Genomic DNA, 43,614 nt, shown 5'->3' on the forward strand with positions numbered 1-43,614 from the left:
TGAAACCATTTAATGGAGTGGCAACTAAATATCTACAGAATTATATGAACTGGTTTATGGTCTTGGAACGCATAAAAGAGAATAACCAACGTCTCAAATCCTTTGCCTACTATGCCCTTGCTGGACAAAATGCATGGCAAATTTGGAAAACAACAACTGAATCAGTCATATAGTAGAATATAGCCTTTCTTTTTAAATGTAATTATTTCTTATTAGAAATACCTCAATACAAAGTAAAGGCTAAGCTGTGCTTAGTGGCGTTCTGAGTAAGTGAGCTATGATATGAGTATTATAAAAAATCAAACAAAAGCTCCCAGCAACAGGTAAAACAAGAACTTGGATGGAAACTTTAGATGCGGATTATATAATAAGGATAGTAAGACCTGAGACATGTGGAAATAAAGTACATTACATGTTTGATAAAATTGGTAATTTTATAAGTAAATGGTAGAAAAGAGAAATATAAATATTAAAGAAATAAAATCAATTTTAGAATTTATTCTTAGTGATCAAATATCTAGAGAAGAAGGTTCAAAATTGGCATTTGAATTAAGAGAATTATCTGATAATAATTTACTTGATTATTCTCCCAAAAAGGATGAAGATTTAATTTGGGAAGCTATACTGTTTATTGAAGGATTAGATTTAAAGGATTCACCAAATACTTATTTGCACAATGAATATGATATTAAATCGTATTTTAAAAAATTAAAAGAACCCAGCTTCCGCTAAGTTGTGCTTAGTGGCGTTCTGAGTAAGTAAGCTATGAATATTTCAGATAAATGAGCAGGAATTATAAATTTCAGAATAAGTCTGGTTTATATTTTGTGAGTTTTGACCCCGCTCGGGGGTTCTTGTAATAATATTTTTATCTAGATATGTAGGTTTAAGCCTGTGACTGATAATAATAAAGATTGGTAGATCAATAGCGATAAATACGAGTAAGAAAACTAAAAAAAGCGAGGTAAAAATTTCACACTCGCTTTTTTATATTTTGTTGTGCTCTTTTGGTATAAAGAGCAATAATCTCCTATATATCATCATAGCCTACCTGTGAATTGCATAGCTAGAAGATGCAGGAAGTTGCTTTATGAATTTGATAAACGGTTTAAGGTTCAAGGTTACTGTAATAGTGTATAAAGTTTTCATAACTGTAATTATTTTAATTAATATTCATTTTGTTTGATCATAGTATAACCAATTGTTGTGCCAAAAAATAAAGTCAAATGTATGTATTTCTTTTTCAGTGTGTTGTGTGCTTTTGTTTCTTGTGTTAAAATGTAGATACATGTGTTGATGAAGTATTTTTTAATAAGTTTTTGAACTTAAAATTTAAAAAAATGATTAAAAAATAGGTCAGTTTCAAAAAACGGTACTTCTATGTAGTATTATTGTACCAGAAAAGGATGTATTGATCCAGATTTTTGTGTTGAATAAAAAAAATTAGACATAAAAAATAAGAATAGCTTTAAAGAGAAATGTGCTAATACAAGCCATGCCATTTCCTTTGATATTGATAAAAAATTATAGTGTTTCTACATATATTTGAAGCACAATAGAATAAACATATGAGAAAAGTCCTACCCACAAAAATAAAAGCCTTCAATTTACAGGAGATGCTTCTTGTATTGGCTATTATTGGTATTTTGTTGTTGATAGCGTTGCCAAATTTCTTGCCTTTGATAGCACAAACCAAGGCGCAAGAAGCCAAAATACAGCTCAAAACGATTAGTAATATGCAAACGCAATATCGATACCTTAATTCTAAGTATTCGATGGATTTTACAGAGCTTAATTATGAAGCCCCTAAAACGGTAAAGAATGGAGGGACTGCCAATTATAGCTATGAAGTACTAGAGGCGAGTGTGTCTAATTTTAAAGCAAGAGCCACAGCCGTAGTTGATTTTGATGGAGATGGAGTGTTTAATGTGTGGGAAATAGACGAAAACGGTAATCCTAAACAAATAATAAAAGACTGATGCTTTTGGTCAAAATACTTAGCCTGGTGGTATTAGCAGCAATAGCTTATCAAGATCTTAGCGATAGAAAAGTGTACACTTTTGTATTCCCTGTGCTTATTGGCTTATTAGGATATTTACACTATCAAAGCGTAGAAATAATTACTTTTATAAGTGCGATATGTATCAATATTGCAATGCTTGCTATTATTATAGGTTTATTATACCTATATACAATAGTAAAAATAAAACGACCTTTTTTTGAAGAAGTATTCGGGATGGGTGATGTGCTCTTTTTTGTAGCACTTGCTATAGGATTTCCTACCATGACATTTATAATTTTATTTGTCTTTTCATTAATTTTTTCTTTGCTGGTATGGTTGGTTCTTAAAAAAAGAGCAAAACATGATTCAGTACCGTTGGCGGGATATATGTCTATATTTTTTGGAGTATTGTTTATAATGCAATGGGTGACTAATTCATTAACACTGTATCTGATATGAGTACTACAAAAAACTATGAAATACCAGTGCATTTGAAACAGATGATTACTTCAAATCAAGCATTTCATTATAGAATAATACCAGTAGTAAAAGAAGAGGGGATACTTCATCTCAAATCTGATACTCAGCAAGCCAATGCACTACAAAAAGAGCTGACCATTATTTTGGGATGTAAGGTTGCAATAGTAGAAGAAACTACCGAGAATATACAGGCATATCTTACTTTTAATTATCGTAAGACAACCACTTCTTCTAGTGAAAAATTACAGTATGAAGATCAATTTTTGCAAAAATTGATTGCTACAGCCAAAGATTTTGGGAGTAGTGATATTCATATGGAGCCTTATGAGAAGTTTTGTAGAGTACGTTTTAGGCTAGACGGTAAGCTAAAAGAGCAGTACACAATTTTGAGTACAGAATATCCACAATTGGTCAATCAAATCAAAATACAGTCAGGGCTAGATATATCTCAAAAAAGACTCGCGCAGGATGGTAGAATAACTTTTAAGGAAGGAACAGATGAATTTGATATCAGGGTTTCTACTATGCCAACATTATATGGAGAAAAGATAGTATTGAGGTTATTAAATAGGAATACACAAGAGGTTTCTTTGAATGAATTAGGGTTTACTCAAGAAGAAATATATGAATATCGTGAAGCCATCAAAAACCCTCAAGGAATTATCCTGATTTCTGGGCCTACAGGATCGGGTAAAACCACGACACTGTATGCTACCTTAAAAGAACTCAATAAGGAGACTACAAATATCCTTACTATAGAAGACCCTATAGAATATACATTGCAGGGGATTAATCAGGTACAACTCAGAGAAGATATCGAATTTGATTTTCCTGCTGCACTACGTGCCTTTTTGCGTCAGGATCCAGATATTATTATGGTAGGAGAGATCAGAGATGATCGTACTGCAGGTATGGCTATCAAGGCGGCATTGACAGGACACTTGGTTTTGTCTACAATACATACCAATTCGGCTTGGGCAACCATTTCTAGATTAATAGATATGAAGGTGCCTGCATTTTTACTGGCCAATACAATCACTATGAGTATTGCACAGCGATTGGTAAGAAAACTATGTCCTCATTGTAAAACAAAGAAAAAAACAGAAAGTAAAGATTTTCCTGCAGGGTTTGAAATTCCCGAAGCTATAGAACAGCATTATATAGCTGTAGGATGCAATCAATGTTATCATACAGGATATATGGGGCGTAAGGCAATTTATGAGATACTGCCTATTACAAAAGAATTGGAGACAGCTATACGGCACAATGAATTGCAGATCGATAGCTATTTAGAAAAAAGAAATATAAACACATTACAACATAACGCCATACGCATGGTTCTTAATGGAGAAACTTCTGTAGAAGAAGTATATGTACTATTGGCGGATAATTAATTATTATGAAAATACATCGACTGATACTTGGTTTTACACTGGCAATAGGAATACAGCTTTTTGCGCAGGAAAATTACCAAGCTCTGGGACAAGATAATACGCGAGTTGCTACGATAGAAAATAAGTTACAATTACTGAATGTAGATATTCCTGGATTATCAGAAAAAGTAAATGTAAATATCTCTAACACCTCATTACTTAATTTTTTACGCGCAGTATCTCAAGTACATAAAATCAATATTAATCTATCACAGGAATTAAACAATATTACAATTGTCAATGGATTTAATGATGTAAGTGTTCAGGATTTATTAGTGTTTTTGGTCAAAGAATATCAATTAGATATTGTGTTTACAGGTAATATTTTATCGATAAAACCATTTACCCCTCCATTAGTTGTTCCTGCAGAAAAAGAAATTATAGCACAATATGATGTTCTTGCGACTACGTTATCTCTGGATTTGAAAAATGACCCTTTGCCAAAGGTATTTAGAAAAATAACAGAAGCTTCAGGTAAAAATCTATTATTTACACCAGAGCTGAATAGTAAAAACCTAAACCTCTTTATAAGTAATGTTTCTTTTGATATTGCTATGAAAAAACTTGCGGAGGCCAATGATCTTGATTTTAATAAAACTAGAGACGGGTTTTATGAGTTTGCTGCTTTTCCTCAACAAGGAACCGATGGAAGTAATCAGGTTGGTTACCGCCCCAGACGAGCTAATTTTTCATATAAGGTGTTAGATACTGTAGCACGGGTTATATCTGTTGATCTTAGAGATACACCCATATCCAATGTAATCTATACACTGTCAGAAGATCTGAAACTTGATATTTTTACTGCTTCTCCATTAGAAAACGCAGGAACTGTAACCGTAAAAGCAGAATCGATTTCTTTTGATGCTTTGCTGGTCAAAATTTTTGAGAGTAATATACATACAGCGCAGAAAACTACATCAGGTAATGAGTCTAGGCAGAACAATACCAATAACTATAATACACAGTCACCCTCACAAAATAGAGCACCCGTATCAAATGCATTTACATTCAAAAGAGAAGGAAATGTATATTATTTTGGTACCGAAGATCAGTTGGCACTCAAAAAAATAGAACTGGTACAAATGATGCATCGCTCTATTGCTATGCTTGGAGATGCAAACCCTTCTAATTCTTATGGCAATAGTTTTAATAATTCTAATTTTACAACAGGAGGAGTTAATTATATATCAGGAGGTTCCAGTTCAGGGTTCAATCAAAATGGAGGTAATGCCATAAACCAGCGGGGATCATCTTTTAGAAATACAAGTTCTTCCTCTGCAGGAACACAGCGGGTAGGATCTATTTCAGATATTTTTCCCTCAACAGTAACAGCAGGATTAGATGTCAAGATAGATACAGAGCTTAATAGTTTTGTGGTGAGCGGTGCAGGAACACGTGTAGAGAAATTTAAAAATTTTATTAAGTACATAGATAAACCAGTACCTTTGATTTTGATCGAGGTAATGATTCTAGAGGTAAATCGCTCTGCGAAGGTAGAGACGGGGGTAGAGTTTGGAATTGGTAAAGAACCCGTTACTACAGAAGGAAGGACTTTTCCTGATGCAAAAATTACTTTGGGTGCCTCAACAATAAATAGGGTAATTGGTGGATTTGATGGTTTTGGATCTTTAAACTTAGGCAATGTAGTGCCTAATTTTTATATGGATATCAAAGCCATGGAAAGTAATGGTAATATAAAAATATTGTCTACTCCCAAGCTAAGTACTCTAAATGGACATAAAGCTTATTTATCGAGTGGGCAAACTACCTATTATGCGGTTACCAATCAAAACTTCTTTGGATCGCAGATCCCTCAAACATCAGAAGTGGTCAATTACCTTCCAATAGATGCAGAGTTGGCTTTAGAATTCAAACCTTTTGTATCAGGAGATGGGCAAATAACGTTAGATATACAGGTGATCCAATCCAGTTTTAGTGGAGATCGTATTGCAGAAAATGCTCCACCAGATATTAATAGTCGTAGATTTTCATCAATTATGAGAATGCGAGCAAATGATGTTGCTATTCTTGGCGGTATAGAACAAAAAGTTAAGAATGACTCAGGATCAGGAGTGCCTTTATTATCGCGTATCCCAGTTTTGAAATGGCTATTTAGTAAAAGAACTCGAGAGGACAGTAAGAAAAAATTAAATGTAATTATTAAACCAACTGTTTTTTATTAATGAGGAGTCTGTTATCGTCATATAACCCTATAGGAAAAACCCTAGTTGCTCTAGAATATTCTATTCAGCAAGAAGAATTGGTTGTTTTTGGTTTGGAACTGGTGCAAAAAAAAGGCGAATTAAATATTGCCCAAACGTTTACTTTAAAAGAATTAGAGAAGTTACAACCTGTTTTAAAAACAAAAGCAGGAGTACATCTGGTCATAACAGATGATCAGGTATTATATAAAGAAGTTTTTAATACAGGTACAGATGCAGAGGTAGTAGGTGAGGCTTTTCCTAATTTGAATCTGAATGACTTTTATTACCAAATTCTTCGATCAACAGAAAAATCATTTATAGCAGTAAGTAGAAAAGAATATGTAGAAAACTGTATTCAGGAATTTAAAGGTATAAAAGGTAAGATTGTTACAATTTCTTTGGGAGCTCTAGCAACAATAGCTTTGGCAGCATATGCAGAAGGAGAAATATTACATAGTCATACTGTAGCGATAGGTTTCAAAAATGAAGAAATCATATCAATTAATACCAAAAAAGAAGAAGTAATAGAGCATTATACTATAGAAGGTTTAGCCTTTTCCTCTACACATACATTATCACTGGCAACAGCTCTGGATGCCGTGATAAAAAACAATAAAATTTCTGGGAATCTTGATGCCAGAAATAAAGAATTACAAAAGGCATATAAAGAGTCTAGGTTTTTTAAAAACACATTACAAATAGGTGTTGGGTTTCTCTTGGTAGCATTGTTAATTAATTTTTTTGTTTTTAATGCAAACTATAAAAAATGGCAAGGATTGCAAGAAGAACTTCAGGTGTATACAGTACAAAAGGAGCAAATAACAAATAAACAGGCTGAGGTTACTACCAAAGAAGCTTTGGTGGAAAGTATATTGGCTACTGGGTTTTCTAAAAGTTCATGGTTTATCAATTCTATAGTACAAGCCCAACCCAGTACGATTATATTAACATCATTTGCATATCAGCCTTTAAAAAAACCAATTAGAAAGGATAAGAGTATTATTCTCGAGAAAGAAATGATTGCTATTTCGGGGACCTCAATAGATAAATCGGATTTTACCATCTGGTTAAGAACAATAGAAGGATTAGAGTTTGTAGATTCGGTAACAATTACACAATATGGGGTAAACAAAAAGAATACTTCAGATTTTGAATTAACGATTAATATCAAAACGAGTGATGAAACAGCAGACTAAAAATATTATACTGGGGATAGTGCTATTTTGCGTGCTTTTGATTGCGTATCGTTTTGGTTTTTCTAAAACTTTTGCGATACGGTCTGAAGTTGCAAAGTTAGAATACGAGAAAGAGAAATACTTGGCTGCACCAAAGCAATTGGTAGCATTGACAAAAAAAGAACAACAGCTTGATGTTATTTTAGCAAAAAATAATGTAGAAGGAAATTCTCTGCAACATAATCTGTTGAAAACATTGCATTCGTTGTCTGCAACATCAGGGATTAAAATAATTTCTTTTGAGGAGCCTCATATTTATTTTAATGAAGATACAAAAGAAGGAACAACCACCTATGACTTTGTTTTACAAGGTGATTATAAAGGATTGATAGGAGTGATATATGCTTTAGAGCAAGAGTATAGTTTTGGGAATATTACCCAAGTTTATTTTGAGAAAAAGAAAAATTTTAGATCAGGGGCAAAATACTTGCAATGCAAGGTGTTATTGCAACGTCTTAATTAATTAGGATAAAAATAGAAGAACAATAGTATGAATTATAGAATAGTTGGTTATATATTTTTTTTGATATGTTGTTGTGTGGGGTGCCAGAGTATCAAGGTTGACAAAAGCACCATGCATACTGCGGTAAAGAATCCTATTGCTCCTGGATTAATAGGAGTGCAAAAAAATGGAATGTACGCCTCTGAATTTCAAGCCTCTGCCATACCCGAGTATAAAAAGCGTATTAGAGTGAATGCTACAAGAGTTGATTTTAGTCAAACCACATTTAAAGCATACCTGAACGTTTCAAAAGGTAATAAGCAACAAATAAAGTATGTAGATTCTCTTGAGAGCAAACCTCGTTTTATGACATTTGAGTTATTGGATAGAGTTACGATACTGAGTGAGCTTCAAAAAGAATATAATGTAGAAGCTCTAACGTATATAAAAAATCAAAAAGAAGCGAGTATAGTAACCTCGATATCATTGGCAATACCAGAATCACTTATGCAGGAAATAGAGCAAGCAGAAGCAGTTTTTATAGGTAGTGGAGCTTATAAACAGTATGAGTTATCGTTGATAAAAGATGGAAGAAAGTATAAGGAAATTGATTTTTCTAGTACCACAATCTTTGCTTATGGATTGTCATTTTTTTGCTGGGGTGAAAATGATAGGAGACAAATAATGTTGGCAGATATTATTGGAGAAAAATCATCATGCCCCAAAAATGCGTATAGAGATGCAGAAAAGGCAACAGCAAAAATGAATTATTTTAAACTTTGATTATGAAAAAATTAGTTTTTTATATACCTGTATGTTTCTTGACTATTTTTGGTTGTGAAGAGGTGCTTTTTGAAGAAGATTTATCTGATAAAGAAATCGTGCTGATTGCTCCTTCTGATAAAACAACAGTAGAGAATACCTCAGTAACTTTTAGTTGGGAGGCAGTAGATCAGGCAACAGAATATCACCTTCAGTTGGCGCAACCTAATTTTGAGAATGCAACTCAAATAGTTATGGATACAACCGTTGCATCAACTAGTTTTAATACAACTTTGGTTAAAAATGAGTATGAATGGAGGGTAAGAGCAGAGAATTCAGGTTCGGCTACATCATATGTCAATGCTGGATTTAAAATAGTTGAAAGTGAGGACTTCTCGGCAAGAGAAGTATTATTGATTGCACCTCAAAATAATGGAATTGTCAATGCCACTACCTCAAGTTTGCAATGGCAAGCAGTGGCAGATGCTACTTTATACAGAGTGCAATTACTCAACTCAAGTACCGAAGTGATTAGTGAACAAACAACTACAGAAACAGCAATAACCATTACTTTTCCTGAAGGAGTCACTACATGGCAAGTACGAGCAGAAAACAATACTCAAAGTACACTATTTACTACTAGAACATTGACAGTAGATAGCCAGAATCCCAAAAAACCTGTACCTACGGCGCCTGTAAATGATGCTTCTCAAACAGCAACAACGGTTGCATTTACTTGGACAAGAGAAGAAGTGCAAGGTACGGCAGAGTTTGATAGTATTTATATCTATAAAGATGAGCAATTGACACAATTAGCGTACAAAAACAAAGTAACATCACCTGCAGATATTGAATTGGAAGCGAGTACAGTATATTATTGGTTTCTAAAAGGATTTGATGAGGCTGGTAATCAAAGTGAATCCAGTACTACTTCAAAATTTACAATAAATTAAATAACAGATGCTAAAAGGTAAAAAAGGATTATATGTTTTATTGCCATTAGTGGCTTTTATTTGGGGAGCAATTGTTTTTCAAGTAGTAGGTGCTTTTTCTGATGAGGACCCTGTTGTTATGGGAACAGAAGAAGTGTCAGTAGCTCCAATTAAAACAAAGGAACGAGAACGTTTTAAATTGGGTGTGGTAGAACGAGATCCTTTTTTAGGGACATTGTATAAACCTAAGAAGAAGAAAATAAGTACAGTAAAAGTAAGAGTGAAAAAAACCGTACTGGTCTGGCCATCTATTCAATATAAAGGAGTGGTTTCTGGGCAAGGTAATACAAATGCGATTTATCTTATTGAAATCAATAATGCAGATCAACTTATTAAATTACGGCAAACAATTTCTGAAGTAACGTTGGTAAAAGCTTTTTCGAGTTCTGTGCGATTACGGTATAAAGGAAAAACAAAGGATTTTAAAATAGTGAATTGATTTTTTTTTCAAAAATAAAAGCACAGGCTATGCAATTTGCTATACTCATTTCAGTATTAATAGCAGTATTGCTGAGTGCTTTTTTGTTGCTTACCCATGTGCATTCTTTTTTTAGAATCAAATCTCAAGAAGCAATAGTAGCCTTTGATCAAGCAAATAGGCAGTTATTTGAATCATTAGAGCAGGATAAAATATCAAAAGACACTGTTGTATCTATTGTTGATATAAAAACTAGTAAGCAATTCATAAATTATCATGGAGTTTGGCAAAAACGATATACAGAAGTAGACATACATAATCAAAAGGCTGTAAAAATTGCATATACGGGAACAGAACGATCAGATAATACACCAAATCTGTATATTGAAGATAGAAACTCACCTATTGTAGTGGTGGGAGCAACAAGACTAGAAGGTAAAAGTTATATTCCTAAGCAAGGGATCAAAGCAGGGAATATTTCTGGAAAATATTACCAAGGTAATGCCCTGTATTATGGTCGTGTTTTGGAGAGTAAAACATCGCTTCCTGAGATGAATCCCGAATGGATTAGATATTTAGAGAATATTATACAGGGCGATCTTATTGGTCAAGGAGAGATGATCGCACTAGAGAAAGAGCTTAAGAATACATTTTATAACCCTCTTCAAGTAATTTATGATAGAGGTCCTGTTTTTTTGGATGATGAAAAAATAACAGGAAATATTGTTATTCAGTCAGGGACTAAAATTATTGTTGGGTCTGGAGCAAAATTGACAGATGTTGTTTTGATAGCTCCAGAAATAATAATAAAAACAGGAGTTAGAGGTAGTTTTCAAAGTATTGCCACCAAAAACATAAAAATTGGAAGAAAATGCTATTTGTCGTATCCTTCTTCGGCTATTCTTATCGATAAAAAGATAATAAAAGAAGATGGGCAAAACAATCAACTTCTATATGCGAAACCTGATTTTGTAATTGATAAGGGGGCAGTAGTTGAAGGTGTTATTGTATATTTAAATAAAAATAAGAGTACAAACAATCGTATTAAAACACATGTAGAGATCGCTTCTAATGCTACCGTTATAGGAGAAGTGTATTGCCAAGGTAATGTTGATTTTCAGGGAACTGTATTGGGATCATTATATGCACAGCAATGTATAGCTAGGCAATCAGGATCAGTGTATTTAAATCATATCTATAATGGCAAAATATTGTTGAATCCTGTTATAGATTATGCGGGGTTACCGTTTGTAAATTCAAAATACAGTATTGCCAAATGGTTGTATTAAAAAAGATAAAAGGCGCTACATTGATAGAGGTTCTTACGGCTTCGGTTTTGATCGTTATCGTATTTATGATAGCCAGTTTAAGTTTTAATACAGTATTCAGTAATCAAATAAAAAGAGATCGTACTGCAATTGATAATAGAGTGAAAGAGTTGGAGTATCTTTTTATTCATCATAAAATTAAATTGCCTTATACAGAAGATTTTGACGGTTGGGAGGTAATTATAACTTCAATGTCAAATCATACAGTTATATCATATAGTAAAGGAGATGTTGAATTAAAAAAGCGACTGATTGTAAAATGATTAAAATAAATCAAAAAATCAAGGCTTTTACCCTTACAGAAGTTATGGTAGTGATTGTAATTTCTACTATAGTTGTTGGATTGGCATTTTCAGTATTGAAGATAGTACAGGAAAGCATGAGTAATATTGATGAGAACTATGAGTATAAAGAAGAAATGCAATCTTTTGAAGTTGCTTTGACAATAGATTTTAATAGATTGACTTCTGTAAAATGGAATCCATATGAGAGTACGTTGTCTATGTATTCTCCTATAGAAGAGAAGGAGTATAAGTTCTTTAGCGATAGTATAGTGACAGCTATTCATACATACCCTTTACAATTAAAAGAAAAAAAATTTTACTTTGAGGGTGAACCTGTGAATTCTGGGGATGTTGATGCAATGAAATTAACTTTCTATAATACCAGAGAATTACATCGTGTTTTTGTGTTTAAATATAATGACCCTACGATACATTTTTAAAATATGGGAATAAAAATAGAAAAGACCAAAAAACAATATCAAGAAGAATCTTCTTTTGTTATTTCTGAGATACTCACCAAAGAAATTACACTGTTTGGAAATGCGTTTACATCAAAAAAGAAAGAACAATGGTATGCCGAACTTAGTGTGTTATTAAAATCTGGAATTGATCTAAGAAGTGGGCTAGAACTATTGTCTGAGACTCAAAAAAAAGAAAAAGATCAAAAATTGATGGCATCTATGGTTGCTAAGTTGGTTGCGGGAACTCCTTTTTCTGAAATCTTGAAACAGAATAAAAATTTTACAGACTATGAGTATTATGCTGTCAAGATTGGGGAGCAAACAGGTGAATTGGCAAAAATCACACTAGAACTCAGTGAATTTTATAAAAGAAAAAATGAACTGCGTAGAGAAATTGTTTCTGCACTTACCTATCCTATAATTGTAATGTGTACTGCTATGATCGTTATTGTTTTTATGCTTCGATATGTAGTGCCAATGTTTGTCGATATTTTTAAGCAAAATAATGTAGAGCTTCCTGGTGTAACCAAAGGGATTATTAATTTTTCTGATTTTATAAGTAATTATGGTTGGTTGGTGTTTGGGTGTTTATTAGTTACTAGTGTAGTTCTAATTTTTGTTTCCAAAAAAAAATGGTTTCGAAAAATATTGGGCAATGTACAGTTGAGGTTGCCAATTCTAGGGAATTATTTTAGAAAAATCTATATGGCACAGTTTACACAAGCTATTTCTTTGCTTACATCATCAAAAGTTCCTATGGTAGAGAGTATCGATCTGGTAAAAAATATGATTGATTTTTATCCGCTTCAACAGGGCTTGTATAATACAAAAAAAAGGGTGTTGGCAGGAGATGCTTTAAGTGTTTCCTTTGCAAAGAATCCTATCTTTGATAAAAAAATGATAGCTATGATTCGGGTAGCAGAAGAAACGAATCAGACAGAATTTATTTTTCAAAAACTAAATGAGCAATATAATCAACAAGTAAAATATCAATCTCAAGTAATTTCTAATGTACTTAATCCTTTGCTTACAATATTTGTAGGAATTATAGTTGGTGTTATTCTTATTGCTATGTATTTGCCAATGTTTAGGTTAAGTAGTGTGATTGGATGAGAATAGAAGGTTGTTTCATGAGGGTTATATGCATTTAATTTTCTAGATTTAACCTGTATTAAAACACATTAATTTTGAAAGAAAAACAACTTTGGTTAGACAATGCTAGGGCGATGACTACGATCGCAGTGATATTTTTGCATGTTGCAGCTCCTTTGTTATACAAATATGGGGAAGTGTCTGATGAATTATGGTGGGTAGGTAATGTGTATGATAGCTCAGTTAGGTTCTGTGTTCCGATTTTTTTTATGATCACTGGGGCGCTATTGTTAAGCAAGGATAGTACTTTGTCTGATTTTTTGAGAAAAAGATTTCTAAGAATTATACCCCCATTGGTTTTTTGGAGCCTTGTGTATATAGTCTACAATACTTTTATAGTTGATGAGAAAAGTGTTACCCTGTTAGAATTTGGAGGTAAAATAATAAAAGGTCTTTTTCAAAGAAGTGAATATCATCTTTGGTTTGTCTATGTATTGCTAGGGCTTTATTTGTGTATTCCAATACTGAGAAAATGGATTAGAGATGCATCTAATAAAGAAATACATTACTTTATATTGATTTGGGGAATTACTTTGCTTTATGGTATTCCTGGGGTAAGTGATTATTTACCTGAGATTACATTGGTAAATTTTTCTGGTTTTATAGGATATCTGGTATTAGGGTACTATCTAGCGAATAGAACTGTAAAGAATGGCTACATCCCTGTGATATTTGTAACTATAGGGACCTTGGTAACGATCTTTGGAACATATTATTTATCATATCAAGAACAAGAGTTTTGTGAATACCTTTATGGCTATTTAACTCCAAATGTATTGATGAGTTCAATAGGTGTTTTCTTATTATTTAAAAGATGGTCTATAAAAAATAAAATAGCAATAAAAGCAATTACATTTCTTAGTGATCATAGTTTTGGGATTTACTTAAGCCATATTTTGGTTTTATCGATTCTTGAAAGACAAGGTTTGGATTGGAGTTGGATTCATCCTGCGTTTAGTATTCCATTATTGACAATCGTGAGTTTATTAGTTTCTGGGGGGATTGTTTATCTGCTCAAAAAAAACAAATATGGGCGGTATGTTTCTGGGTAAAAAAAAGTGTGTTTGATATGTAAAAAGGGTAAGCCCACTTTATGCAACAGAGCTTCGTTATGAAGTTTGGAAGTATTATAAATACAAGTGTTTTAGTCATTTTTGTATAGTACTGCTATGGAGAAATAGAAAAACAGAGCAAAGCGATTGTATTTGCAGTAGATCCAAGACGTAATAGATTTTTCATTGTATCAAGGGATTAAAATACGGTAAGAACTATTTTGAATTAAAAAAGGCGTGTTTTAAATTTTAAAAGGTGCATAGTTTAGTTATATTTGCGGCAAATTAAACAAAAATATAAGATGTCAATATCTGATTTATTTGATAGCGGATTTCAGAAAAGAAACCAAGATCATTTTGCTGCAATTGTAAAAGTTGCAATGAGCGATAGTGTGATTACTGATGAGGAAAAGGCTTTTCTGGATAGATTAGCCAGAAAACTTGATATTTCTGAGAATGATTATAAAGAGATTTTAAAAGATTACAATTCTCATTCTATCAATCCTCCGATAAGTTATGAGAGAAGATTAGAACGTTTGTATGATCTGTCTAGAATGGTATATGCAGATCATATAAAAGGAGATGATCAAGTAGTTTTATTAGAAAAACTTAGTATAGGTTTAGGTTTCAGTCCTGAAAATGCTAAATATGTAGTAGATAAAGCCTTAAACCTTATTGATAAAGGAGTTGGTGGTAATGCTTTTGAAGAAGAGATCAAGAATATGAACAGATAATTTATAACTGTTTTTATTTGAAAAAATATAATTTTAAAAAAGGCTGCCTCTATGAAGCAGCCTTTTTTGCTATTTGTTTTGTGATCTTATAGATTAACTCTTCTTGTTCAAAGGGTTTAGCTATAAAATCATCCATTCCAGATCGTATGCACTTGTCTCGAGCAATATGGCTGGCTTTTCCAGAAAATCCAATAATAGGAACATCAGAAATAAACTTATCGCCATAATTGTTTCGGATGATATGGGCGGCTTGATATCCATCAATTTTAGAAAGAGTAAGATCCATTAATACGAGGTCATATCGACGACGTTCAATGTAATTGATTGCCTCTTCTCCGTTGATAGCAATATCAACAAAGAAATTACCTTGAGAGATTAATACCTTCATGATTAGGTATTGTGTGATCTCTTCGTCTTCAACAACAAGAATTCTAAACTTGTTTTTTGTTTTAGGTAATTTATATTTTTTCTTTTTTCGCTCTGGAACAGCTTTTGTAACTTCAAATTTAAATGGAAGCTTGATATTAAAAATAGTTCCTTTCTCTAATTCACTAGTAACTTTTATTTCGCCGTTTAAGAGATCTACTAGGTTTTTTACAATAGCAAGACCTAGTCCAGTTCCAGGAACACGTTTGTTGGCTTCAAAACGAGAAAAACGGTCAAAAAGAAATGGGATGTTTTCTTCCATAATCCCAATTCCTGTATCTTCAATTTTAAAATTAAGACTTACTTTATTAGTTCGCTGGTAATTTTTTGTTATCGAAAAGATGATTTTCCCTTCTTCGGTAAACTTAAAAGCATTGGTTAGAATATTATTGAGGATTTGATATATTCTTGTTCTATCACCAATAAGGTATTCTTGTACGCTAGAATCTATATTGGTTTTAAAAACAATCTGTTTTTCCTCTGCTATTTTAGAGAAGGATTCCCTAAACCCATCAATCAAATTTTGAAAAGCAAAACGTTCTTCTACTATTTTTAGTTTTCCAGATTCTATTTTTGAGAGATCGATCATGTCATCTATTAATGCATTAAGATGAAGACTTTCTCTTTTTATGATTCTGGTAAGCTCTTCTTGCTCAAAAGTAAGCTTGGTTTTTTCTAAAACTTCTACAAACCCTAATATACTGGTTAGAGGAGTTCTTATTTCATGGTTAATATTAGAAATAAAACTATTTTTGAACTCTTCTTTTTCTATAAGATATTTATTCTTGAGTTCTAGTTCTTTAGCTAATAAAATTGATTCGTTTTTTTGTTGTGCTATTTGGTTGAGATCTTTGTATTTACCTGTGTAATCAAAAAGAATAATTATGATTTCTTGTTCTTTGAATGTGACGGTAATATCACATATTTTTTCAGACTGATTATCTTCTAGATGGATGCATGGAAAATTTAGTGCCTTTTTATCGAGATCATTATCTTCTGCAAAAGAGCGTAGGACCTCAAAAAAAGGATGCGCATCATAGATTGAAGTATCCTTTTGCCAGTTAAAAAGATTTTTATCTGTTTCTGTAATGATACCATCATAAGAAGCATTAATAATCTGTACTTGAGGATTAAACTGCAAAGGGTTATTCTGATTAGCCATACTCTTTTATTTGCTTATTTCGTTTGCCAAATCAGAAAAGAAATGTTCAATATTTTTATTTGTTTTGGCGCTAGTTAGACAATCAAAGGGTATGTTTTTTTCCGTCAAAAGGGCGTTAATTTCTTTTTCATTAACTAGGTCTAATTTATTACCTATTACTTTGGCGGGTATTTTATTGTAATTTTCTTTTAGATACTTTAGGTCTTTAGTAAGGGTTATATATGTTTCTTCTCTTGTAAGGTCAAATACATAAATAAAGGCATGTGAGCCTAAGAGATAGGATTTTCTGGTGTCTTCAACACTATCAGAATGTCCTTCTGCGTCCCAAATAATCATTGATAGTTCTCTGCCATCGGGTAGCGTTATAACTTTCTTTTTTATTTGGACTCCTAGAGTCACTTTGTATTCTTCAGAAAATTCGTTGTCCATAAAACGCCTGAAAAGGGACGTTTTTCCAACACCGAAGTGTCCTAAAAGCACTACTTTTTTAGACAATTTCATCTGCAAAATGTTTTTTTAATTTTTTAGTAAAAAGGCTACTGTCTTCTAAGTCTTTGCTCGAAATATGGTTTTTAGCAAAGTCGATAATTTGATCTTCCAAAACTTCTTTAAACATCATATTATAAGCTCCTGAAATTACAGCAGCAACATAATATGAATAAAAGTTTTGTATGTGTATGGTATATAATTCGTATTCTATGAGTTCTAGATTTTGATTTCCACCTTGAAAAGCATCTTCAACAAAGCTTTTTATAGCAGTAAGCATTCCAGCAATCATCTCTTTGTCTATGGTGTTCTCTGATAATGGGCTATAGTCAGCAAGTAATATTCCAGAATTTTTTTCTATTACAAATAACTGAATTAATCTAGGTTTGGCATAATCGTTTATTGCGAGATCCCCTTCGCTAATTCCTTGTGCTCTTGCTTTGGTTCTGCGAAACCAGTTTCTGAAAGAAAATGCCTTTTTGGTTTTTTTACTGATATTTTCACTCAATAATTTCATTTCATGAGCGATATATTTTTTTATCATTTTACCAATGATAGGAAACAACGCTTCTACTACGGCATCTTGTGAGTTTTTTATTTCCTCTTTTAGGGCTTGAGTAATAGTTGGTCCTAATGTTTTAGGGATTTCTTCTACAAATTGCTCTAGTCTATCATCAATAATTGGATCAACCTTATGAGAGAGTTCTTTTTTCTGATTTACAATTTTGGTTAGTTGCTCAACCTTTTGAGCAATGGAGTCAGCATATTCATGTTCTTCTGTAAAAAGAAGTTCTTTAAGAATTTTGAGTTTATCCTGCTCTTCCATACCCTTGGATAGATTGGATTATTTTTGATTGATTTTTTCTCCCAGATTGATAAGAAGGTCTCCTAATATTTTTTTGTCAACTTTCTTGTTGTCCAGCATATCTGTTTTATCTTCCAAATTATCTTCTAATTCTGTGATCCTAATATTAAGGTCAGTGCTCAAATTATCAATTGCTTGAAATAACTCTTTACGAGTATCATCAATCAAGTCTTCAAGGTCCTTCTTTTTTGAAGTAATTTCTTTTTTTACTTTTTCAAATTCTGAATTGTAAGCAGCAATATTTTCTCCAAATATTAGGTTCTTTATTGCTTCTATTTTTGAAGAAGGATCATCAGAAATTTTTTCTTCAATAGCTTTACTTTCTTTAGCCATTTTGATCAGTTTATTAGATTCATAATTTTGAACTCCTGTAAAATTAACATAAAAACGTTAAATAAGTGGTTATTATGGTAATAATGTTAACTTGTAGAATTAAAATCGGGTAGAAATAGAAAGATTATGTTGTGTATTTGACTATTTAGATTTATTCCATAAAAGATTCAACCTTTTCAACCATGTTTTTACTACCACAAATAAAAGGGGTGCGTTCATGTAATTGAGTAGGTTTGAGATCCATTATTCTTGTATATCCATCACTAGCTTTACCTCCTGCTTGTTCTGTAATAAAAGCCATTGGATTACACTCATATAATAAACGAAGTTTACCTTTAGGAGATTTTGATGTGCTAGGATACATATAAACGCCTCCTTTGATCATATTGCGATGAATATCACTTACCAGAGAACCAATATATCTTGAAGTATATGGGCGATCTTCTTTTTCTTCTTGACAATATTTTATGTAATCTTTAATCCCTTGTGGAAAATGTATGTAGTTTCCCTCGTTTACAGAATAGATAGTACCATCTTTTGGGAATTTCATATTAGGGTGTGATAAATAATAGGTTCCCAATGCAGGGTTTAGTGTAAAACCATTAACACCATGGCCAGTAGTGTATACCAACATAGTAGAAGTACCATAAATAATATAACCAGCAGCCACCTGTAAGTTACCTGGTTGTAAAAAATCTTCTAGTGTAACAGGGGTTCCCATAGGAGTTATTCTTCTATAGATAGAGAAAATTGTTCCTACAGATACATTTACATCTATATTAGAGCTACCGTCTAGAGGGTCCATAAGGACAACATAATTATTGCGATGGTCATTTTTTTGTCCTTTTATAGTAATGAATTCATCATTTTCTTCAGAAGCAATACCACATACAATTTCTCTATTGGTAAGAGTATTTATAAAAGTTTCATTGGCAAGAATATCTAGTTTTTGCTGATCCTCTCCTTGAATATTAGTTTCACCTGCCGCTCCAGTAATGTCAACAAGTCCCGCTTTATTCACCTCATGATTTACCATTTTTGCTGCTAATCGAATCGAATTGATTAAACGAGAAAGTTCTCCGCTTGCGTACGGAAAATCCTTTTGGTTTTCAATGATAAACTCTCCTAAGGTCTGATTTCTTCTTGTCATTTACGGTGAAATTTGTTTGTTGCAAAAGTATTATTTTTTAAGTAACTATAACGTTTTCGGAAATTTAATTTATAGAGAAATTTCTGTAATAATTATAAAAATGAGTAGGGGGTAATTGTATAACAACATAAAATTACTCAGATTCTAATACATATTTTATAGTTTTGATAAATTTTTTTTTATGAATTATGTGATTAGAGAGGCCCAAAAACAAGATATGCCACAGGTGTTGGGACTTATTAAGGAATTGGCAGATTTTGAAAACGAACCTGATGCGGTTGAGGTAACTGTAGAAGATTTAATTGATGAAGGCTTTGGAGAGAAGGCATTATTTCATTGTATTGTGGCAGAGGTGTCAGAAGAAATCGTAGGTATTGCATTGGTATATTATCGATTTTCTACATGGAAAGGGAGAACAATTCACCTTGAAGATCTTATCGTAAAAAAGGATATGAGAGGATCGGGGATAGGAATGGCTCTTTATAAAGAAGTGATGTGCTATGCACAAGAAAAAGGAGTAAAGAGAGTAGAGTGGGTTGTCTTGGATTGGAATACACATGCTGTTGATTTTTATAAAAAAAGCGGTGCAGAAATTTTAGAAGATTGGAGAGTGGTGCAAATGGGACAAACACAGTTACATACTTTTATCAAAAAACACACATAACAAATGAGAGTTTTTAAATTTGGGGGAGCATCCGTAAAAGATGCTAATGGAGTAAAAAATGTACTCAAAGTATTGAGGAAAAAGGGATTCTCTAATCTCGTTATTGTTGTTTCTGCAATGGGTAAAACAACAAATGCTTTAGAGCAGTTGGTAGAACTGTATTGTAGCAATAATACCCTTGAACTTGAAAAAGAAATTTCTGTAATAGAGAAATATCACCAAAATATTCTGGCAACTCTTTTTGAAGATAAACAACATGCCGTTTTTAAAAAGACAGAAGGGTTATTTGCTGATATGAGAATGACTTTAAAAAGAAATAAATCTACTCAGTATGATTATATTTATGATCAAATAGTTTGTTATGGAGAATTAATTTCTACTACTATAATTAGTGAGTATTTGAATCATACAGGATATAAAAATAAGTGGTTAGATGCACGTAATTTTATAAAAACAAATACAGTTTATAGGGATGCAGAAGTAAATTGGGAGGGAACTCAAAACCTTATTTCTGATAAAGTTAATAAAAATGGGCTTAGTGTTACTCAGGGGTTTATAGGTTCTGATGATAATAATTTTACGACTACTTTGGGTAGAGAAGGAAGTGATTATACTGCAGGAATTTTTGCATATTGTTTAAATGCTGATAGTGTAAGTATCTGGAAAGATGTCCCTGGGGTTCTCAATGCAGACCCTAGAGTTTTTGATACAACAGAGTTATTATCTCATATTTCTTATGAAGAAGCTATTGAACTTGCTTTTTATGGGGCGTCTGTAATTCACCCTAAAACTATACAGCCATTACAACGTAAGGAGATTCCATTGTATGTTAAATCGTTTATTGATCCATCGAACTCAGGAACTACTGTAAAAAAGGGGCAGCCTTTAGAACCTCATCTTCCTTGTTATATTGTAAAGAAAAATCAGATTTTATTGTCACTTTCTTCCTTAGATTTCTCATTTATAGTCGAAAAAAATATTAGCGAGATTTTTAATCTTTTTCATCAGTACCACATAAAAGTGAATTTAATTCAAAATTCGGCAATCAGTTTTTCTGTATGTTTGAGTGATAAGTTTAATCATTTTGAAATACTTTTGAATACGCTTAAAGCTAAGTTTAAAGTTACGTATAATACAAATGTTTCATTGTTTACGATCAGGCATTTTACAAATGAAGCAATTGCAAGTATAGAAAAAAATAAAAATATTTTGTTAAAGCAAATAACCAGAGAGACCTATCAAATGGTTACTAGTGATTATCGAGTGTGAATTCAAGGATTTTGCTATATTTGCAGTTAGCGCAAATTGTATTTAATGCCCATAGTCACAGCAAGAGAAGTAGCCACAGGGCTCAAATTAGATAAACTTGGTTTTATAGGCACCTTTATTGGTTGGGTGATTCTAAAGATTACCCGAATATCAAAAATAAATAGACAATATGATAAACTCAGCCATTTAGAAGGATTAGAGTATATGAATAAAACCCTTGATTTATATGGGGTTAAATTTGAAATCCCTGAAGAAGATTTAAAACGATTACCAAAAGAAGGACCGTTTATTACATTGTCAAATCACCCATTAGGAGGTCTTGATGGGGGGATGTTGCTTAAATTAATGGTAGAACACCGTTCTGATTTTAAGGTTGTCGCTAATTTTTTATTAAATAGCTTTGCTCCATTAAAACCTTATATTATGCCTGTAAATCCCTTTGAGGATAGGAAACAGGTAAAATCAAGCCATAAAGGAATTAAAGAGGCTATTTTACATCTCCGAGAAGGACGACCATTAGGTATTTTTCCAGCAGGAGAAGTGTCTACTTTTAAAGAAGGAAAAAACTATGTAGACAGACCATGGGAGCCAAGTGCAATGAGGTTGGTTCAGAAAGCAAAAGTTCCTGTGATACCTATATATTTTCATGCACGTAATAGTGGGTTGTTTTATCGTTTGGCATCAATAAGTGATTTACTTAGGACTGCCAAATTACCTAGTGAACTTTTTTCGCAAGAAAATAAAATTATCAAAATACGAATTGGTAATCCTGTTTCAGTAAAAGATCAGGAAGGATATACCAATCTTGAGGATTTTACAAATTTCTTACGAAAAAAGACGTATATGTTGGCTAATCCTTTTGAGAAGAAAACACTACGAGAGTCAATACCTCAAAACCTTAAATTACCAAAATCACCTAAAGAAATAGCAGTAGAAGGAAATATTGATACGGTTGAGTCAGAACTACAATATTGTAGAGAAAATGATAAACGATTATTGGTAAGTAAGAATTACGAAGTTTTTCTGGCAAAGAAAAAGCACATTCCGAATATAGTTCATGAGATTGGTAGATTACGAGAGATTACATTTAGAGAAATCGGAGAAGGAACTAATAATTCATTGGATCTTGATCCATTTGATGAGTATTACGATCATATGTTTTTGTGGGATAATGGAGTAAAAAAAATGGTAGGAGCCTATCGTATGGGGATGGGGTCAGAGATTTATGCTAATCGTGGTATTGATGGATTTTATCTTCAAGACTTGTTTAGATTTGAGCCAGAGTTGTATAAAATGATGAGCGAATCTATTGAAATGGGTAGAGCCTTTATTATAAAAGAATATCAGCAACGACCTATGCCATTGTTTTTACTGTGGAAAGGAATTGTGCATTGTACACTTCGTTTTCCTGAGCATAAATATTTGATAGGAGGGGTAAGTATAAGTAATAAATTTAGTAATTTCTCTAAATCTCTGATGATTGAATTCATGAAATCTCATTATTATGACCCTTATGTAGCACAGTATGTGAGACCCAAAAAAGAGTTTAAGGTAAAACTGAAAGATGCAGACAAAGATTTTGTTTTTGATGAGAGTAAGAGTGATCTTAATAAGTTTGATAAAATTATTGATGAGGTAGAACCAGGAAGTCTTCGTATTCCTGTATTGATTAAAAAATACATTAAGCAAAACGCTAAAGTAGTTGCGTTTAATGTCGATCCATTGTTTAATAATGCTGTAGATGGGTTAATGTATATTCGTATTGCTGATTTACCTGATAGTACTGTAAAACCAGTTATGGAAGAGTTTCAGGCTGAATTAGAGCAGAAGTATTTTAAAAATGGTGATAAGTAAAGAGGATACTATCTCAAAAAATAAACCCTACAAGTTGTCTTTTTGCAGGGTTTGGTATTAGTGAAATCCAGATATTATATTGATGTCACTTTGGATATGTGTTTCTCTACAAAGTCTTGGCAATAATCTTTAATTTGATTTCTTGTTTTAGTAAATGCGGCATGAATTTCTTCTTCTGTTCCTTTAACTTTTGAGGGATCAAAGAAATTAAAATGTAATCGTTCTGCTTTACCTGGGAAGATAGGGCATCTTTCTTTGGCGTTATCACATACGGTAAGGATATAATCAAAAGAAATATCCAAATATTCATCGAGGTGATTTGATGTGTGGTCAGAAATATCAATAGCATCATCTGCCATTATAGTGATTGCTTTAGGGTTTACACCATGAGTTTCAACGCCAGCACTATAAATAGTTGCTTTTTCTTTTGCAAAATGTTTTAGATACCCTTCTGCTATTTGACTTCTACAGGAATTACCTGTGCATAAGACTAAAATATTCATAAGTTATTTTTTTAGTGGTTTTGTGTTAAAAAACATGATCGTTGTGGTTGTATTATATAATGTTACTTCTTCGTTCTAAAATAGTATTATCATGCCAGATACCATTTAGTTGTGCAATTTTTTTCCGATACCCTACTATTCGAAATCCTAAAGAGGTGTGTAGTGAGATGCTAGCTTTATTTTGACTGAATATTCCAGCTTGTAAAGTCCAGATCCCTGCATTTTCACTTTTTTCTATTACTTTAGACAAAAGTAATTTACCTATGCCTAAACCTCTATATTTTGATGTTATGTAAATGCTAATTTCTGTTACACCTTGATACACTTTTCTTTTTGAAGCAGGAGATAGTGCAACCCACCCAGCAATACAATTATCAATAGTTGCCTTGATTCTACATGATTTTATATGAGAAATATCCCAATTTTTCCATGTAGGAACTTTAGTTTCAAAAGTGGCAATACCTGTATCGATTCCTTCCTGATAAATGGCAGAGATTGGTGGCCAATCCTCCTTTGTGATTTTTTTTATTTTGATAGAGGTATTCATTAGCAACAACCACTACTAGGTGCACAAGTTTCGGCTTGCACAGTATTTGTTTCAGGAACTCCACAAGCTTCTTTTGCTTTACAATCTGTTAGATTTACAGCTAGTTTAAGTACCAATTGATTTTCTTTGATTTCAAAATCAGTGATGTGTAAATGTGCAGTATGAAACATTGCATTACCATATTCTATTTTTACAACAGCCCCCATTTCATATGTTTTCATGGTTCCAACTTTTCTTAGTATTCCCAGTGCTTTATTTGTATTCATGTAATCGGGTTTGCCTAGTTCTTCTGGACTTTCCCAAAGTTGGATTATAGTTTCTTTCCATGAATCAGTACGAGCACCGCAGTCTACAGCCTCTACGGTAATATGTTTTACTTCTGTAATGTGATAGTTAGTTCCTACCAGCATTCCTGTGGTGTATTCAAACAGTAGTTGCTTGTCTTGATGCTCAGCTAATAATGATATAAAATCTGATGTATTCATAGTTATAATAATTAAATAGGTTTAACAACAATTCTTTTTGGTGGTATTAAAAAATGAGTTTAGATCTTTTTGTATAGCATTCCATCGATCAATATCAATACAATAGCATATACTTTTACCTTCGATCTCACCTTTGAGTAATCCAATACTCTTAAGTTCTTTGAGGTGTTGTGATATGGTTGCTTGAGCCAGTCCAATCTCCTCTACTAGATCATTACAAATACAAGTATTTTGTTTGCTTATGTATTGTAGTATGGCAATTCGTGCTGGATGACCTAGTATTTTGCAAAATTGTGCAAGCTCGTTTTGATGTTCATCAAATATTTGTGTTTTGGTAATACCCATTTTTTCGTATTTTAATATTGCAATATTACGATAATAAAATAATATAAAAAAGCCAAAAGCATTTTTTTGCATTCTGGCTTTATGATATTATTAGAACCAAGGCTTTCTACCTACTTGATATGTTTGGTAAAACTCTTCGTCTGATTTGGTTAGATAAATAATTCCTTCTATTAATCCAATAAAAGAACCGATACCACAAGTAACAAAGGTTATAACGATTTGAATTATTCCTTCTTTGGTGTATCCGAGCATAAATTTATGAACTCCAAAGCAACCTACTACAATAGCAAGTATACCAGCTAGCATCTTTTTGTTTTCGGTAGAATTGACAATCTCTTTTGCCTCATCAACCATATCATTAGCAGTTTCTTTTGCTTCATTAGCAAAATCTTTGGCAGCTTCTGCTGCCTCTTCTGCTCCTTTTTTGATATCATCTCCTAAGTTGTTGTTTTCTTCACTCATGGTACACTATAGTTTATTATATTTTTGAGAAAATTACAAAATTATTAATTAAAAATCCGAGAGGGGGGAATAATATTTATTGAGATATATCTTTTATGGCTGATTGATAGTACGATGTCTTATTTTTTTATAAATCATATTTATTGTTATATTTGGTTATAACTAATTAAATAAATCTATATGAATTGGTATTTAAAAGCTTTAAAAAACTATGCTGGATTTTCTGGAAGAGCCAGGCGTAAAGAATATTGGATGTTTTTTCTCTTCAATATTATCATTATGTATGGATTAATGATTCTTGCAGCGGTTCTAGAAATAGGCCTTTTAGCTACGCTTGGTAGTATCTATGCTTTAGCAACACTTGTACCTAGTATTGCTGTTGCAGTACGTAGAATGCATGATGTAGATAAGGAGTGGTGGTATGCTCTTATTCCTATCTATAATATTGTTCTTGCGGTTACAGAAGGAACAAAGGGAGACAATCAATATGGTTCTGATCCAAAGGCAGGTGGCTCTGAAGAGTAATTTGTTCTAAATTATAATACAGAAAAGGTTGGTTGTTCCAACCTTTTTTTATGGTAAAAAAACTTTGTCGACAGGCTCCCAGAGTTCAATTTTATTTCCTTCGGGATCCAAGATCCATCCAAATTTACCATACTCATATTCTTCTACCTTATCAATTACAGTCACTCCTTCTTTTTTTAACGTCTCAAGAAGTTTAATTAAATTTTCTACTCTAAAATTCATCATAAACTCTTTCTTGCTAGGAGTAAAATAATCAGTATCCTCTTTAAAAGGGCTCCATTGGGTTGAGCAATCGTTACCTTCTTGATCTTTCCACCAAAATGTACACCCGTAATCATCTGTATTAAACCCTAGGTGATTTTTGTACCATTGTTTTGTTTTTTTTGGATCTGTGGTTTTAAAAAATATTCCACCAATTCCAGTTACTCGCTTCATAGTTTGTTTTTTTATAGTGTTAATGGTCTTTTTTATAAATGATTATTTCTTTTTAATTTGAGACTCATAAAGATCTATCCATGCTTTGGGTGTCATTTTGGAGGCTAATTCTCCAATTAGTTTCATAGGGATTGTATCTATTTTTTTAAATCGAATACAGCTTTTACCCATATCTAATTTTGTCGTTACATACTTGGGGTATTCTGTAACAAACCATTTCATTAAACTTGGGTCTGCATAGATACCACTATGATATATCGCAATAAAATTCTTTTGAGAAGCTATATTCATAAAAGGTAGTGGTAATTTTGGATCACAATGATATCCATCTGGATACATACTATGTGGCACTACATATCCTATCATACCATAACTGATCTCTTCAGAAAATCCTTTTGGTAGATTGTCTTTGATTACTTTTCTAAGAGTGTTCATGGGGCCTTTTCTCTCTTCAGGAATAGCATCTATGTACTCATCTGGTGTTTTTGCCTTGTATTGCATATTTACAGGGTATTTTTTAATTATTTCTCATTGGTTTACGTTGTAGTATTAATGCTGAAATTAATGAAATTATAAATCCAATAAGAAAGACAGTGGTAAACATTAATAAAAAACTCATAAATCTATTTGAAAACAATTTTTTTTGAGTCTCTAATTCTGCTAGTTTGATTTGTAGTTCCGCTTCTGGAAGAGTATTTTGCATCTGTTCTTCATAATGTGTATAGTATTCTGTTATAAAATCTGGATTAATATACTTGATATAAATCATATCTAATAGGCCAAATACCAAGGCAGCAATTAAAGCAATTAATACTCCAATAAGAAATCCTTTCTTAAAAGAAACGATACCATTGTTTTCTTTATCACGAAAATGTTTTATTCCAAAAAAAATAAACAGTAAGGCAACAATTAGACCTGCATACCCAATTACCTCTTGGATAGAGTAGTTTAGGTTTTTTCCTAAATACCATCCTACAATTGAGAGTGTGCATATTGTTAATGCGCTTTGCGATCCATAGCGTATTATTGTGTTTTTCATTTTAGGTGTATTTTATAAAGTTAAACCCAAAAATAAATTTAGAAAGCTGGATTGTACTCATACTAAAGTATGAATTTCATACTAATTCTAGTAAGGAGAGGCTTATAATGGTATAATTTTGAGTTTTTTAGCAATTTGTACTGCTTGTGTACGACGCTTAGCATTTAATTTTACCAATAGATTAGAAACGTGTGTTTTTATAGTACTCTCTGAAACATAAAGTTGATGAGCTATTTCTTTATTAGATAACCCTTCGGCAACTTTACACAGTACTTCATGCTCTCGATTACTGATGCCTAATTCATCTATTTTAGCTTGATTTATTTCTTGTGAACTTACTGTTATAGAGTGTGAGGTTTTTTTACTGATTACACTTCCTATGATAAAGAACACAACAGCAATCGTAGCAATTACAAATTGCATAGATACGTCTTGACTGATAAGATGATACTTATTTATTTGAAAAATAGCTAGTAATGCAATAATAAGAGAGGTGAAAATAAAAATAGTTTTCTTCACTCTATAAAGTTAGCAAAATTGTGATTTGTTTTGAAAACAAACTGCCTTGAGATAAATCTACGAAGTATTCGTTTGGAGCGAACCTTTAATTTCGAAGCTAGTTTCAGAGGGTTAAAATCTCACTTAGTGAGTAAATTGATTTCGTTGGTAATGTTTTCTTTGGCTTGGGATTCAAATCTGGTGTAGAAATAATCTGTTTTAAATATTTTGGGCATACTAATAAAATGATGTAGAATTTTGATGCGTCCTTTGTTATACATGAAATCTGGATAATATTTATATTCTTTTCTAATGTTTTCAAAGTATGTTTGATAGCTTCTCCAATCGCTGCCTAATATTGATAAATCTGCATCGGTAAAATAATTAATATCTTTTTTTGCAGAGATATTATGCCCCTTTGTAGCCAATATAATATCTGAACATAGAGTTGCTCTTTGTTTGTTTGTTGATAATTCTTGTAGTGTTTTTAAAGCTTTTTTGGCACTTTTCTCTTCATTATTGTGTTTGTGTACATTATAAATGAAATCATGATAAAATAAAGCAAACAGTATAATATCCCAATCTTCGATATCATTTTTTACTTGATTTAGATTGCTGTAAAGATGGTAAAGGTGAGAGAGATTGTGGTAATGTCTGTTGGATTTGGAGTGCTTCTTTTCAATTTCATTCCATAGAGAGGTTATGTATTCAGTATTATTTGAATACTTAGTGGCTAAGGAAATGAAAATATCTTTTAACAAAATTCTGTTTTAATTTTATCTACAATAGTTTGTGCTAACTTTTCTTTGGATTCGACTGTCCAGCCAGCTACATGTGGGCTTAGAATTACATTACTCATTTTTAGAAGCTCATTGAATTCTGTGGGAATCTCTTTATCAGAGGAGAATAGGTTTTCAAAAGATGATTTTTCATACTCCAGAACATCGAGACCAGCACCTAGAATTTTGCCCGTATTTATCGCCTTAACAAGATCAGAGGTAATCACACTTTTTCCACGAGCAGTATTAATGAGCCAAAATGGTTTTTTAAACTTGTTTATAAAACTTGTGTTAATCATACCAATTGTTTTAGGAGTTTCAGGAGTGTGTAAGCTTAGAATATCTGTTTTTTCATAGAGTTCTTGAATGCTTACTTGGGTGGCATCACTGTTTTCTACATCTTCTCGAATATCGTAGCAGATAATTTCTACATTAAAACCACGTAATTTTCTAGCAAAAGCTCTGCCCATATTTCCATATCCTATGATACCAAGGGTTTTGCCATCTAGTTCAACACCGCGATGTTCCTCTCTAAGCCATTGTCCTTTTCGTACACTTTGATCTCCATTGTTTAATTTGTTGAATAAAGATAAGATCATTCCTAGGGCGTGTTCTCCAACAGCATTGCGGTTGCCTTCTGGAGCATTGTATAACTTAATACCTAGTTTTGTGGCATAATCAATATCAATATTTTCCAATCCAGCACCTACTCGGCCAATAAATTTTAGTTTTTTGGCTTTGTCAAGAAAAACTTTGTCAATTGCAAATCTACTTCTAATAATGATACCATCATAAGTATGAATAATCGTTTCAATATCTTTTTTGGAAGCTGTGTAATTTTCATCGTTTTGAAATCCTGCTTCCTTAAGTTGATTGATAAGTAGAGAGTGATTTGTGTCCAGATGGAGTATTTTCATAGGTTTTATATTGATATTCAAAATTAAGGATTAATAATTGTATTTGCTATGGCTATTACTAGAAAGGTGGTATAAGAATGTGTTTATTCTATTATAAAGAGGAACATCAAACAGATTGAATTTCTAATAGGCGTTTGTGTTTTTTAGTGTGGTAAATGCCTTTTTTCAAAAAGTCATATTATATGGGCTTTATTATTTTTTGATATGTAAAAGGTGTTCTTAAAACGATCTATTCTGATTCTCTTTTTATGGGTAATATCGAAGGAGTTAATGTTTTATCCAGAAAATGCAAAGCCAGATAAAGGGGGCAGGCAGGGGTAGATCTATCTTTATGCGGGTGTGACTGTAAAGGAACTGTTGTAGGCCCTGCGTACTGTCATAAATACATAGTTTGTCCACAGGATCATACTTGCTAAGAAGGTTCCTGATAACTCAAGAACTAATTCTATGGGTTGGACTGGTTAGAAGACTGTAAAACTCTGCTGTTTTATTATTTTTTTGATCATGTTCGATCCAGTCGAAGTATATTTTTCTTTATTAAAATCCTAAAATAAGTTTTGCTATATAGAAGAATAAGAAGATTCCAAAAATATCATTACTTGTAGTAATAAAAGGTCCTGTGGCAATTGCAGGATCAATTCCTTTTTTGTCTAAGATAATCGGAACAAATGTGCCAATTAGAGCTGCTACTATAATGACACTCATAAGTGCTATGGCAATGGTTATGCTAAAAGAAATTTCATATTGCATAATAAAACCAAAAATAATAATCAGTAAAGCAAGTGCAATACCATTGATAAGACTAAGGCTTACTTCTTTTAGTAATCGACTTAATAGGCTTCCCTTTACCGCATTATTTGCAAGCCCTTGAACAATAATAGCAGAAGATTGAACACCAACATTGCCTGCCATTGCAGCAATTAATGGCGTATAAAAAAAGAGATCTCTGATTTTTGGATTAGCCATTACATTTTCAAAACCTTGCATAATAAATACACTTCCTAATCCACCAAATAATCCCAAAATTAACCAAGGCAATCTTGCTCTGGTTAATTCCCAAACATTATCATCCGCTTCTACATCTTGTGATATACCAGCGGCTAATTGATAATCTTTTTCTGCCTCATCTTTAATAAAATCGACAATATCATCAATTGTTACGCGTCCTACAAGAACACCTTCTCTATCTATTACAGGGATCGCTTCGAGATCATATTTTTGCATAATGCGAGCTACTTCTTCACCTTCTGTGTCAACATCTACATAATCTACTTTAGGAATGTATACTTCGCTGATATGTGTTTTTGCGGGCGCTGTAAGTAGATCTTTTAGGGATAACCTACCTTTTAATTTTCCTTCTTTATCTATAACATAAATAGAATGTACTCGGGTAACACTTTCTGCTTGACGTCGCATTTCACGAACACAGCCCGCAACAGTCCATGTTTCTTTTACTTTTACTAGTTCTTTGGCCATTAAACCACCTGCTGTATCCTCATCATAAGCAAGTAACTCTTTGATGTCCTCTGCGCGTTTTTCGTCACCTATTTCTGCGATTACTTTTTCTGCACGATCATCAGGTAGTTCTGCAACAACATCAGCAGCATCATCAGAGTCCATCCCTTCTAACTCTTCTGCAATTTCTTTTACAGAAAGATTTTCAAGAATACGTTCACGAAAATCTTCTTCCAGCTCCATAAGAGCTTCAGAAGTTTTCTCACTATCTAGTAATTTAATAAGATAAGTGGCTTGTGTAAGGTTGAGTTCACTAATGATTTCTGCAACATCCGCAAAGTGTAATTCACTGAGCATGTTACGCAGTTGGGTGTCACCAGTATTTTGGATAAGATGTTTTACCTTTTCTATAAATTCAGTAGAAATCTGAAACTGCATATACTGATTGATTTAGTGATCCCTTGTTCAAATGCTCACAAAGATAGCCAAAGAATTTAATTGAGCTTTATGGTTGTACTAAAACCCTTAAGATGGTAATTTCTCAATAAGTTGAGTTAATTCTATAAATTGATCTACGGTTAATTGTTCTGGGCGTAAAGCAAATAGTTCTAACGTTCTGATTTCTTCTGGTAGCTGAAAAGATTTAAGGCTATTTCTTAAAGTTTTACGACGTTGTCCGAAAGCAGTTTTTATAACTCGTAAAAACAATTTTTCATCGCAAGAAAGCGTGTATTCCTTTTTTCTTATTAAACGCAATACACCACTATCTACTTTTGGAGGAGGATTAAAAACATCTGGAGGAACAGTAAAAAGGTATTCAGCATCATAGAATGCTTGTGTAAATACAGAAAGAATACCGTATGTCTTGCTCCCTTCTTTTGCACATATACGTTGCGCAACTTCTTTCTGAAACATTCCTGTGAATTCAGGGATTCTAGATCTGTTTTCAAGTGTTTTAAAAACGATTTGAGAAGAAATGTTGTATGGAAAATTACCAGTTATTGCATATTGCTCGTCAGAAAATATTTTATTGAGATCAAATCTCAGAAAATCTGCTTCTATTACCTCGAATGTGTTATTTCTTTTTAAGGTATTGTTGTGTTCAAGTTGGAAATTGGTGTTGAGGTATTCAATAGATTCACTATCTAAATCCATAGCAAGTACATGCAACTCTTTTTGGAGTAAGTATTTGGTGAGTACTCCCATTCCTGGGCCAATCTCAATCACATTTTTATATCCTTGAAGCGTAAGAGTATCTCCAATTTTTTTTGCAACCTCTTCATCTTTTAAGAAATGTTGCCCTAAATACTTTTTTGCTTTTACCGCAGTTTTTTCAGAAGAACGCGAGTAAGCAGTGCCTTGTTTTCTATTTTTCTTGGACTTTGCCATTTATTAATATTCGCTTACAATTTCTAGTTCTGTTCTAAATGCTACAAACTTGCCTGCAAAACGTTCAGAGGTAGCTCTGAGACGATTGGCATCTTCATCATAATATTTTTGTAAGATTTCTTTGCTTTTTGTTGTATATTGTATAGAGTAGGTAAGGCCTCCCATTTCTTCATCTACCAAAACTTTACTCATTAATGCTTTAGTGAATTTTCCTGTAGATAACATATCAGGAATATGTTCTTTCTTCATCCAATGCAACCATTCATCATGAATAGTTTCGTCTATATTTATAGTAACATTATATATGTGCATTATATACGTATTGTGTTTGAGTTATGAATGTGCAAATTTACAAAGAAGCATAAACCTGAGTATAATCATTTTAAAAAAATGAAATTCTAATTTATTGTATCCCCTCTAAGCGCTCTATACTTTTTTCTGGCTTCTACAAAGAAAATGCTATCTGCATGATTAAAAATGATTTTTTCATATAACTCCTTAGCTTTTTCAGGTTCACCTAATTGATTTACATATAGTTCAGCGAGCCAATAGTAAGCATCGTCAACCAAAATATCATCACGATAAAATTCTATTATTTTCAGGTAGTTAATTTTTGCTTTTTCATATTGCTTTTCTTCTTCAAATAGCTTTGCCTGCTGTAAAAAAGCTTCATCTTCAATTTTTTCGCCTTTATGTTGTGTTAAGATGATTTCGTACTTTGAGATTGCCTCTTTATTTTTGTTTTGAAAGGCTAATAGATCCGCTTTTGCAAAAATCTTTAAGGCTGTTTGAGTAGAATCCTCTTGAGAGTTATCACTAATGATAAGGCTTAGTTCCATAGCATCATTGGCTATCAATTGAGAAGTAGAAGATTTTAATACATCTAATTGTGTTTGCGCCCAAGCAAAGTCACCTTTGTAATAACTTGTTTTGGCAACTTTAAATCTAGCATCTTGAGCAAGAAAGTTGTTTTTTAAAGCGTTTTGTACTTGAGTATAATAAATTAAAGCTTGATTGAATTTTTGATCTAGTACAAGAATATCAGCAATTTTCATTTTTATACGAGAAGATTGAAATCTTGAAAGGCGTTCTCTTTCTAGTATTTCTTTTAAAAATTGAATAGCTTCTTGTTTTTTGTCTTGATCAAACGCCATAAAATGTGCATAATCGACTTGTAAGCCTATTGTTTCTCTGGATTTTCCGTATTCTTCAAATACAGTATTGTATTGTTCAACAATGGTCTTGTGTTCTTTTTTGGTAGCATTGTCTACTTTTGCTTTTAAAATTATTTTATGAGCAGTAAGTTTCATGTCTTTTGAGGCAGGAGTTTGCAGAATATAGTTTAATATTTCTGTAGCAGATTTGATATCTTTTTCTGATATAGCAATTCTGGCAAGACCAATAATGCCTTCTGGACCTTCCTCTTTTCTTCGATAAATAGCCTTTTCTTGTATGAATGCTTTTTTAAATTCCTTTTGTTGTACAAAAAGCCAGCTTAGCATCTCATTATAGAGAATGTCTGGGTTTTGCTGTAATTTTTTGATGAGTAGTTTTCTGAAAATTAAATTGGCTTCATTGCTGGAATCTTCTGTTATATAATCACCAAAATTTCTCCGTACGATGTTTTTATAATTGGGTTGTTGTTTTAAGAGATCCAAATAGCTATCAAACATTTTTTCAAGCTTACCTTGTTCTCCATATATTTTAGCTAATTGCACATTAAAATTGGCAAGAGGATTGTGTATCATCCCTTTTTCATAGATCAAAGCGGCTTCATCTAATAAACTATATTTTTCAAAATTCTGTGCTAGAGAGTATGCGTGGTTTTTCTTGTATTTACTATATGTTTCTATCGCTTTATTATAATATGTACGTGCTTCCTCTTTTTTTCCTTGAAGGTCATAGTGGTGCCCTAGCTCAACAAAAATTTGCGCGTTATGAGGGGTCTCTTCTACTTTTTTTTTTAAGATTTTCTCAGCTTCTTCGAATCGTTCTAATTGCTGATATACTTCTGCCAGTCCTAGAAGGTAACTGGTTCTACTTGGTTTTTTTGAATATAATTTTTTGTATACAGAAAGAGCTTTCTCATATTGACCTTGTTGTATATAATTTTTGGCCAATAACTCTGATTGAGCAAAGGTCAAAAAAGAAGATAGCAAAGCAATATAGAAAAAGGTAAAACGCATTTTTTAGCAAGTTTTATGTAAATATAACTTTTAAGTTACAAAGAAACTAAAACGTCAAGCTTTAGTTTCTTTGTAAAGAAGTTTAAAAAAATATTTTTTTAAAAACTATAAACCAGCATTTTTCCTTTTAAATTATGATTAATCGATGTATTCAAATCCACAGTATGGGACTAATACATCAGGGATTTTAATGCCTTTTGGTGTTTGGTAATTTTCTAGAATACCTGCAAGTACTCGAGGTAATGCAAGTGAGCTTCCGTTAAGAGTGTGAGCTAATTGATTTTTGCCATTTTCATCTTTGAAACGAAGCTTTAGTCTATTTGCCTGGTATGATTCAAAATTAGATACAGAGCTAATTTCAAGCCAACGATCTTGTGCGGTTGAGAATACCTCAAAATCATACGTTAAGGCAGATGTGAATCCGATATCTCCTCCGCAAAGCCTTAGAATACGGTAAGGTAATTTAAGCTCTTTGAGGATATCTTTTATATGATCTACCATACCGTCTAAAGCTGAATATGAATTTTCTGGCTTCTCTATCCGTACAATTTCTACTTTGTCAAATTGATGTAGACGATTTAAACCACGCACATGTGCTCCATAAGAACCTGCTTCTCGTCTAAAACATGGAGTGTACCCAGTACAGCAGATAGGTAGATTATTTGCCGTTAGAAGTTCATCTCGAAACATATTGGTTACAGGTACTTCTGCAGTGGGAATAAGATATAAATCATCTCCTGTTACATGATACATTTGTCCTTCTTTGTCTGGTAATTGCCCTGTTCCATATCCTGAAGCTTCATTTACGAGGTGAGGTACTTGATATTCTTTGTACCCTGCCTCAGTGTTTTTATCTAAAAAATAACTGATCAGAGCTCTTTGTAATCGAGCGCCTTTTCCTTTGAAAACAGGAAAGCCTGCTCCAGTAATTTTTACCCCTAGCTCAAAATCAATAATATCGTATTTTTTGGCTAATTCCCAATGAGGTAGTGCTCCTTCTTCTAGTTTTGGGATATCTCCTTCACGATACACTTCTTCATTATCTTCATCACTCTGTCCATTTGGTACAGAGTCATGAGGGATATTCGGAATAGTATATAATAATTGTATTAATTTTTCTTGTATCTCTGTAAGTTCAGCAGATAATTGCTTAGAAGTGTCTTTTAGTTGTGCTGTTTTCTCCTTTAGTAAATTTGCTTTTTGCTGCTCACCATTCTTAAATAAGACTCCAATTTCTTTAGAATACTTATTGGAATCAGCCAATGTATTATCCAATTTAGCTTGAGTGTCACGTCGATTTTTGTCAAGGTCAATAACTTCTTCTAAAACAGGAGCTGCATCAAAATTTCGTTTTGCCAAAGCTTTGATGTAAACTTCTTTATTTGCTAAAATATTCTGTACTAATAACATGGTGTGTTTTTTATATGATGTGCACTATTTTTTTGTTGTCTTTTGTCGTGCTGTAAAGGCAAATTTAAATAAAAGTGTGATGTATAGGTCTAGTTCTATTACGAATTTTAAGAAATTTGTTTAAGAAGCTTCTTAAATGGAGGGGGGAATATTAATTATATAGGGATTTCTATATTGACAACAGTTCCTCTAAGAAGGGTAGAGTCAATAAATATATTGCCAGATAATGAGCTTAGGCGGTTTTTGATATTTTTGAAACCAATTCCTTCAACAATTTTATTGGTATCAAAACCTACTCCATCATCCTCAAAGAGCAACTGTATTTGATCTTTGTAATGATTGAGGTATATATCAATATTTTTAGCTTTGGCGTGTTTCAAACAATTGGTTAATAGTTCTTGTATGATTTTAAATAGTTCTTCTTTGATGGTAGTATCTATTTGATCAATTTGGTTTTCGGGATAGGGATGAAATGATATAGATTGCTTGCTGCCACTGGTTACATTATTGATGTACTCTTTTATTAATGCAGTAATTGGATTTTTTTGAAATTTTTTTGGAGTTAAATTGTGTGAGAAATCTCGTACCTGATTATAGGTTTCATCAAGCTGTTTTATGATGTTGTCTTGTTGCTTATTGATATTAGAAGTGTTAGAGAGTTGTAACTTTATACTTGCTAGGTTACCTCCTATGCCATCATGAAGCTCTCGTGCCAATCGTTGACGTTCTTTATCTTGTCCTTCCATCGTAGCTTTGATCAAGTTAAGTTCTTGATCTTTCATGAGTCCGTATACTTTTTGAGTATTTACTTCTTCCTGAGACTTATTGAGGGCTATTTGTGTTTTTAGCTTCTGAAAATACATAATTAGTAAACCAATAATAGGGAGTAAAATAATAAGAAAACCAATTAAGAAAGCCTGTTTGATTGTTCGTTGCCTTTTAATTTCAATTTCTTTTACCAGCTGTTCCTCTTTAAGAGCAAGTATTACTTTCTCTTTTTGAAGTGTTTGGTACTTAATTTCTAATTCTTTTGTGGCTTTTTTATTTTGTTTTGTTATAATCTGATTAGAGACGCCAACATATTGAGTCATTAATCCATAGGCATTTTTATAATTTTTTTGGTCTACATATAGGTTTTTGAGCATAGAGATCACCTTTTTTTGTAATTCTAGACGTCCCCATTGTACAGCATTCATATATGCAGTATTTATGACCATTTCTGCAGTGTCGTATTGCTCTAATTTGTAGTACACACGACCAATGTGATATACAGCATCTATATATAGATCATAAAAGTGATTTTTTTTTGCTTCTTCTTTTATAGGTACAAAGTAATCCATTGCTTCTTGAATTTTGCCATGAAAAAAATCTATTTTTCCTAAGTTCATTTGAGCTTCTAGACTTATTCTATTAGGAATATCATTAGGAATACTCTCTATAACATCTAAGTAATAGAAAGATGCTTTTTCAGTACTTTTTTGATTAAAATAGATATCCCCCAGAAATTTCTTAGCAAGGATTATTGTCTCTTTGTCTTTTGTCTCTTCAATACAAGATTCAAAAATAGGAAGTGCATTTTCATAATTACCTTGTTTAAGATATACAATACCTAATCCTAGTTGATGTTTGTAATGCATAGTTCGCATTTCCTGGACAGGAGAGATAGCAATTCCTTCCAGAAAGTATTTCATTGCTGCATCATAAAGTTCATTTTTAAGTTTCCCCCAGCCTATAATATTATTTGCTTTGGATAAGTATAGTTGCTTATCTGAATTATTTTCTTTTAGGGTTTCTTTTTTTAGGAGTTCTCCATAATGAGTAATAGAATCAGTGTTTCCAGCTAGTAAGTGGATTTTTGCTATTTTGGTAATGAGTTGTAATCTGGTAGTATGATTAGTGCTTGAGTGTAGCTCTTGGTACAAGCTACTGTCTACAGTATTGGGAATGAACCCAAAGAATGAGAAAGAGGTGGTGTCTTGATCTTCTTGGCTATATATAGAAGTAGAAGATACTATAAGTATGGCTAATAAGCCTTTTATCATATGTTGGTACATTGATAATGATTTTTGCAGGATCAAAAAAAAGTTGTGCATAAAATTAAGATGCGTGATTTGACTTAAAACCGTATTCCAATGATGATAAGTGTTACAAAATTACATAAGGTTTTGCAATGGAAGGCTATAAGTGCTTAAAAATATAAAAATAGAAAGTTTTTTGTAAAAAAGATATATTAATTAGTTGGTGCTGTTTTTTCGTATTTAATAATCCATGGATTGGTAGTAAAGTAGTTCCATGGTGTGTTGGCAAGATCTGTTTCGGGGTCTATAAATAATTTGCGCTTTTTTCCGTTGATAGATATTTGGCTATTTACATAAACTGCGATATCTTTTTCTTCGGCAGCATATTCTTTCTTTAGATGTTGTGCAAATTGCCACATAGCATCTGGTTTAGAGGATACAAGTCGTAATTGTTTTTTTGTGAGATATTTTTTTTTATTGATTAATTGCTTTTGTGCTTTGGGGTCATTTTTGTCTAAAATGTAAAAGCTTGTAATTCCAGATCGACCTCTTAGCATCATACGCCAGCTCATTCTATGACCCTCTTCTGTCCAGAGTACATCTCCTGGTATAACCCAATGACGAAGAGGAAGTAGAATTTGTATACTAAACCATAGTATCATAATTAGAAATAGCGGCTTGCTATATGTTGGAGTTTTTACTTCTGCACGGGTATAAAACTCTTTCTTTTTCATAAAAACACGATGTATTGTTTCTTGGGAAAAGAAAAAAACAGTGAACGCTAAAGATAGATATGGGAATATTCCTATTTGAAAAACAATAGAATTAAATATATGAAAAAACACACTAAAAAAAAATGCTGCTAATCGCGTTCTTTTCCATAATAAAAGGGGAACAATCAAGAGATCAAATAAAATTCCGAAATAGGCAATGAATATATGGGTCCAATTTTTTTGTAATATTGCTCCTACTATGGGGTAATTTGCTCTTCCTATCATTAGATTTTTGGCGACCGTAAAGTCTAGCCAATCTGGATATAGTTTGGCAACAGATGCATATGTATAAACAATCCATAATTGAGCAATGATAATTAGTACACACCATCTAGGCATAGATATTTTCTTGATAGTTGGGTTTTGCTTAGCATCGAGAGAAAAATAATTTCCCGCAGGTAGTATACTCATAAGTATGCAAAGCAGTAGTAAAAGGTAATAATGATTGTTGTATGATGATTTTTGCATAAAATATACTCCAGCCCACATTATAGTGAAGCTAATCATACTCCATCGATATTTATAACCGATCATTACGAGCAGTCCAAAAAGTCCCATAACGGCAAAATAGTAATACATGCCATTACCTGGTAGAGGTTGTAAGAAGTTGAAACCAATAAAATTAAAAGTAAATTGAGGTTCAACAAGTGCGCGTGATACCCAGCCTGTAAAGATGGCACCTATAGCTTCAGCAGCGATAAGGAATCCAAAAAAAACTCTAAATATTATAAGGGCACTATTATCAATATGAGTAAACAACCAACGATTGATCATACTAATGAGTTTATATAATTGCGAGAAAAATCTTCATCATGTTGCATTGCATTTTGTAGCTCATCAATAGAATCAAATTTTTTCTCATCTCTAATACGTTTCAGTAGTTGGATTTGAATTTTTTTGTCATACAGGTTAAAAGTAGCATCAAAAAAATGAGTTTCAATTGTTTGTTGAGTCCCATTTACTGTAGGGTTTGTGCCTATATTCATCATTCCGAAATAGGTTTTGTTGTCAATACATGATTTTACAATGTAGACTCCATTTTTAGGGATTAACTTATAGGTTTCTTCGATATGTAGATTTGCTGTGGGGAAGTTTAATTTTCTTCCTAGTTCTTTTCCTTTTACTACAGTGCCAGTAAGCATAAATTCATACCCAAGATAGGTGTTGGCTTTGATAATGCTTCCTTGCGATAATGCTTCTCTTATTTTAGTAGAGCTTACAGCGACATCGTCAATATCTTGTTTAGAGATTTCTTCTACAGTAAAATCTTTTTGTACACCATAAGATGCAAGATCTGTGATGTTGGAGTTACGATTGCGTCCAAATCTATGGTCGTATCCTATGATCACGTGTCTTACATTAAGACATTCAACTAGCATTTGTTGCACGTACTCTCCTGCGGTAAGGCGAGAGAACTCTTTGGTGAATGGGTGAATGACTAAGCTAGAAAGGCCTGTTTGTTTTAGAATTTGTATACGTTCATCTATGGTATTGATGAGTTTAATTCCTGAATCCTGTTGTAAAACCATTCTTGGATGGGGGAAGAAGGTGAGAATTACTGATTCTAAACCGTTGTTTTTGGCACTTTCTACTAGACGTTCTATTATTTTTTTGTGGCCAATATGTACACCGTCAAAAGTGCCTATGGTTACTACAGAAGGTATAGATTTTTCGTATGTTTTGGCGTCGGTATAACGTTTCATCTGTTCTTTTTTTTATGTATGCCAGATAAAAAATCGCCAGTGGGCATTATGATTAGCATGAATTGTATTATTAAAGCTTATTTCCAGAAGGGAAATTTAAAGCGATTGTAAAAATAAAAAATAGTTCTGAGACATTTCTTTATTTTCCGTTAAAGGTATTCATTGTGTTAGCGGTTCCTGCGGTGGCAAATGATTTGATTAATTCAATTCCTTTGTCTAATCGCTCTGGCATTGCTGTTTCTTCATCAAGGTTCCATTCTCCCAAAACATAATCTACTTGTCTGCCTTTGTTGAATTCATCTCCTACTCCAAATCTAAACCTACAATACTTAGAGGTTTGTAGTTGGTTTTCGGTATCTTTTAAGCCGTTATGGCCGCCTGCACTACCTTTGGTTTTGAGTCTGATAGTGCCAAAAGGAAGGTTGATATCATCTGTGATGACTAAAAGATTTTCTATAGGTATTTTTTCTTTACCTAGCCAAAATCGAATAGCTTTTCCGCTAAGATTCATATAGGTATTTGGCTTGAGTAGAATGATCGTTCTTCCTTTGTGTTTATAAGTGGTGAGATCGCCTAGTTTTTGGGTTTCAAAAGAAAGCGCTTCTTTTTTTACTAAAGCATCTAGAATCTTGAAGCCAATATTGTGACGGGTGTTATGATATTTTGGACCAATATTACCAAGCCCAACAACAAGAAATTTTTTCATGAGATCTTCTTGAGTTTCTTTTGTTTTTTGTTTTGAAAATAATTTTTTAATTATCGAAAACATGTTATTTTTATTTCCGAGAGGAATAGGGTGACTTTTTTTGCTATCTTGAATTACATCTAAAAAGGTTGCAAAAGATATAGTATGATAACCCCGTTCTTTATATTTAAGTACATAAGGAGTTCCTCTAAAATTTGTGTAAAAATAAAAAAAGCATTCTGAACTCAATTCAGAATGCTTTTATATTCTATTAAAACCTGTAGGATTATGCTTCTGCTGCAGGAGCTTCTGCACCTTCAGTGGCGCCTTCTGCTGCACCTTCAGTTTCTTCTTCTTCTTCTTCTACCGCAGTACGAGAAGTTTTAACCATACAAACAACTGTATTGTCTGGGTGTAGGATAGTGAAGTCGTCACTAGCTAAATTGGTAACATATAGTTTGTTTCCGATTTTTAGCTCAGAGATATCTCCTTCTAAAACGTCTGGCAATTTAGATGCTAGACCTTTTACTTTAATACGTCTTAGGTTATAACGTAGTACCCCTCCATTACGAACACCACGAGAACTTCCTACTGTTTTGAAAGGAATCTCCATAGTAATTGGCTTGTCATCAAAAATTTCTATAAAATCAATATGTAAAATTTTATCAGTCACTGGGTGAAATTGAATATCCTGTAGGATTGCATTCACTGTAGTACCATTATCCAACGCAATAACCACGGTATGAACGTCTGGAGTGTACACTAAGTTTTTGAAAGCAATTTCTGGTGCTGCAAAGTGTATAATAGTGTCTCCACCGTAAATTACACAAGGAACCTGTCCAGCATTACGTAAGGCTTTTGTTGCTTTCTTGCCTACGCTTTCTCTTTGAGATGCATTGATTGTTAATGATTTCATTTTTTTAAAAATATTAATTAGTATTTACTACATTATAAAGTTAGAACTGATCGACTGGTTGTTATGAACTTTACTCATCACATCTGCAAATAAATCTGCACAGCTTACAACTCTGATTTTATTACTTTTTTGTTTTAGAGGAATAGAATCTGTTACGATTAATTCTTCTAGTTTAGAATTTTCTAATCGCTCATATGCATTACCAGAAAGAATAGGATGGGTGCAAATAGCTCTTACACTTTTTGCTCCTCTCTCGATCATCAAATCTGCCGCTTTGGTTAGGGTTCCTGCTGTGTCTACCATATCATCTACGAGTACAACATTTTTTCCTGTAACATCACCAATGAGCTCCATGTGCGAAATAATATTGGCTTTTGCTCTCTGTTTATAGCATATTACTACATCACTTTCTAAAGCTTTAGAATAAGCATAAGCTCTTTTCGAGCCTCCCATATCAGGAGAAGCAATAGTAAGGTCGCTTAGGTTTAATGATTGTAAGTAAGGTAGAAAAATTGTAGATGCAAATAAATGATCTACTGGTTTTTCAAAAAATCCTTGAATTTGATCTGCATGCAAATCCATTGTGATGATTCTTGTCGCTCCTGCTGTTTCAAGCATTTTAGCAATTAATTTTGCTGCAATTGGTACTCTAGGTTTATCTTTTCTATCTTGACGTGCCCATCCATAATAAGGTATTACGGCAGTGATATGTCGTGCTGAAGCCCTTTTTGCAGCATCAAGCATTAATAATAACTCCATCAGATGATCTGAGCTAGGATTGGTAGATCCAATGATAAAAACTCTGGATCCTCTTACAGATTCTTCAAAAGAAGGTTGAAATTCACCATCACTATAAGTTGAGGTAATGACTTTACCCAGTTTAGCGCCATAGGCAGCTACTATTTTTTCTGCGAGCTCTGTACTCTGATCACAAGCAAAAAACTTTGCTTCTGTAACTCCAATTGGCATACTGTAAATTATTGTTTTGTAATGAGTTGAAATTAATTCTAAAAAAATAAGGTGCAAATTTAGAAATTTATTTTCACTCTATTGCTTTATTTTATTACTTATTTACTGGTGAGAAAGGAATATTTTATTAATTTTGCTGTCTCAATATGCTCGAGTGGCGGAACTGGTAGACGCGCTGGATTCAAAATCCAGTTCTTTCGGGAGTGTGGGTTCGATTCCCACCTCGAGTACTTGACGGGACAACTCCTTATTTTTAGGTGTTGTCCCGTTTTTATTTGAGTTAAAATTATTTGATAATGAAGGGATTACAGCAAATAGTGAATTTACTCGATTGGTTCGATAACGGTCATTTTTGTAATCAAAGATGATTCCTTCTGGAAATACAAG

General features: G+C 32.7%; 47 protein-coding genes and 1 tRNA gene. 21 read left to right on the forward strand and 27 right to left on the reverse strand.

Annotated features, from left to right (window positions below; genetic code table 11):
* Positions 1-444: 444 nt before the first annotated feature.
* From CVD18_RS10115 to CVD18_RS10190, 16 genes are all read left to right on the forward strand, one after another.
* Positions 445-732: a hypothetical protein gene (locus CVD18_RS10115; protein ID WP_103865327.1), complete on the forward strand. Its 288-nt coding sequence runs from the start codon at positions 445-447 to the stop codon at positions 730-732.
* A gap of 836 nt (positions 733-1,568) precedes the next feature.
* Positions 1,569-1,979 (forward strand): prepilin-type N-terminal cleavage/methylation domain-containing protein, encoded by a 411-nt coding sequence (locus CVD18_RS10120; RefSeq protein ID WP_103865328.1) that lies wholly within the window; start codon positions 1,569-1,571, stop codon positions 1,977-1,979.
* Positions 1,980-1,984: 5 nt separating this feature from the next.
* Positions 1,985-2,461: a hypothetical protein gene (locus tag CVD18_RS10125; protein WP_146052751.1), complete on the forward strand. Its 477-nt coding sequence runs from the start codon at positions 1,985-1,987 to the stop codon at positions 2,459-2,461.
* Positions 2,458-3,876, forward strand: a complete 1,419-nt coding sequence (locus CVD18_RS10130; protein ID WP_103865330.1) for a GspE/PulE family protein — start codon at positions 2,458-2,460, stop codon at positions 3,874-3,876. The genes CVD18_RS10125 and CVD18_RS10130 overlap by 4 nt, the downstream gene beginning before the upstream one ends.
* A gap of 5 nt (positions 3,877-3,881) precedes the next feature.
* Positions 3,882-6,098: a type II secretion system protein GspD gene (locus CVD18_RS10135; RefSeq protein ID WP_103865331.1), complete on the forward strand. Its 2,217-nt coding sequence runs from the start codon at positions 3,882-3,884 to the stop codon at positions 6,096-6,098.
* On the forward strand, positions 6,098-7,315 hold the full coding sequence (locus tag CVD18_RS10140) for a hypothetical protein (protein ID WP_103865332.1): 1,218 nt from the start codon (positions 6,098-6,100) through the stop codon (positions 7,313-7,315). Before CVD18_RS10135 ends, CVD18_RS10140 begins: the two co-directional genes overlap by 1 nt.
* The gene (locus CVD18_RS10145) at positions 7,299-7,817 is read left to right on the forward strand and encodes a hypothetical protein (protein ID WP_103865333.1); all 519 of its coding nucleotides are present in this window, start codon (positions 7,299-7,301) and stop codon (positions 7,815-7,817) included. The genes CVD18_RS10140 and CVD18_RS10145 overlap by 17 nt, the downstream gene beginning before the upstream one ends.
* A gap of 27 nt (positions 7,818-7,844) precedes the next feature.
* Entirely contained in the window at positions 7,845-8,579 is a 735-nt protein-coding gene (locus CVD18_RS10150) for a hypothetical protein (RefSeq protein WP_146052752.1), read from the forward strand.
* A gap of 2 nt (positions 8,580-8,581) precedes the next feature.
* Complete coding sequence (locus CVD18_RS10155) at positions 8,582-9,511, forward strand: hypothetical protein (protein ID WP_103865335.1); 930 nt, start codon at positions 8,582-8,584, stop codon at positions 9,509-9,511.
* A 7-nt stretch (positions 9,512-9,518) separates the two neighbouring features.
* The gene (locus CVD18_RS10160; protein WP_103865336.1) at positions 9,519-9,989 is read left to right on the forward strand and encodes a hypothetical protein; all 471 of its coding nucleotides are present in this window, start codon (positions 9,519-9,521) and stop codon (positions 9,987-9,989) included.
* Between the two features lie 29 nt (positions 9,990-10,018).
* Complete coding sequence (locus tag CVD18_RS10165) at positions 10,019-11,257, forward strand: hypothetical protein (protein ID WP_146052753.1); 1,239 nt, start codon at positions 10,019-10,021, stop codon at positions 11,255-11,257.
* Positions 11,245-11,559 (forward strand): Tfp pilus assembly protein FimT/FimU, encoded by a 315-nt coding sequence (locus CVD18_RS10170; RefSeq protein WP_103865338.1) that lies wholly within the window; start codon positions 11,245-11,247, stop codon positions 11,557-11,559. Before CVD18_RS10165 ends, CVD18_RS10170 begins: the two co-directional genes overlap by 13 nt.
* Positions 11,556-12,020 (forward strand): prepilin-type N-terminal cleavage/methylation domain-containing protein, encoded by a 465-nt coding sequence (locus tag CVD18_RS10175; RefSeq protein WP_103865339.1) that lies wholly within the window; start codon positions 11,556-11,558, stop codon positions 12,018-12,020. The genes CVD18_RS10170 and CVD18_RS10175 overlap by 4 nt, the downstream gene beginning before the upstream one ends.
* A gap of 3 nt (positions 12,021-12,023) precedes the next feature.
* Positions 12,024-13,154: a type II secretion system F family protein gene (locus CVD18_RS10180; RefSeq protein ID WP_103865340.1), complete on the forward strand. Its 1,131-nt coding sequence runs from the start codon at positions 12,024-12,026 to the stop codon at positions 13,152-13,154.
* 74 nt (positions 13,155-13,228) lie between these two features.
* Entirely contained in the window at positions 13,229-14,245 is a 1,017-nt protein-coding gene (locus CVD18_RS10185) for an acyltransferase (RefSeq protein ID WP_103865341.1), read from the forward strand.
* A 302-nt stretch (positions 14,246-14,547) separates the two neighbouring features.
* Positions 14,548-14,979: a fructose 1,6-bisphosphatase gene (locus CVD18_RS10190; protein WP_103865342.1), complete on the forward strand. Its 432-nt coding sequence runs from the start codon at positions 14,548-14,550 to the stop codon at positions 14,977-14,979.
* Between the two features lie 49 nt (positions 14,980-15,028).
* On the opposite strand, the gene CVD18_RS10195 is transcribed toward CVD18_RS10190, so the two are convergent.
* The 5 genes from CVD18_RS10195 to fbp form a co-directional block, all read right to left on the reverse strand.
* Positions 15,029-16,567, reverse strand: a complete 1,539-nt coding sequence (locus tag CVD18_RS10195) for an ATP-binding protein (RefSeq protein ID WP_103865343.1) — start codon at positions 16,565-16,567, stop codon at positions 15,029-15,031.
* Positions 16,568-16,573: 6 nt separating this feature from the next.
* A complete protein-coding gene (locus CVD18_RS10200; protein WP_103865344.1) occupies positions 16,574-17,068 on the reverse strand; it encodes a Rab family GTPase in 495 nt (164 codons plus the stop codon).
* Complete coding sequence (locus CVD18_RS10205; protein ID WP_103865345.1) at positions 17,055-17,879, reverse strand: cell envelope biogenesis protein OmpA; 825 nt, start codon at positions 17,877-17,879, stop codon at positions 17,055-17,057. The genes CVD18_RS10200 and CVD18_RS10205 overlap by 14 nt, the downstream gene beginning before the upstream one ends.
* A gap of 18 nt (positions 17,880-17,897) precedes the next feature.
* Positions 17,898-18,251, reverse strand: a complete 354-nt coding sequence (locus CVD18_RS10210; protein ID WP_103865346.1) for a fructose 1,6-bisphosphatase — start codon at positions 18,249-18,251, stop codon at positions 17,898-17,900.
* A gap of 151 nt (positions 18,252-18,402) precedes the next feature.
* Positions 18,403-19,401 (reverse strand): class 1 fructose-bisphosphatase, encoded by a 999-nt coding sequence (gene fbp / locus CVD18_RS10215; protein WP_103865347.1) that lies wholly within the window; start codon positions 19,399-19,401, stop codon positions 18,403-18,405.
* Between the two features lie 181 nt (positions 19,402-19,582).
* On the opposite strand from fbp, the gene CVD18_RS10220 reads away from it, so the two are divergent.
* From CVD18_RS10220 to CVD18_RS10230, 3 genes are read left to right on the forward strand one after another with little or no spacing between them, the layout of a single operon-like run.
* Positions 19,583-20,065 (forward strand): GNAT family N-acetyltransferase, encoded by a 483-nt coding sequence (locus CVD18_RS10220; RefSeq protein WP_103865348.1) that lies wholly within the window; start codon positions 19,583-19,585, stop codon positions 20,063-20,065.
* A 3-nt stretch (positions 20,066-20,068) separates the two neighbouring features.
* Positions 20,069-21,334 (forward strand): aspartate kinase, encoded by a 1,266-nt coding sequence (locus CVD18_RS10225; protein WP_103865349.1) that lies wholly within the window; start codon positions 20,069-20,071, stop codon positions 21,332-21,334.
* Between the two features lie 45 nt (positions 21,335-21,379).
* Positions 21,380-23,188: a lysophospholipid acyltransferase family protein gene (locus CVD18_RS10230; protein ID WP_103865350.1), complete on the forward strand. Its 1,809-nt coding sequence runs from the start codon at positions 21,380-21,382 to the stop codon at positions 23,186-23,188.
* 74 nt (positions 23,189-23,262) lie between these two features.
* Here CVD18_RS10230 and CVD18_RS10235 read toward each other — a convergent pair whose 3' ends face one another.
* The 5 genes from CVD18_RS10235 to CVD18_RS10255 all read right to left on the reverse strand — a co-directional run bounded on the left by CVD18_RS10235 (position 23,263) and on the right by CVD18_RS10255 (position 25,530).
* Positions 23,263-23,691: an arsenate reductase ArsC gene (locus tag CVD18_RS10235; RefSeq protein ID WP_103865351.1), complete on the reverse strand. Its 429-nt coding sequence runs from the start codon at positions 23,689-23,691 to the stop codon at positions 23,263-23,265.
* Positions 23,692-23,743: 52 nt separating this feature from the next.
* Complete coding sequence (locus CVD18_RS10240) at positions 23,744-24,238, reverse strand: GNAT family N-acetyltransferase (RefSeq protein ID WP_103865352.1); 495 nt, start codon at positions 24,236-24,238, stop codon at positions 23,744-23,746.
* Positions 24,238-24,723, reverse strand: a complete 486-nt coding sequence (locus CVD18_RS10245; RefSeq protein WP_103865353.1) for a DUF6428 family protein — start codon at positions 24,721-24,723, stop codon at positions 24,238-24,240. Before CVD18_RS10245 ends, CVD18_RS10240 begins: the two co-directional genes overlap by 1 nt.
* Before the next feature lie 21 nt (positions 24,724-24,744).
* Complete coding sequence (locus tag CVD18_RS10250) at positions 24,745-25,068, reverse strand: helix-turn-helix transcriptional regulator (protein WP_103865372.1); 324 nt, start codon at positions 25,066-25,068, stop codon at positions 24,745-24,747.
* A 90-nt stretch (positions 25,069-25,158) separates the two neighbouring features.
* The gene (locus CVD18_RS10255) at positions 25,159-25,530 is read right to left on the reverse strand and encodes a TM2 domain-containing protein (protein WP_103865354.1); all 372 of its coding nucleotides are present in this window, start codon (positions 25,528-25,530) and stop codon (positions 25,159-25,161) included.
* A 180-nt stretch (positions 25,531-25,710) separates the two neighbouring features.
* On the opposite strand from CVD18_RS10255, the gene CVD18_RS10260 reads away from it, so the two are divergent.
* Positions 25,711-26,055: a DUF805 domain-containing protein gene (locus tag CVD18_RS10260; RefSeq protein ID WP_103865355.1), complete on the forward strand. Its 345-nt coding sequence runs from the start codon at positions 25,711-25,713 to the stop codon at positions 26,053-26,055.
* Positions 26,056-26,103: 48 nt separating this feature from the next.
* Here the strand turns inward: CVD18_RS10260 and CVD18_RS10265 are convergent, their stop codons facing one another.
* The 17 genes from CVD18_RS10265 to CVD18_RS10345 form a co-directional block, all read right to left on the reverse strand.
* Complete coding sequence (locus tag CVD18_RS10265) at positions 26,104-26,490, reverse strand: VOC family protein (protein WP_103865356.1); 387 nt, start codon at positions 26,488-26,490, stop codon at positions 26,104-26,106.
* 42 nt (positions 26,491-26,532) lie between these two features.
* Entirely contained in the window at positions 26,533-26,991 is a 459-nt protein-coding gene (locus CVD18_RS10270; protein ID WP_103865357.1) for a DUF1801 domain-containing protein, read from the reverse strand.
* A 16-nt stretch (positions 26,992-27,007) separates the two neighbouring features.
* Positions 27,008-27,529, reverse strand: coding sequence for a DUF4199 domain-containing protein (locus CVD18_RS10275; protein ID WP_103865358.1), 522 nt, complete (start codon positions 27,527-27,529; stop codon positions 27,008-27,010).
* A 102-nt stretch (positions 27,530-27,631) separates the two neighbouring features.
* A complete protein-coding gene (locus CVD18_RS10280; RefSeq protein WP_103865359.1) occupies positions 27,632-28,048 on the reverse strand; it encodes a response regulator transcription factor in 417 nt (138 codons plus the stop codon).
* Between the two features lie 119 nt (positions 28,049-28,167).
* Positions 28,168-28,788: a hypothetical protein gene (locus tag CVD18_RS10285; protein WP_103865360.1), complete on the reverse strand. Its 621-nt coding sequence runs from the start codon at positions 28,786-28,788 to the stop codon at positions 28,168-28,170.
* Positions 28,782-29,723, reverse strand: a complete 942-nt coding sequence (locus CVD18_RS10290; protein WP_103865361.1) for a 2-hydroxyacid dehydrogenase — start codon at positions 29,721-29,723, stop codon at positions 28,782-28,784. Before CVD18_RS10290 ends, CVD18_RS10285 begins: the two co-directional genes overlap by 7 nt.
* A 537-nt stretch (positions 29,724-30,260) precedes the next feature.
* On the reverse strand, positions 30,261-31,616 hold the full coding sequence (gene mgtE, locus CVD18_RS10295) for a magnesium transporter (protein WP_103865362.1): 1,356 nt from the start codon (positions 31,614-31,616) through the stop codon (positions 30,261-30,263).
* Positions 31,617-31,703: 87 nt separating this feature from the next.
* A complete protein-coding gene (gene rsmA / locus CVD18_RS10300; protein ID WP_103865363.1) occupies positions 31,704-32,567 on the reverse strand; it encodes a 16S rRNA (adenine(1518)-N(6)/adenine(1519)-N(6))-dimethyltransferase RsmA in 864 nt (287 codons plus the stop codon).
* A gap of 3 nt (positions 32,568-32,570) precedes the next feature.
* Complete coding sequence (locus tag CVD18_RS10305; RefSeq protein WP_103865364.1) at positions 32,571-32,879, reverse strand: DUF4286 family protein; 309 nt, start codon at positions 32,877-32,879, stop codon at positions 32,571-32,573.
* Positions 32,880-32,965: 86 nt separating this feature from the next.
* Positions 32,966-34,753, reverse strand: coding sequence for a tetratricopeptide repeat protein (locus CVD18_RS10310; RefSeq protein ID WP_103865365.1), 1,788 nt, complete (start codon positions 34,751-34,753; stop codon positions 32,966-32,968).
* Between the two features lie 138 nt (positions 34,754-34,891).
* Positions 34,892-36,163 carry a serine--tRNA ligase gene (gene serS, locus CVD18_RS10315; RefSeq protein ID WP_103865366.1) on the reverse strand — a complete coding sequence of 424 codons (1,272 nt, stop codon included), beginning with the start codon at positions 36,161-36,163 and terminating at the stop codon, positions 34,892-34,894.
* A 155-nt stretch (positions 36,164-36,318) separates the two neighbouring features.
* The gene (locus CVD18_RS10320) at positions 36,319-38,217 is read right to left on the reverse strand and encodes a histidine kinase (protein WP_158250426.1); all 1,899 of its coding nucleotides are present in this window, start codon (positions 38,215-38,217) and stop codon (positions 36,319-36,321) included.
* A gap of 176 nt (positions 38,218-38,393) precedes the next feature.
* A complete protein-coding gene (locus CVD18_RS10325; RefSeq protein WP_103865368.1) occupies positions 38,394-39,728 on the reverse strand; it encodes an HTTM domain-containing protein in 1,335 nt (444 codons plus the stop codon).
* Positions 39,725-40,657: a bifunctional riboflavin kinase/FAD synthetase gene (locus CVD18_RS10330; protein WP_103865369.1), complete on the reverse strand. Its 933-nt coding sequence runs from the start codon at positions 40,655-40,657 to the stop codon at positions 39,725-39,727. Before CVD18_RS10330 ends, CVD18_RS10325 begins: the two co-directional genes overlap by 4 nt.
* Positions 40,658-40,796: 139 nt before the next feature.
* Positions 40,797-41,426: an aminoacyl-tRNA hydrolase gene (gene pth / locus CVD18_RS10335; protein WP_199185068.1), complete on the reverse strand. Its 630-nt coding sequence runs from the start codon at positions 41,424-41,426 to the stop codon at positions 40,797-40,799.
* Positions 41,427-41,628: 202 nt separating this feature from the next.
* The gene (locus CVD18_RS10340) at positions 41,629-42,258 is read right to left on the reverse strand and encodes a 50S ribosomal protein L25/general stress protein Ctc (RefSeq protein WP_103865370.1); all 630 of its coding nucleotides are present in this window, start codon (positions 42,256-42,258) and stop codon (positions 41,629-41,631) included.
* Between the two features lie 27 nt (positions 42,259-42,285).
* The gene (locus CVD18_RS10345; RefSeq protein WP_103865371.1) at positions 42,286-43,227 is read right to left on the reverse strand and encodes a ribose-phosphate pyrophosphokinase; all 942 of its coding nucleotides are present in this window, start codon (positions 43,225-43,227) and stop codon (positions 42,286-42,288) included.
* 148 nt (positions 43,228-43,375) lie between these two features.
* Here CVD18_RS10345 and CVD18_RS10350 point away from each other — a divergent pair.
* A tRNA-Leu gene (locus tag CVD18_RS10350) sits at positions 43,376-43,457 on the forward strand.
* The last annotated feature ends 157 nt before the right edge of the window (positions 43,458-43,614 follow it).

It is taken from the genome of Aquimarina sp. I32.4 (assembly GCF_002924285.1).
Classification (GTDB): Bacteria; Bacteroidota; Bacteroidia; order Flavobacteriales; family Flavobacteriaceae; genus Aquimarina.

What these genes read in the sequence shown, in the direction of transcription:
- CVD18_RS10115 (WP_103865327.1), top strand. Translation starts at nt 445, where the DNA reads ATGGTAGAAAAGAGAAATATAAATATTAAAGAAATAAAATCAATTTTA.
- CVD18_RS10120 (WP_103865328.1), top strand. Translation starts at nt 1,569, where the DNA reads ATGAGAAAAGTCCTACCCACAAAAATAAAAGCCTTCAATTTACAGGAG.
- CVD18_RS10130 (WP_103865330.1), top strand. Translation starts at nt 2,458, where the DNA reads ATGAGTACTACAAAAAACTATGAAATACCAGTGCATTTGAAACAGATG.
- CVD18_RS10135 (WP_103865331.1), top strand. Translation starts at nt 3,882, where the DNA reads ATGAAAATACATCGACTGATACTTGGTTTTACACTGGCAATAGGAATA.
- CVD18_RS10140 (WP_103865332.1), top strand. Translation starts at nt 6,098, where the DNA reads ATGAGGAGTCTGTTATCGTCATATAACCCTATAGGAAAAACCCTAGTT.
- CVD18_RS10145 (WP_103865333.1), top strand. Translation starts at nt 7,299, where the DNA reads ATGAAACAGCAGACTAAAAATATTATACTGGGGATAGTGCTATTTTGC.
- CVD18_RS10150 (WP_146052752.1), top strand. Translation starts at nt 7,845, where the DNA reads ATGAATTATAGAATAGTTGGTTATATATTTTTTTTGATATGTTGTTGT.
- CVD18_RS10155 (WP_103865335.1), top strand. Translation starts at nt 8,582, where the DNA reads ATGAAAAAATTAGTTTTTTATATACCTGTATGTTTCTTGACTATTTTT.
- CVD18_RS10160 (WP_103865336.1), top strand. Translation starts at nt 9,519, where the DNA reads ATGCTAAAAGGTAAAAAAGGATTATATGTTTTATTGCCATTAGTGGCT.
- CVD18_RS10165 (WP_146052753.1), top strand. Translation starts at nt 10,019, where the DNA reads ATGCAATTTGCTATACTCATTTCAGTATTAATAGCAGTATTGCTGAGT.
- CVD18_RS10170 (WP_103865338.1), top strand. Translation starts at nt 11,245, where the DNA reads ATGGTTGTATTAAAAAAGATAAAAGGCGCTACATTGATAGAGGTTCTT.
- CVD18_RS10175 (WP_103865339.1), top strand. Translation starts at nt 11,556, where the DNA reads ATGATTAAAATAAATCAAAAAATCAAGGCTTTTACCCTTACAGAAGTT.
- CVD18_RS10180 (WP_103865340.1), top strand. Translation starts at nt 12,024, where the DNA reads ATGGGAATAAAAATAGAAAAGACCAAAAAACAATATCAAGAAGAATCT.
- CVD18_RS10190 (WP_103865342.1), top strand. Translation starts at nt 14,548, where the DNA reads ATGTCAATATCTGATTTATTTGATAGCGGATTTCAGAAAAGAAACCAA.
- CVD18_RS10195 (WP_103865343.1), bottom strand. Translation starts at nt 16,567, where the DNA reads ATGGCTAATCAGAATAACCCTTTGCAGTTTAATCCTCAAGTACAGATT.
- CVD18_RS10200 (WP_103865344.1), bottom strand. Translation starts at nt 17,068, where the DNA reads ATGAAATTGTCTAAAAAAGTAGTGCTTTTAGGACACTTCGGTGTTGGA.
- CVD18_RS10205 (WP_103865345.1), bottom strand. Translation starts at nt 17,879, where the DNA reads ATGGAAGAGCAGGATAAACTCAAAATTCTTAAAGAACTTCTTTTTACA.
- CVD18_RS10210 (WP_103865346.1), bottom strand. Translation starts at nt 18,251, where the DNA reads ATGGCTAAAGAAAGTAAAGCTATTGAAGAAAAAATTTCTGATGATCCT.
- fbp (WP_103865347.1), bottom strand. Translation starts at nt 19,401, where the DNA reads ATGACAAGAAGAAATCAGACCTTAGGAGAGTTTATCATTGAAAACCAA.
- CVD18_RS10220 (WP_103865348.1), top strand. Translation starts at nt 19,583, where the DNA reads ATGAATTATGTGATTAGAGAGGCCCAAAAACAAGATATGCCACAGGTG.
- CVD18_RS10225 (WP_103865349.1), top strand. Translation starts at nt 20,069, where the DNA reads ATGAGAGTTTTTAAATTTGGGGGAGCATCCGTAAAAGATGCTAATGGA.
- CVD18_RS10230 (WP_103865350.1), top strand. Translation starts at nt 21,380, where the DNA reads ATGCCCATAGTCACAGCAAGAGAAGTAGCCACAGGGCTCAAATTAGAT.
- CVD18_RS10235 (WP_103865351.1), bottom strand. Translation starts at nt 23,691, where the DNA reads ATGAATATTTTAGTCTTATGCACAGGTAATTCCTGTAGAAGTCAAATA.
- CVD18_RS10240 (WP_103865352.1), bottom strand. Translation starts at nt 24,238, where the DNA reads ATGAATACCTCTATCAAAATAAAAAAAATCACAAAGGAGGATTGGCCA.
- CVD18_RS10245 (WP_103865353.1), bottom strand. Translation starts at nt 24,723, where the DNA reads ATGAATACATCAGATTTTATATCATTATTAGCTGAGCATCAAGACAAG.
- CVD18_RS10250 (WP_103865372.1), bottom strand. Translation starts at nt 25,068, where the DNA reads ATGGGTATTACCAAAACACAAATATTTGATGAACATCAAAACGAGCTT.
- CVD18_RS10255 (WP_103865354.1), bottom strand. Translation starts at nt 25,530, where the DNA reads ATGAGTGAAGAAAACAACAACTTAGGAGATGATATCAAAAAAGGAGCA.
- CVD18_RS10260 (WP_103865355.1), top strand. Translation starts at nt 25,711, where the DNA reads ATGAATTGGTATTTAAAAGCTTTAAAAAACTATGCTGGATTTTCTGGA.
- CVD18_RS10265 (WP_103865356.1), bottom strand. Translation starts at nt 26,490, where the DNA reads ATGAAGCGAGTAACTGGAATTGGTGGAATATTTTTTAAAACCACAGAT.
- CVD18_RS10270 (WP_103865357.1), bottom strand. Translation starts at nt 26,991, where the DNA reads ATGCAATACAAGGCAAAAACACCAGATGAGTACATAGATGCTATTCCT.
- CVD18_RS10275 (WP_103865358.1), bottom strand. Translation starts at nt 27,529, where the DNA reads ATGAAAAACACAATAATACGCTATGGATCGCAAAGCGCATTAACAATA.
- CVD18_RS10290 (WP_103865361.1), bottom strand. Translation starts at nt 29,723, where the DNA reads ATGAAAATACTCCATCTGGACACAAATCACTCTCTACTTATCAATCAA.
- mgtE (WP_103865362.1), bottom strand. Translation starts at nt 31,616, where the DNA reads ATGCAGTTTCAGATTTCTACTGAATTTATAGAAAAGGTAAAACATCTT.
- rsmA (WP_103865363.1), bottom strand. Translation starts at nt 32,567, where the DNA reads ATGGCAAAGTCCAAGAAAAATAGAAAACAAGGCACTGCTTACTCGCGT.
- CVD18_RS10305 (WP_103865364.1), bottom strand. Translation starts at nt 32,879, where the DNA reads ATGCACATATATAATGTTACTATAAATATAGACGAAACTATTCATGAT.
- CVD18_RS10310 (WP_103865365.1), bottom strand. Translation starts at nt 34,753, where the DNA reads ATGCGTTTTACCTTTTTCTATATTGCTTTGCTATCTTCTTTTTTGACC.
- serS (WP_103865366.1), bottom strand. Translation starts at nt 36,163, where the DNA reads ATGTTATTAGTACAGAATATTTTAGCAAATAAAGAAGTTTACATCAAA.
- CVD18_RS10320 (WP_158250426.1), bottom strand. Translation starts at nt 38,217, where the DNA reads ATGTACCAACATATGATAAAAGGCTTATTAGCCATACTTATAGTATCT.
- CVD18_RS10325 (WP_103865368.1), bottom strand. Translation starts at nt 39,728, where the DNA reads ATGATCAATCGTTGGTTGTTTACTCATATTGATAATAGTGCCCTTATA.
- CVD18_RS10330 (WP_103865369.1), bottom strand. Translation starts at nt 40,657, where the DNA reads ATGAAACGTTATACCGACGCCAAAACATACGAAAAATCTATACCTTCT.
- pth (WP_199185068.1), bottom strand. Translation starts at nt 41,426, where the DNA reads ATGTTTTCGATAATTAAAAAATTATTTTCAAAACAAAAAACAAAAGAA.
- CVD18_RS10340 (WP_103865370.1), bottom strand. Translation starts at nt 42,258, where the DNA reads ATGAAATCATTAACAATCAATGCATCTCAAAGAGAAAGCGTAGGCAAG.
- CVD18_RS10345 (WP_103865371.1), bottom strand. Translation starts at nt 43,227, where the DNA reads ATGCCAATTGGAGTTACAGAAGCAAAGTTTTTTGCTTGTGATCAGAGT.